Raw genomic sequence first — 55,472 nt, 5'->3', positions numbered from 1 at the left:
CGGCCCGAAATCCTGGTCGCCGACGAACCGACCGGCAATGTCGACGCGGATATGGCGCGCCGGCTGATGACCTTGTTCGAAGCGCTCAACCGGCTTGGCACGACCATCGTCGTCGCGACTCATGACCTGCCGCTGATGGCGCAGGTGTCCGGCGCGCAGATGATGAAGCTCGATCGCGGGCGGCTCGCCGATCCCACCGGCATATTGCGCTATCCGCCGCGGCCCCAGGACAAGAGCGGATGAGCGGCCGCGCCGAGCGCAAGGCGGCGGCGGCGCGCCATCGCCTGCTTCCCGGCGGGCGCCTTGCCGGGCCGATGCCGTGGATCATTGCCATCATGATGTTCGTGACGGTGCTGGCGGCGGCGGCGGGCCTTGGCCTGGGCGCGGCGGTCCAGTCGATGCGCGCCGACCTCGCCGGCCGCGCCAGCGTCCAGGTGGTGGAGGCCGACGCCCAGGCGCGCGCCGCGCTGGCGGCCCGCACGCTCCAGGCGCTGCGCGCCGCGCCCGACGTGCGCGCGGCCGATCCCGTCGATCCTGTCGTGCTGGCCGACCAGTTGCGTCCCTGGCTGGGCGAGGACGCGATGAACGGAGACCTGCCGGTCCCGGCGCTGATCGACGTCCTGCTGACGCCGGGGGAGGCGGGTCCCAAGATCGACCGGCTGCGCCACTTGCTTGCCGACCTGTCGCCCAAGCTGCGGATCGAGCCCCATGCCGCCTTCCTGACGCCGCTCGCCGGTCTTCTTTCGGCGCTTGGCTGGCTGGCGCTGGGCGCGGTGTTGCTGATGACGCTGGCGACGGCGGCGGTGGTGGTGCTGGCGGCGCGCGGCGCGCATGACAGCCATCGCGGCACCATCGACGTGCTGCACCTGATGGGGGCGACCGACGTTCAGATCGCGCGCCTGTTCCAGCGCCGCATCGGCCTCGACGCGCTGATGGGCGGGGCGCTGGGCTTCGCCTTCGCCCTCCTCGTCATCCTGCTGATCGGGCTTCGGCTGGCCGCCACGGGGTCGGACCTGCTGGCGGCGATCGCCCTGCCGATGCGGGACTGGCTGATCCTCGTCGCCCTGCCGATCGCCGGCGTCCTGCTCGCCACCCTGACGGCGCGCTGGACGGTGCTGCGCGCGCTGGGGCGCTCGCTATGATCGTGCGCCTCTTCGCGGTCGGCCTCCTCGGCTGGATGCTGGGCTTCGTCTGGTTCGCGATCTTCCTGCCCGAACCGCTCGATGGCCGCCCGACCGACGCCATTGTGGTGCTGACCGGAGGGCCGGGGCGCATCGATCGCGGCATCGCGCTGCTGCAGGACGGGGCGGCCAAGCGCATGCTGATTTCCGGCGTCGACCGCGCCGTGCGTCCCGGCGAACTGGCGGCGCAATATAAGGCGCCCGAATCGCTGTTCAGTTGCTGCATCACGCTCGGCCGGGAAGCGATCGACACTCGCTCCAACGCCATCGAAACCGCGCGCTGGCTGGAACGGCGCGATTATCAGACCGTGCGCCTGATCACCACCGACTGGCATATGCGCCGGTCCGCGCTGGAATTGCAGCAGGCGCTGCCCGCGCGCATCCGCATCGTCTATGACGCGGTGCCCAGCCGGCCCAGCCTCTCCATGCTGATGCGCGAATATAATAAATATCTGCTGCGGCGAGTCGCGGCGCTGATCGGTATCTGATCCATGCTTGTCCTCCTCACTGCCCTGCGCTCGCTCGCCTTCATGCTGATCTTCTACAGCGGCAGCCTGGTATTCGTGCTCGCGGCCATGCTCGCCGGCGGCCTCGGGCCCGACGTGGTGCCGCGCATCGCCACCGGGTGGAGCCGCTTCCATCGCGGCTGCGCGCGCTGGCTGCTGGGGCAGAAGGTGGTGGTGCAGGGCGATCTGCCCCACGGACCCTATCTCTACATCGTCAAGCATGAATCCATGTTCGAAACGATCGACATGCTATGCCTGTTCGATCGTCCGGCCATCGGCGCGAAGCGGGAATTGCTCGACATCCCGCTCTGGGGCCTTATCGCCCGCCGCTACGGCCTCATCCCGATCGAGCGGAGCGCCGGGGCCAGTGCGCTGCGCACGCTGCGCGCCGCGGCGAAGGCAGCGACGGCGCAGGGCCGCGCCATCTGCCTTTTCCCCGAAGGCACGCGCGTCCCCCATGGCCAATCGCCGCCGCTCAAGTCCGGTTTCGCGGGCCTCTACAGCCTGCTTGGCTTGGAGGTGGTGCCGATCGCGGTGGACAGCGGCCGGGTGTCGCCGCGCGGTCGCTTCATGAAGCGGGCGGGAACGATCACCTACAAGGTGGGGGATGTGGTGCCGACCGGCCTCGACCGCCGCGAGGCCGAGGCGATCGTCCACGCCGCCATCAACGCGCTCAATCGGCCCCAGCCCTGATCGCCCGATGAGCGGGTGTCAGTGCGCGCGGCCAAAGTCCGGCTTCGCGTCGTCCTGCCCCTGTTCGATGATCGACCGGCGGATCGCCCGGGTCCGGGTGAACAGGCTGAACAGCGCGTCGCCGTCATTCCAGCGGATCGCCCGCTGCAGGGCGGACAGATCCTCCGAAAAGCGCTGCAGCATCTCCAGCACCGCCTCCTTGTTCGCCAGGAACACGTCGCGCCACATGGTCGGGTCGGACGCGGCGATGCGGGTGAAGTCGCGGAAGCCGCCAGCCGAATATTTGATCACCTCGCTCTGGGTCACATCCTCCAGGTCGCTGGCGGTGCCCACGATCGTATAGGCGATGAGGTGCGGCAGATGGCTGGTCACCGCCAGCACCAGGTCGTGATGCGCCGGGTCCATCCTGTCGACCTCCGCCCCCACGCGCCGCCACAGTTCGGCGACCTTCTCCACGGCGGCGGGATCGGCATCGGCGGGCGGCGTGACGATCGACCAGCGGCCCTTGAACAGCGTGGCGAAGCCCGCTTCGGGGCCGCTATTCTCGGTGCCGGCGACCGGGTGCGCGGGGATGATCGTCCGTCCCGGCAGGGCGGCGGTCAGCTGCGCCAGCACATCCGCCTTGCAGGAACCGACGTCGCTGATGATGGCCTCGGCCGGCAGGTCGTCGGCAATGTCCGCCGCCGCCGCGCCCATCGCGCGGACCGGCACGCACAGGACGACCAGATCGGCGTCGGTGACCGATGCGCCCGCCGTATCCGTCACATCGTCACACAGGTCGATCCGCCGTGCGATGGCGCGCACGGCGGGATCGGCGTCATGCCCGGTCACGCGCACGGTCGGCATTTCCGCCCGAATGGCGCGGGCGAGCGACGATCCGATCAGCCCCAGACCAATGATGGTGACGCGCGCGAAGGGCAGCATGGCGTCAGGCCGCCTCCGCCATGGCGCGCAGCTTTGCTGCCACCGCGCGGGTCTGCGCCTCGGTGCCGATTGTGATGCGCAGGCCATTGGGCAGCCCCTGGCCGGGCAGCCAGCGGGTGGCGAAGCCCTCCTCCCACAGCCCCTTCATCGCGGCTTCGGCGGTCAGGCTGCCATCGAAGATAATCAGCAGGAAGTTCGTCTTGCTCGGGATCGCGCGCAGCCCGTGATTGGCCAGCAGCCCGATCTCGCTCGCCAGCCAGTCGCGCCACTGGTTGTTGTGCGCCCGGCTGCGCGCGACCCAGTCGTCGTCGGCGATCGCCGCGATCGCCGCCGCCTGCCCGACGGTGGTGACATTGAACGGCGCGCGCACGCGGTGCAGAATGTCGATCACCTCGGGCGATCCATAGCCCCAGCCGATCCGCTCGGCGGCGAGCCCGTAGATTTTCGAGAAGGTGCGCGTCACGAACACGTTGGGCGCGCTGCGGGCAAGCGCCAGCCCGCCATCATCCTCGTCTTCTTCCAGATATTCGGCATAGGCCTGGTCCAGCACCAACAATATGTCCGGGCGCAGGCCGGCATGCAGCCGCGCAATCTCCGCCCGGCTGGTCATGGTGCCGGTGGGATTATTGGGGTTGGCCAGGAAAACGACCTTGGTCCGCTCCGTCACTGCCGCCAGCAGCGCGTCGACATCGGTGGCATAATCCTTGTCGGGGGCGATCACCGGCGTCGCGCCGACGCGACGCGTGGCGATGTCATAGACGGCGAAGCCATAACGAACGTACAGGATTTCATCGCCCGGTCCGGCATAGCCGCTCGCCGCCAGGTGCAGCAGCTCGTCCGATCCGGTGCCATAAATGATCCGCGCCGGGTCCAGCCCGTGCTTGGCGCCGATCGCCTCGCGCAGCTTGGTCGCGGCGGGATCGGGATAGGTCGCCATGTCGGTCGCCGCCGCCAGGAATGCGCCGCGCGCGGCCTCGCTGGTGCCCAGCGGATTTTCGTTGGCGGACAGCTTGACCAGCGGCCGGCCATCGTCGGTCGCGGCCTTGCCGGGCACATAGGCGTGAATGCCGAGGATCCAATCCTTCGGCGCAGGTTTTGAAACTGTCTGTGTCATGGCTGCGCGCTTAACCGGCCCGGCGTAAAAAGGCAAAGCCGCGGCGCGGCTTGCCGCTAGACCACCGTCAGCAGCGTCGCGCCTGCGAACCAGGCGTCGAGATTCGCCAGCACCAGGTCCGCCATCGCCTGGCGCGTATGCACGGTGGCGCTGCCCTGATGGGGTTGCAGCACGACATGATCCATCGCCAGCAGCGCCTGGGGGACATAGGGTTCGTGCGCGAACACGTCCAGCCCGGCGCCGGCGATGCGCCGCTCCGCCAGCGCGGCGACCAGCGCATCCTCGTCGATCACGCTGCCGCGGCTGATGTTGATGATCACCCCCTGGGGGCCCAGCGCGTCCAGCATCGCGGCATCGACCAGCCGCGCCGCCTCCGGCCCGCCCGATGTGGCGACGATCAGCGCGTCGCTCTGGCGGGCAAGGTCGGTCGCATCGGCGACATAGCGATAGGGGGCGTCCGCCGCTTCGCTGCGATTATGATAGAGGATTTCGCCGGCCTGTCGTTCCAGCCGCCACGCGATCGCGCGGCCGATGCGACCCAGCCCCAAGATGCCGATGCGCGATCCGGTCACGCGGGCGGACAGAGCGGGCTTGTGGCCTCGCGCCCATGCGCCCGTGCGCACCAGCCGGTCATTGGCCGCGATGTTGCGGACCGTCGCATAGAGCAGCCCGACGGCCAGGTCGGCGACATCGTCGGTCAGCACGTCGGGGGTGTTGGTGACGCGGATGCCCTTCGCGCGGGCATGGTCGATATCGACCTTGTCATAGCCGACCGAAAAGAGGGCGATCAGCTCCAGCGCCGGGAGCGCGTCCATGATCGCGGCGGGCGCGCCGACCGACCCGAAGCTGACCAGCGCCCGCGCCTCCCGGATCGCCGGCGACAGCGCGGTAAGGTCCGCATCGGCCGGCACGGCATGGACGGTGAAGCGCCGCTCCAGTTCCGCGTCCAGATAGGGGTAGAGCGGGCCGAAGGCGACGATGGCGGGGCGGTCGGTGTCGGTCATGTCACGCGTCTAGGCGCTTTGTCGCCGCCATGCCAGATTGACAGGCTTTCGCGCCGGTCCTAGCGCGGCTCGACCATGGCCAGCCTTCCGCTCTCCGATGACAGCCGCTTCGGCCTGCGCCGGCAGGTGCGCCTTGCCGGGCCGATCGCCCTGTCGAGCGGTGCGCGGCTTGGTCCCCTCGACATCGCCTATGAAACCTATGGCGCGATGAATGCCGACAAATCCAATGTCATCCTGATCTGCCACGCGCTGACCGGCGATCAATATGTGGCGTCCGACCATCCTGTCACGGGCAAGCCGGGCTGGTGGTGGCGCATGGTGGGCGAAGGCAGGCCGGTCGATCCCGCGCGGCATTTCATCATCTGCTCCAATGTCATCGGCAGCTGCATGGGCTCCTCCGGCCCCGCCAGCCTCGATCCCGCGACCGGCGAACCGCACGGCATGCGCTTTCCCGTCCTCACCATCGCCGACATGGTGCGGGCGCAGGCGGCGCTGCTCGACCATCTGGGGGTGGAGCGGCTGGCGGCGGTGATCGGCGGATCGATGGGCGGCATGCAGGCGCTGACCTGGCCCACCCTGTTCCCCGACCGGGTCGAAAGCTGCGTCGTCATCGCCTCGACCGCGCGGCACAGCGCGCAGAATATCGCCTTCCACGAAGTCGGGCGCCAGGCGATCATGGCCGATCCCCACTGGCGCGGCGGGGACTATTATGCCGACGGGCAGGTGCCCAGCGCCGGCCTCGCCGTCGCGCGGATGGCGGCGCACATCACCTATTTGTCCGAAGCCGGCCTTACCGAGAAATTCGGCCGCCGCCTGCAGGGGCGTGACGCCAAGACGTTCGGTTTCGACGCGGATTTCCAGGTCGAATCCTATCTGCGCCATCAGGGGCTGAGCTTCGTCGACCGGTTCGACGCCAACTCCTATCTCTACATCACGCGAGCGATGGACTATTACGACATCGCCGAGGATCATGGCGGATCGCTGGCGCGCGCCTTCGCGGCGACCAGCGCGCGCTTCTGCCTCGTCAGTTTCGATACCGACTGGCTCTATCCCACCGCCGAATCGCGCATCATCGTCCATGCCCTGAATGCCGGCGGCGCGCAGGCCAGCTTTGTCGAGCTGTCGAGCCCCTTTGGCCATGACGCCTTCCTGCTCGAATGTCCCGAACTCAACCGCGTGGTGGACGGCTTCTTGCGCGGCGGCCGGGCATGAGCGCGCTGCGCCCCGACCTTGCCCTTATTGCCCGCACGGTGCGGCCGGGCGCGCGCCTGCTCGATGTCGGCTGCGGCGACGGCGCGCTGATGGCGGTGCTGCGCGACCGGGCGCAGGTCGATGCGCGCGGGCTGGAGATCGATCCGTCCAACGTCGCCGCCGCCGTCGGGCGGGGACTGTCGGTGGTGCAGGGCGACGCCGACACCGACCTGCGCTATTATCCCGACGCCAGTTTCGATTATGCGATCCTCAGCCAGACTCTGCAGACCACCCGCCGGCCCGACCTAGTGGTGGAGGAATTGCTGCGCATCGCTACCCAGGCTTTCGTGTCCTTCCCCAATTTCGCCCACTGGCGCGGGCGGCTGTCGTTGATGTGGGGCGGGCGGATGCCGGTGACGCGGCTGCTGCCCGATACATGGTATGACACGCTCAACATCCATCATGTGACGGTGGACGATTTTCGCGCCCTGGTAAGGGAACGCGGCTGGCATATCGATGGCCAGTGGTTCCTGAAGGGCGACAAGGAAACCACCCATGCGAACGCCAATCTGTTCGCCGAACATGCGGTGTTCCTGCTGCGTCGCTAGAGCGACGTCGCGCCGGATGACATCATCCGGTGGCTCAAAGATCATGCAAAAAACAGAACGGCCGCGCTGGCGGATGGCGCAACGCCCGGCCCCGCGCGGGACGGGGCGTCACAGCCGCCTAGCTGCCGTTGGGACCGCCGCCCGCACCGCCAGCGGCGCCACCGCCGCCCATGCCGCCGGCGCCGACCGCGCCGATATTGCCGAAAATCTCGTCGAACAGGCTGCGATGGCGGCCCAGCGTCGGGGTGGTGTCACCCATGGGCGAGATGCTGGCGACCTTGTCGAGGCCCATGCGATCGACCGCGACGACATTGCCCGCCTGGTCGAACCGCACCCGCAGCACCGTCTGGTCGACCGGCTTGGGGCTGGCAAAGGCCAGCGCGCGCATGTCGCGCGACACATAATACCAATCCTGCTCGCCAAATTGCGACACGAAGCTCGGCCGGCCCAGCGTGCCTTCCACCGATGCGCGATTGTCGATGCCCGGCTGCACCGAATCGACCAGCAGCTTGTCGACCTGATAGCCCTGATGCGTGCGGATGCGGGTGCAGGCCGATGTGCCGAGCAGCAGCGCGCTGAGGCCGATGGCGATCATGATGCGCCCGCGGCGGGTGTGGCGGCTGAACTGGGGCATGAACGTCTCCTGCGGGGGCTGGGCCCGCGAACCCGATAAAAGTGACGCCGCCATTGCATTGGGCGGCGCTGCGATCAATATGGAAATGCGCGGGGTCCGGCAAGGGGCGAGCGCACACCGGTCGCCGCATGCGGCCGATCCGTCCGTCACGAAAAGCGCGATTGTCATGTCCACCATCCCCGCCTTCCTTCAGCGCCTGCTCGGCCGGTCCGATCCGCGGGAAGGGCTGCGCCCGCTCTACCAGGCCGTGGTGGGGGAAGGCCGGCAGCCGCACTGGTATCTGGACGGGGCGGTCCCCGACACGCTGGACGGCCGCTTCGACATGATTGTCGCCATCTTGGCGCTGGTGCTGATCCGGCTGGAACAGCAGGGCGCGGCGCAGGAAAGCGCCTGGCTGACCGAATTGTTCGTCGACGACATGGATGGCCAGTTGCGGCAGGAAGGGATTGGCGACGTCGTGGTGGGCAAGCATGTCGGCCGCATGATGAGCGCGCTGGGCGGGCGGATCAGTGCCTATCGCGACGCGTTGGACAGGCATGCGGGGCTCGCCGACGCGCTGCGCCGCAACCTTTATCGCGGCGCGCCCGTGTCCGACGCGGCGGTCGCTCATGTGGAGGGTGCGCTGCGCGAGCGCTGGGTGCGCCTGGGCTGCCTTTCGCGCGATGCCCTGCTGGCAGGAGATATTGGATGACGACCCCTGAATTTTCCCGCCCCGTGCGCGCCGACCAGATCCGGCGCATGACGGGCGACGTCCATGTCGCCGCCGACGCGGCCGAGCGGGCCGCATTGGCGAAGCGCTTCGGCCTCGCCGCGCTCGACCGGCTGGAGGCGGACTATGTCCTCACCGAAGAGGATGGCGCCATCCTGGCGCGCGGTCGCCTGCGCGCCGCACTGGCCCAGCCCTGCGTCGCCACCGCCGAACCGGTGCCCGAAACGATCGACACCGATTTCACCCTGCGTTTCGTGGTCGAAGGCGAAGCCCTAGGCGAAGACGAGGAACTGGAGCTAGACGCCGAGGATGTCGACACGATCGGCTATGACGGGCAGCAGATCGACATGGGCGAAGCGGTCGCCGAAACGATGGCGCTCGCCATGACCCCCTATCCGCGATCGCCCCAGGCCGACGCCTATTTGAAGGAAGCCGGCGTGCTGAGCGAGGAGCAGGCCAGTCCCTTCGCCGCATTGCTGGCGCTCAAGGACGAAAAATAGGGAACATTCGCGTTTGCGCCCGCGTCCCTGACGTCATGCGACGCGCGATATTCCTGCTCTTGTTCCTTCCCGCCGGCGGGTGCGGCAAGGCGCCCGATGGCGCGGGGCGCGCGAGCGCGTCGGGGGCGAGCGCAGTCACGACATCGCCGGTCAGCGCTCCTGCATCCTCCATCCCTCCGCCGTCCCCGTTGCTGGGCGAGCGGGTCGCCCGAACGCAATGGGCGCGCTCTGATGATGGCAAGAGCGATGCGCCGCCGCACTGCGCCCCGCTTGCGCTCGCCAGCGCCGGTGGCGCGCCGGCGACAGCCCGCGCCGCCGATTTCAGCGGCGGCTGGGGCGTCGCCTTCGATTTGCCCGGCTTGCGCAGCGCCTACGGCTTTGCCGGTCCCGGCGTCCTGCCGCAGGATGCCGCCCCGCGCGCGGCGCAGCGCGCGCGGCTCGACCGGCAATGGCCCTATATGCGCGACCTGCCTGGGCTGCCGCCCTCCTCCTTCGCGGGCTACGGGCTCTCCGGCGCGCAGGCCTATTCCGCCGATAATCCGCAGGGTCATGGGCTCCAGTCGGTCGCCTATGTCCGCGTCGGCGGCCAGCAATGCACCTATAATGTCTGGAGCCGGATCAGCCGCACGCATCTCGAAACGCTGCTCGACAATCTGCGCCTGCTGCGCTGACGTTTCCCTTTCGTTCCCGTCTGTGGCATGAGGAACGCCATGGACTCGCCCGCGCCGCGCAAGATCATCCATGTCGACATGGACGCCTTCTACGCGTCGGTCGAGCAGCGCGACGATCCTGCCCTGCGCGGCCTGCCGATCGCGGTGGGCGGTGGCGGGCCGCGCGGCGTGGTCGCCACCTGCAGTTATGAAGCGCGCGCCTTCGGCGTCCGCTCCGCCATGCCCGGCGCCCGGGCGCGGCGGCTCTGCCCCGATTTGTTGTTCGTGAAGCCGCGCTTCGACGTCTACCGCGCCGTATCCGCGCAGGTGCGCGACATTTTCAGCCGCTTCACCGACATCATCCAGCCCCTCTCGCTCGACGAAGCCTATCTGGACGTCACGGTCAACAAGGCCGGCATCGCATCGGCGACTCGCATCGCGCAGGACATACGCGCGCTCATCCGCGCCGAAACTGGCCTCACCGCCTCGGCGGGCGTCTCCTATAACAAGCTGATCGCCAAGCTGGCGTCGGATCAGAACAAGCCCGACGGCATTTGCGTCGTGCGGCCGGGCGAGGGCGCCGCCTTCATCGCGGCGATGCCGGTGCGGCGCATCCATGGCGTGGGGCCCGTCACTGCGCGGCGGATGCAGGCGCTGGGCATCGAAACCGGCGCGGACCTGCGCGCGCGCGACATCGCCTTCCTCCAGGCGCATTTCGGCAGCGCCGCCGATTTCTATTATCGCGCCGCGCGGGGGGAGGATGACCGCCCGGTGCGCGAGCGCCAGTCGCGCAAGTCCGTCAGCGTCGAGGACACGTTTTTCGACGATCTCACCGATCGCGACGCGCTGGTGGCGGAACTGGATCGGATCGCCGCCAGCCTCTGGACCCGGATCGAAAAAGCGCAGGCCTGGGGCCGCACCGTGGTGCTCAAGGTGAAGTTCGCCGACTTCCGCATCATCACTCGCTCGCGCAGCTTCGCAGCGCCCGTGCGCGCGCCCGATCAGCTGGCGCAGGCGGGACGAGAGCTTTTGCTGGCGCAGCTGCCGCTGCCGATGGGCGCGCGATTGCTGGGCCTTGGCGTCCACAATCTGGAAGGCGAGGAGGATGCCGACCGCGGCGCGCAGCTCGCCCTGGCGTTATAGCGCCCCGCTCGGCAGGCTGGCCTCAGACAGCCAGCCTCAGAAGGGCAGCCAGTTCCGCTTCTCGGTGAACTTCATATAGCCCGCATTGACGCCCAGCCGGTAGCCCACGCCCAGGCGGATCGGGATCAGCACGACATCGCCCCAGCGCAGATAGGAGGCAGTGAAGCCGCCCACCAGATAGGCGGTGCCCTCCGCCGCCGGGAAGCGGTGATAGAGGTCCTGCGTGTCGTAGAGATTATAGACCAGCACGAAGGTATTGGCGGCATTGCCGCCCACGTCGAAGCCGATCGATGGCCCGGTCCAATAGACTTCGCGCTTGCCCTCGATCTTGTGGTTGAGCGTGCCCGATCCGTAGCGCAGCCCGACGACGAACGCGCCCGATGCCTCGCGTCCGGCGATATAGGCATTGGGACGGCCCTGATCCTTCAGGATCTTCTCGATGATGCCGGCCAGCCCCTCGGCGCCCTTGCCGAATACGCCCTCGGCCGCGCCGATCAGGTCATCTTCCTGGTAGGATTCGCTCGGCGACGGCGCGGCAGGCGGCGATGCCTGCGTCACCGGCGCACCGGTCGCAGTCGTGCCCGACGCCGCGGGCGGGGGGGCGCTGCTCGCGGGCGGAGCCGTGGTGGCGGGCGCGCTATAGGTGGCGCCGCTTCCCTGATCCAGGCTGGGGTCCACACCCGGATCGGTCGGCGTGCTGCCGGCGGCCGGGGGCGGGGCCAGGTCCGCGTCGATCGCCGTATTGGGATCGATGGTGCGCACCTGCGCCTGAGTTACGACCGGCGTCAGCGCCATGCCCGCCAGCGCCGCGCCCCATGTCGCGGCGCGCGCGATGCGAGCGCCCATGCGCCCCGTAATGCCGATCATGCCCGAAACTCCCCGAAAATCCGCTCAGAAATCATCGCGCAGATTATCGGGTTCGAAGCTGAAACGACAATGAACGAACGGCGACCCGAGTCGATTCCGGGCCGGATCGAATCCACGAGGGCGCGCTGCGCAAAAAATCGGCGCACAGACCCGTTGCCATGCCGCAAACCGCTCGCTATAGGCGCTTTCCTAGCCACTGCCCGCCTCTCCGGTGGGCAAATTCGTGCGGAGACGTGGGTGAGTGGCTGAAACCAGCGGTTTGCTAAACCGTCGTAGCCTTAAGGGGCTACCGAGGGTTCGAATCCCTCCGTCTCCGCCAACACCTTTGCCGAGGGCTGCCGACACCTCCCGCGAGGTGTTGTTTTGTCTCGCTTTTATACGTAGCTCGCTACCGACGGCTGCCGAGGCATGCCGACGTCAGCCGGATTGTCGGCGGGGCACCAGGGGGGCACCGCCCTCTACAGGATCGGGGCACCATGGAACCGGAAGAGAGCGTCGAGAAGAACACAGAGAAGGTCAAAAAGACCGACGCCTACTTCAAGGGCAAGCAGCCAAAGGAGAAGGGGTATAAAGTCACCGACTCCGGCGGACTGCACCTCTTCGTTTCGCCGGGTGGCGGTAAGAGCTGGCGTTACAAGTTTACGTTCGGGGGCAAGGAGCGCCGTATCGTGTTTGGCGCCTACCCTGACGTGTCCCTGAAACGCGCACGGGAGATGCGCGATGACGCTAAGCGCATGCTGCGCGAGGGTCGGGACCCCAGCCTCGAGGCGCAGCGCGCGAAACACACGCGTAAAGTGGGGCACGAGAACACATTCGAGATGTTCGCGCGCAGCTGGCACGAGAACGAGAAGAGCCGCTGGAAGGAGGTTCACGCCAACGACGTGATCACCTCGATGGAGCGCGACCTGTTCCCCTCGATCGGCGGGTTTCCAGTGGAAGAGATCGACGAGGGGCTCATGTTGGCTGCGCTGCGCAATGTGGAGCGCCGTGGTGCAATCGAAACTGCGCATCGGCTTCGTCAGCGCGCCGAACGCGTCTTTCGATATGCTGCGGGCGCGGGCGCAAAGAACGCCAATCCCGCAGTCAACGTCCGGGATGCGCTCAAGCCCGTGCCGCCGAAGAAGCGCTACCCCGCGCTTACGGAGGTCAAGGATATTCGCAGCCTTGTCCGTGCGGTCGACCAGGCGGGGGCATCGCCAGTCACGCGTCTTTGCTCGCGCTTCATGGCTCTGGTTGCGCAGCGGCCGGGCATGTCGCGAAGCGCGGAATGGGTGGAGTTCGAGGGCATCGACTGGGCAAATGCCGATCAGGACGTGTCTGGTGCGATTTGGCGCGTTCCAGCGGAAAAGTTGAAGCAGGAACTGGCGCTACGTGAGGATGAGGCCTTTGAACACGAGGTCCCGCTCGTTCGCGCAGCCGTCGATGTTCTGCGGGCAATCAGGCCACTGACTGGACGCGGTCGGCTGGTTTTTCCAAGCGTCACGAATTCGAGCGAACCCATCAGCGAGAATGCCGTGGGCTACCTCTATAATCGAGAAGGTTGGAAGGGTCGGCATGTACCGCACGGTTGGCGTTCGAGCTTTTCGACGATCATGAACGGTCGCGTCGAGCGCACCCTTCCAGGCGCTGAGCGCCTGTCGATCGATCGGCTAATCATCGATCTCATGCTCGCCCATAGGCCGACCGGAATGTCCGCTGCCGAGTTCCGCTACAACCGGGCGGCTTACAAGGAGCGCCGACGCGAGTTGGCCGAGGATTGGGCAGCGTTAATCCTTGATGGTGCCGGACCCCTTTCCGTTGCGGTGGAGGGACCTCGCCGCCGTCGGCGCTAGGATCAAGTTCGTCCGCCGTTGTCGCGCATCCATTCGAGGATATCCGGCAACCACCAAGCCACGATACCTCCGCCGAGGTTCTGGCTCTTTGGGAAAAGGCCGCGGCGAACGCGGTCGTCCAGCGTGCTTCTTGAAAAAGGCACCAACTTGAGAACCTCGGCCTTGCGCAGGTAGCGATCCTCCGTGGCTAGAGGCCTCGGCGTCTCTGGAATTTCCGCCGGCCGTGCATCGGCCGAAGAACTCTCCCGATCCTTGGCTTGCGCCGGTGGATCACCTTGCACCAGTCCTAGAATTTCGTCGAACTGGTCGGTGTTCACGAAGATCCAATGCGTCGGCGCAGCACCGGGATTGAATGGATCGGACGGATCGATGGCGCTGGCGCCAAAGCGCCACCCGAAATCATCGAGCTCCCACATCTCTTTCGGAAGTGGTTTCGGAGCACCACCACCGATGGGTCGCGCGTAGGTTGCGATACGACCCTGCTGGAAAACGCGACCGAAGTTTAGGACGGCACCCATGATCTGCTGTCGGATTTGACCATCGCACGCTGAATGTGGGTCGAAGGCTGCGTCGATTTCCTCGAAGCTCATGCCCCATTCGATACCGCAGAAGAACGAGAAGGCATATGCCAAGAACGTCCTGCCATCCGACTGAGGCCAGTCGGTCATCAGATATGGGCGTCTAGGCAGGGTCTCACTCATTATGATCCCCTTATAGGCTTGTAGTTTACGCTCGCCTAACGGTTCCCGTTGGCGGGTAGCCGCGTATGCACAAGACTGTCGCACCGGCCCGGAGTGTCAATCGGCGTGCAAACGGGACCCCCGATCGGCGCGCAAAAGGGACCCCCTTTCAAGGATGCCACGACGGTCGAGGAACGCGCCTTGCGCTGCGCGCGGCGTAGGGAGGGCGGAGCCCGACCGGAGGCGCGCGCAGCGCAAAGCATCTTAATCCCGGCGTGCGGCGGGGGATCAGTTTCGGTTCTTGAAGCGCCAGCTGTCATTGCCGGTCTCGATGATGTCGCAATGGTGGGTGACGCGATCGAGGAGAGCGGTGGTCATCTTGGGGTCGCCGAACACCGTCGGCCATTCCCCGAACGCCAGGTTGGTCGTGATGATGACGCTGGTTTGCTCGTAAAGTTTGCTGACCAGATGGAACAGCAACTGCCCGCCTGAACGGGCGAAGGGAAGATAGCCAAGCTCATCGAGCACGACGAGGTCGAGGCGAGAGAGCTGGGCGGCAAGCGCGCCGCTTTTTCCGATCCGGGCTTCCTCTTCGAGGCGGGTCACCAGATCCACGGTGTTGAAGTAACGCCCCCGCGCTCCAGCGCGGACGACATTGGCGGTGATGGCGATGGCCAGATGGGTTTTGCCGGTGCCGGTGCCACCGACCAGGACGACATTGCGCCGTGCGGGCAGGAACGCCCCGCCGTGCAGCGAACGGACCAGCCCCTCGTTGATCGGCGTCCCCTCGAAGTGGAAGGCATCAATGTCCTTCACCACCGGTAGCTTGGCGGCCGCCATCCGGTATCGGATCGAGGCGGCGTGGCGGTGCGTTGCCTCCGCACGCAGCAGATCGGTCAGTATCTCCATCGTCGTGCGCTGGCGCTGAAGCCCTGTGGTGACGGCCTCATCGAACGCGCCGGCCATCCCCTTGAGTCCGAGCCCGCGCATCGCGTCGATCATGTCATGCCGCTGCATGGAAGTTCCTCAGTTGGTCGTAACGGGAACAGTCGGCGATCGGCGGATGCCGCAGGGCATTGTCCTCCGACGTGACGATCGTCAGCGGTCGCGGCGGTTCGCGGCGCCGTGCCAGGATATTGAGGATCAAGTCGTCGCTCGCCGTGCCGGTTGCCAGTGCCTCCCGCACGGCGGCTTCGACGAGTTCCAGGCCATCGGTCAGCACGGCCGCCAGCACGCGCACGAACCGCCGATCGGCATCATCGCCGTTGCCCAGCTTGCGTCGCAACCGGGCGAGCGCCGGCGGCAGTTCCCAGTCCTGGAAGGGTGCGCCGTTGCGTAAAGCGCCGGGCTTGCGGGCCAGCACCGGCAGATAGTGCCAGGGATCATAGATGGTGCGGTTCCGCCCGAAGAAGCGGGGATGCTCAGCGACGACCTCATCGCCGCATCGCACGACAATGCGGTCGGCATAGGCCCGAACCTGCACCGTGCGCCGCGCCACCGTCGAGAGGACCGAGTAACGGTTGCGATCGTAGCTGATCAGGCAGGTGCCCGACACGCCGTGCTCGCTCTCGTTGAAGCCGTCGAACGGCCCCAGCATCGACTGTAATGCAGGACGTTCCATCTCCAGCATCTGCGCCACGGTCTGGTCGCCCTGCTCAGGATGGGCCTGCCGTTCGGCCCAGCGTCGGCACTCAGCTTCCAGCCAGCCATTGAGCTCCTCGAGGCTGGCGAACCGCAGACGGGGCTGGAAGAAGCGTCCCCGGATCGTCTGCACCTGGTTCTCGACCTGACCCTTCTCCCATCCCGCCGCCGGCGAGCAGGCCGTGGGCTCGACCATATAATGGTCGGCCATGATCAGGAACCGCCGGTTGAACACCCGGTCCTTGCCGGTGAACACGCTCGTCACCGCCGTCTTCATATTATCGTAGATGCCGCGCCGGGGCACGCCGCCGAAGAAGGCAAAGCCGCGCGCATGCGCGTCGAACAGCATCTCCTGGGTCTCGCGTGGATAGGCCCGGACATACACAGCCCGCGATGCGCACAGCCTCATGTGCGCGACCTTTACCCGCATCGGCTTGCCGGCGATCTCGACATCCTCGTGGCTCCAATCGAACTGGTAGGCCTCGCCGGGCTGGAACAGCATCGGAATGAAGGCCGTCGTCCCGTCGCCGACATCCCTGCGCCGCTCGATCTTCCACCGCGCCGCATAGCGGCGCACGGCATCGTAAGAGCCCTCGAAACCCTCACGCACCAGAAGGTCGTGGATACGGGTCATCCGAAGCCGGTCACGTCGGCCCCGTACCTCGTTCTCTTCCAGCAGCACATCCAGCCGATCCTGAAACGGACCGATCCGCGGCAGCGGCTGAACCTTGCGTCGATAATCAAATGCGCCTTCCGGCGCCCGGATCGCCTTGCGGATTACCTTCCGCGACACATGCAGATCACGCGCGATCGCCTTGATCGCCTTCCCGCCGGCATACTCACGCCGGATACGAACCACTGTCTCCAAAACCAACATCCCGATCTCGCCGCATGAACTTCCACGCGGCTGTGTAAGCTATCGAAATGAGGGGTCCCTTTTAGACGCCGATCACCCCGCTAACGGGGTCCTTTTTGCACGCCGATCCACAGGCTTGCCGATGAAGGTCGCGCGATCGGGCATGTCGCCGGGCTCGGGCGTCATGCGTCCGCTGGCGATCACGATCTCGATATGCGGCCAATGGGTGTCAACATGACGGGCGAGCGCAAAACCGTTCGTCGATCCCGGCATCTCGACATCGGAAAAGAGCAGCACGACGGAATCGTGATGCGTCTCAAGAAGCGCGATCGCCTCATCGCCGCTTTTGGCCTCATGACAGCGAAATCCGGCTTCCTCCAGTATCTCGCGGGCAAGCATCAGGATCAGGGCGTCATCATCCACGACGAGGGCAAAAGGAACTGTCGATCTCTCCATGCGGCCTTAACTGGCTCGCATCCCTTTGGTTTCGGCGTCCAGGCAAAGCCAGGGTACGGCTTGTCGCAATTCGATAGAGGCAGGCCTGTGTTGGCCACGGCTTCAGGAGTAAAGACCGTGGTCGGATGCTGCCGCTCTGTCTTATGGGGACGCCATGGCCAAGCCACTGCCCCGACCCCTTCAGATCATAGCCGTCGAGCGAACCTGCCTCACGCTGCGTTCGGGAAACCGCAGCCGGGTCGAACCCTGGCGTGCAATCAGCCTAGTGCTGCTGGCGCAGGTCGAGTGGGGCGAAGGCACAGCGCTTGCAGCGGCCATCACCTTCGATACTGGCGCAAAGACCCAAACCGCCGTCCTTACCGAGGTTCATCCTGAATGGACGGTCTTCATGGTCACCGCGCAGTCGACCTTGCCCGGCTTCGTGCGCCGGCAGGATTGGGAGCGCCGTATCGCCAAAGCATCGCACGGCGTCGTCGTCTATGAGCGCGACGCCTATCCGTCCCTCTCGCTGAACTAAGGGGCCGCGTCAGCGCTGCAACCGTTCGCTCTGAAGGTTCTCCTCGCCTTGCGGCCTTTTAGGCATCGTCATGATGGCTGTTTCCCCGCAGGAACGCGGGAGGGCCGGATTCGTTATGCGACGATACGGTAGCGCAACAGCCTCGCGCTCCCAAAAACAGGCAGGAGGAACCATCATGCCGCGCCAGGCCAGCCCGACCAAGCAGCGAGAAGCGAAAGCCGCGTCTGTCGCGCGCGCCAAATCGATTGCCCCCGATGTCCCGGCCCGGATCGGGTCGACACCAGCGACCAAATTTCGCGGCAATCCGGCTATCTTCGGTCGGCTGGTCGAGGACCATGACAAGCATCGCGCCCTGCTCGCCATGATCGATGCAACCGGGCCGAAAGACCCCGAACGCAAGACGCTGTTCGAGGAATTCGTTCGCGACGTGCATGGCCATGCGGCGGCTGAGGAGCAGGCGCTCTGGTCGACCGTCATGCGCAATCCCGATACGACGGAATTCGCGCGGCATGCGGTCGGCGATCATCACAAGCTCGACAAGCTGATGGCGGATGCAGCCGCGCGCGACATGACTGCGCCAGGTTGGCTACGCCATTTCGCGGCGCTCAAGGAGGAATATCTCGACCACATCCTCGAGGAAGAAACCGAGCAGTTCGTGGAAGCGGAGAAAGTGCTGACCCCCAAGGATCAGACTTATATGCGCCAAGTGTTCAATCGTCGCAAAAAGGCGGAAAAAGCCTCGGCCGAGATCGAGAAGAAAATCGCGCTGTCGCCGATCGCCTGAAGCCCAAGGGCCTTCGCAGGGCCTGGGTGCACCTGATCAAATAACGACGGCCTGGGCCGGCGTCAGCGCGGCAACCTTTGCTTCGACTTCGGCATAGAGCTCGGCTTCGATCCCTTGCGTATCGATTTCGACGATCAGCGCGAAACGGACCTCCGGCAAGCCGCCCTGCAGGAGGGCCTTTGATTTCCACCAGCCCGCAACGGGATGCACGGCGAGGAGATTGCGGCGGGCGAGGTCGGACGCCCTGCACGTGAGCTGGTCGATATGAAGTGAACCGACGTCGCGGCGGTCGCTGCCATAGTCCCAGAGATCATCCTCCTCGATCTGCGGTCCGGCAGGCTCCGCCGCCTTGCTGATCCGTGCCAAAAACTGGCCTGCATTCTCGCCTGCACGGTTCAACTTGAAACGCAGATTATGGGAGGCATAGCGATAACGCGATCCCCGCGAAGCCTCGGAGGGATTGGGCGCGATGAACGAGCTGAGCGCCACGCGTAGCGTGATGGGCGTATTGCCGAGCTTACGCAGAGCCTCGACCGGCCAGGGGAGGGTAAAGAGCCGCATCTCCTTGTGTACGTCGCCGCCGGTCTTTTCCGACAACCCATAGGGCGTGATCACGTCCTGAACGACAAGGCTCAGCGCATTTGCGGCGCTGCGCCGGGCGCGCGCCAGGTCTGGAACGCCATAGCCGTAGCGACGAAACAGCCGGGCATAGTCTCCTTTGCTGGGATTGGCCGGAAGATGCGAGCGCATCTGAGGGGTCCATCGCGCCGAGGCGACATAGAGGCCCCTGATCGTTTCCGGCCAGAGCTGCGGATAGTCAGACCATAATTCGGTGACCTGACCGGCCGCGATTGCTGTCGCGGCGCTCGTATCATAGGTGAAGCTGAAGGATCGTTGCGGATAACCATGATGCGTCGTCAGCAGCGAAAGCCAGCCATGCCGCATCGGCGGCGGCGCATGACCGACGGCCCAGTTGCCTCCTTCGAGCACCACATCGGGCTTGAGCGGCCAGGTCGATGACCATGACGCCGTGCGGGAGCTCGGCGAAAGGTCGCCCGGCGGCGCGACGATGACGAGGCCTTCCCCGGGCGGCACCATCGTCTTTTCAGTATAGGCACCGACACAGACCGCATTCCAGGCCTGGGACGGCGATTCCAGTTCATTGTCGCCGTGGTCGCAGACATCGAGATAAGGCCCCGCGCCGAACGCGAAATTATCCGTGTTGCCCGCGGACACGAGGACAAGCCGCCTGTTGGGCTGCGCTCCCGAAACGCCTGCAGCGAGTTGATCCACCTCACTGGACCAGGACGTGGGCGCGCCGTCGTGCGGACTGTCCTCGTCCGTGGTCGCCGCCATGGTGAAGGTGCGGCGACGCGGCGTGAGCTCGACGGCATCGATTGCCCTTCGCGTGACAGCGCCCAGGAGATGGTGCGGATTGACGCCGGCATCGGGCAGCAGCTTCACGGATTCCAGGCGATGAGCGACCGTCACGGGCTGCATCGTCTGAAGAACATTCGTCAGATCGCCGTACAGCGCCAGGCCGGCCAGCTGGGTGCCGTGGCCCTTCACATCGTCAAGGCCCCAAGCGGGATCGGCCGCATGGCGATCCTCGGCGGCAAGCACCGGAGCGATCAGAGGATGAGCGCGGCTCACCCCGGTATCGAGAAGCGTCACATAGCCGCCGTCCGGAAGACCCGCAAAGGTTGTTCTCTCGCCCAGCTCGGCAACCCAGGCCGCCTGTTCCTGGACGTCCATCGCGTCGAAGAAATCGGCAGTCACGACCGGCTCGGCGAGAGCCCGAACCGACCCAAGGCGTCTTACCGCAAGCGCGATATTGTTCCGCGGCGCCCGGGCAATGACAACGACGTCCTCGGGAAAGACAAGCCGGTCACCGCCGATTTCGACTTGATAGTCGGCGGCTTTCGCGATGAAGGCATCCGCCTCCCCTGGCTCGAGCCAGAGCTCCCAGGCGATCACGCCATCAGCCTCGGGGAAGCGCTCCTGGGGACCCCTCCACAACGCCCTGAGGCCCGCCTCGGTGATCGCGGCAAGGCTCTGGACGAGGTCGGCGTTCCTGGGGCGGCCCGGGATGATCTCGCCATCCTTCTCCCTGGCGGGCATGTCCTCCTTTTCGAACTGTTCGACCTTCTTGCGAAGATTTTCGACGCCTCTTGCTGTCGCGAAGAGCGTGGCGGATTCGGTTGCGATGCCTTCGTGGGTTTCAGAATTGCAGCGGAGCAACGCCACGCCGCTCGCGTTGAGACTGTCTTTTTTCAGCTTTTCGTTCGGGCGGCTCTGCACCTCGAGATAGAGGCCAGGCAGATGCTCTGCTGCCATGCCGGGAAGTGCGTCGATCGCCTTCAGGAGGGCCTGGGCATGGCCTGCCCGGTCGAGAACGTCACTCGGCGACTTTCCGCCGCCTCCGCTTTTGGCCTGAAAGGGATGGGGCTTTCCCAGATCCTTCAACAGAAAATGACGTCGATCCCGTGGCATGCCCGCCTCTTCCTAGCCCCTGTAGCGAGCGACGGCGCTCCAGCGAATTGAGCAGATCCTGTGTCGTGATGGCCAGCCTGTCCCCAAGCACCGCGCGGCGGGCGGCATCTTCCGCGGCCGCCACGACGTCGGCCGTCGAGAGCCCCGCCGCACCATCGGTCACTTTCGTCCAGGACAGTCTGGAAATGGAAAATCCGATGAGACGCCGCTCCACCGCTTCCCGGATCGCCGCGGCATCGGGCAGTTCATAGGACAGGACGAGATCGAAACGCCGCAGCACGGCCCGATCGAGAATTTCGGCGAGGTTCGTCGTCGCCACGACAATCGACGGGCCGGTGTCCTCGTCGAGGAACTGCAGGAAGGAATTGAGGACGCGGCGCGCTTCGCCCACATCGTTGCCATCGCCGCGCGCCGCTGCAAGCGCATCGATCTCGTCGAACAGGTAGACGCCCCGCGTGGTCTTGATCGCGTCGAAAACGAGTTTCAGTTTCTGCGCAGTCTCGCCCATATATTTGGTGATGAGCCCGTGCAGCAGGACGGAGAAAAGCGGGAACTGAAGCTCTCCGGCAAGGCTGTGGGCGCTCAGGGTCTTGCCTGTCCCCGGAGGACCCGAGAGCAACAGGCGGCGCCTGGGCTTCAGGCCTTTTTCCTCGAGTTTCTCCCGCATTCGGGTCTCGACGACGATATGGGCCAGTTCCTCGGCAATCGGCGAGGGGAGGATGACGCTACCCAGGCGCTCGGCCGGATAGGAGGCCAGCAGGAATTCCGCGAGGTCACCGCGCGGCGCAGCGATCGCCGTCGGACGGCTGGCACCGACGACACTGGTTGGCGGTGATTGTCCCGCATGGGCCCATTGGCGAAGCTGTTCGGCAAGCCGCTTATGGCCTTTTTGCTCTTCGGCCGATGAAAGCTGCATGGCGAGGTCGAAGAAGCGCTCGGAATCGCCTTCCGCGTGGCTCTTCACGAGACCAATGAGTTGCTGCGCCGATGCCATCTTCCCCATGTATCGTGGTTTAAGCCGCGATACACCCCCCGTTTGCCGCGGGGATAACCGGAACCTCGCCTGAAGACCATCGAAAATGCTGGAGAGGGGCAGGATGGATCGGATCATACCGTGTCGCCATGCCCTGCTCATTCCAGGCTCTCTGCGTCTTCCATGACGGAACATAGGAAAAGCCCGGTCATTCTCCCGATGAAATGACGGGAGACTGGCAATGGGAAAAGTATTCTGCTTTGGCTGATTGGCGTTCCGATTCCGATCATTCTGCTCCTCTGGCTGTTCTTTCACTGATCGTCTCAGCCAGCGACAAGCTTGTCGACCTTCGCAAGAAAGAAGCGCTCGCTCCACAGGTCCAACGATTTGATTTCCGCTGGCTTGAGAAACCGACGCACATCGTCGGCTGCGGCTCCCCAGTCGATGCGTGAGATCGGGCTTTTCAGCGCGTCTCTGAGCCATGGCATGTCCGCAGTAACTGTTCCGTCGCCAGCCCATGGACCAGCCTGAAGCAGCGCGTTCCTCAGCAATGCGAGATTGGGGGTGACGCCCTTGGCCACATACCAGGAGAAGTCATACCAGTCTCGGCCCTTGAGGAAGCCGCGGCACAGAAGCGCGTGGATCTTGAGCGCGAAGTTGGAGGACAGATCCTGGTGGCGAACCTCATGGTCAGCAGGAAAATCGAGATAGGTGGCTGCCTCTCCGGAACCTGCCGGCGGATTGACGTCGATCTCCAGCTTGATCCGGATCGTCCTGGGCCGCCCCGAGCCCGCAAAAGACAGGTCGAGTTGGCTGGCGAGAGAATCGTCCTTGATGAGCGCCTGGCGGATGGCCTGTTCCATCCTGGCCCGTGGTTGCGCCTCGAGCTTCAGGCCGAACTGCGCGAAGACCGCGACGAGGGTCTTGAGATAGGGCGACCAGTCGAAACCGCAATCGGGCGCACGCAAGAGAAAATCGAGATCCTCCGAAAATCGTGGCAAACCATGCAGGATCCGGAGCGAGGTGCCGCCCTGAAAAAGCGCCAGGTCGAAGAAGTCGGCGCGCCACAGGGCATATAACGCAATCTCTTGCAGGATCTCCTTGACTGCATTCTCCTCCTCGAGCGCGTTGGCGGCTCCATATTGCCGCAGCTTTTGTTTGATGATGTCGATCATGGCACGTCCTTGCCGGCTGCGGTGGTTTTCGCTTTCAGGACACAGTTTTCCAACTCGAGCAGAAACAGTCTTACGGCCTTGTGCTTGTAAACGGGGCGGAGCTTGGCGAAATCATGGCGCCTGAGGCCTAGAAGCAGGTCCTGATCGATCCTCATGCCGGAGGTCAGCCAGTCCAATCCGGACCAGGGTTCTTTTCTGAGTGCGACGAGGTCCATGAGCGCGCGGAGAGGCTGGGCGACAAACGCCGTCATTGCGCCCAGCTTTACGCGATCCACGCCCTCCAGGAAACGATACTTCTCGATGGCGAGAGGATGGAAGCTGAATTGACCAAAATCGCTGGTCTCATAGGTAAGGCTCTTGCGACCCGGTGATACGCTTGCCGTCAGGAAGACGGCCTCGGGAATCCAGCCATGATAGGCAAGCGCGCTTTCAAACGACACATAGCTCCCGGACACCAATCCCTGAGCGATGGCAAAGGGATGGGTGGAGCCGCTTCGATAGTTTTTCCCAAGCAGATAGGCGCCGCGCTTCAACCGGACGAGTGATCCATCTTTCAATCCGCGATTTACGAGGCCGTATCGGCGTGCGGCGCTTCCGCCCAGCAACCCATCCAATTGGCGTTCGCTCAGAATATGGTCAGAAAGCCCAGCGGCCGAAACGATCTGCGCGAGAGAAGGCATAAATTCTCAATACTTCCAAAATCTGCAAGTTTCCAGAATTTTTTGATAAAGGCCTGAACTGGGTCAGTGCCGCATGCGTTGTGTCCATTGAGACGGTGTGACGCCAACCGAGCGCTGGAAGGCCGAGGCAAATTTGGGCGGGTCCGCAGGATCGAAACACGCGGAACGGAGGCGGGCGCGGTCGTCACCATCGATGGCGACCGGAGACACTTCCCGGCGCTCATCGACGCGACCGGGGAGCGGCCCCTGGCGGCCGAGAAGTTTCGTGGTTGCGACCACGATGAAGGAGCAAAAGGAGCGCGCGTTTGGAAGCATTTCAGACTGGAAGGATGCGCGCCGCGACGACATTTACGAGGCGGAAAAGGCCTTTGCGCTGGATGGGCCTTTGGACGACGGGCTGCATATCCGCCTGACACCGGAGCACCTCAGGGTCAGCCCCTTTCATCGCCTTTACACGCCGCTGAAATAGGCAAATCCGAAATGAAAAACGCCGCCCGGTGAGGGGCGGCGCTTTGCTTGGGAGCGGATGAAAGTTTACTCCGCGCCGCTGCCGACCGGCGTGGTCTTCGGCGCCTTGCCGTCCTCGATCCGCCCTTCGTTGCGCAGGTCGCGACCCTCCTGGGCCTTCTTCTGCGCCTCGGGGGTCTTGCCGTGCTCGTTCAGCTCTTCCTTGACGTATCCGGCGGCTTCCTTGGCCTTTCCTTCGATGCTCATGTCGCTCTCCGTATGAGATTGTATTCCGTTCTATAGAACACTTCGGACGAATGCTCGTTCCCGAGCAGAGGCTGTTGGCGGTCGCATATATTGGCTTCGACAAAACCGCAGCTTTTCGAGCACATCCTGTGCTCTGCTCTGGTAGAAGCAGGGTGGAACGGATAAATTGTAGTAAATGTGAATAGTTATGCGCCCGAAGGGGTGCCGCTATCCTGATCACTCGGCAGATCGATTGGCGTTGCAGCGCAGATCGTTCGCAGCGCTTGCTTCAACCCCTCCTCTATCGTGGGATGATAGAATGGCATGGCCAAAAGCTGCGTCGCAGTTTGCCCACTTTGGATCGCCCATGCCAGCATATGCGCCAGATGCTCGCCAGCTGGGGCAATGAGATCGGCACCGATCAAGCGACCATTGGGCGCTGCTGCATACAGTGTGAGTGCACCTCGGTTTACGCCGTCGACACGGGCTCGTCCCTGATCGCCAAATTCAGCGGTGCCGGTGATGGCACCGTCCTCCTCTGCCTCGCCGATCGTCGCCAGTGCGGGCTCCGTGAACGTGATGCTGAACGCGGTATTGCGCGAGACCGGAATTGGCGCGGGAAACGCTGCGGCGTTGCGGCCGGCAATGGCGCCGTCATGTGATGCCTCGTGGAGAAGGGGCAAGTCTGCTGCCACGTCCCCTGCAAGGAAAACTGCCGTCTCGCCGCAGCGCATGGTCTTTCTATCATGGATCGGGATGCCATGATCATCGAGGTCAAGGCCGGCTTTCTCGAGATCGAGACCACCGAGCATGGGCTTGCGGCCGACCGCCACGAGCACCTTGTCGAAGACGGCTTCCCCTTCACTTTTCCCACGCCAAAGTAATTTCGCGCCTTCCCGCGTCTGGTGCGGGCTGACATCGACGCCGAGATGCAGGTCGAGGCTCTCCTCCAGGAACTCGCGAAGGCGCGAATGCACCTTCGGGCAGCGGAGCTTGGCCATCCGCTCACCCTTGTCGAACAAGGCGACCTTGACCCCGAGGTGAGCGAAGGCCTGCGCCAGCTCGAGACCGATTGCCCCCGATCCAACGACCGCCAGCCTCTTGGGCAGATCCTCCAATTCGAACACACGGTCGCTGGTCAGCGCCGCATCGCCGAGAGCGGCGAAAGGGTCGGGCAGGATCGGAACGGAACCAGTTGCGATGATGATCGCTCGGGCTTCGATGCGTCGGCCGTCGTCGAGCTTGAGGATGTTCGGTCCATCAAACCGGGCGCGAGCGCGCAGCAGGACTTGCTTAGGAATATCATTGAAGGATTCTCGTGTGAGCGCTGCGAATCTGTCCCGCTCCGCCCGCACCCTCTGCATCACTGCCGAACCGTCGATCCGCATGCCGTCCACTTCGATGCCGAACAGGCCTGCGCGGCGTATGCGGACGACTTCTCGTGCAGCGGCGATCACCAGTTTGGAAGGCATGCAGCCCACGGTCGCGCAGGTCGTGCCGTTGAACTCGGGGTCTATCAGCAACGTCGATGCGCCGTTCTTTCGGGCTGCCCGCTCAGCGGCGATGCCGGCGGTGCCGGCACCGATCACCGCGACGTCACATTGGAGGGTCTGCGACATCCAGTTCAGCCGATCTTGATCGACTTGACGTTCACGAACTCCTTCAGTCCTTCTGGACCATGTTCGCGGCCGTAGCCGGACGTTTTGACGCCTCCGAATGGCAAATCTGGCGATGCCACGTCGAAGGTGTTGATGAAGATCATGCCGGTGTCGAAATACTTCGCAGCCAGTTCGCGCGCGCGGTCGACGTCTCGGCTGAATATACCGCCGCCGAGGCCGTAGCGGCTGTCATTGGCGATGCGCATCGCATCCTCGTCATCCTTCGCCCGAATGATAGAAGCGGCCGGTCCGAACAGCTCGTCGTCATAGGCAGGCTGCCCGGGGGCCACGTCGACAAGGACAGTCGCGGGATAGAACCACCCGGTGCGGTCTGGAACCTCGCCGCCGACTAGCACGCGTGCGCCCTTGGCGACGCTTTCTTCCACCTGCTTGTGGAGCTGATCCCTCTGGGCTTCGCTCACGAGGGGGCCGAGCTTCTTGGCGTCGTCGGTGGGATCTCCCATTTCGATGGCGCGGAACTTGTCGACATAGCCTTCGACAAAGGCGTCGTGGTTCTTCTCGGTGACGATGAAGCGCTTGGCGTTCACGCACGTCTGGCCATTGTTGTAGATGCGGCCTGCGACGCAGGTCTCAATCGCAAGATCGAGGTCGGCATCGTCGAGAATGAGGTAGGCATCATTCGAGCCGAGTTCGAGCACGGTCTTCTTGACCAGTTCACCCGCCTTGGCGGCCACGGCGCGGCCCGCCCGATCGCTACCCGTCAGAGTTATCCCACGCACGAGATCATTCTCGATGATCTTGTCCGATTGCTCATGCGAGATGATCAGGACGCCGAACAGGCCCTTGGGAAGCCCAGCGCGTTCGTAGAGATCGCGGAGGAACAGGCCGCTGCCCGTGCAACTCTCAGCATGCTTTAGCAGGACTCCGTAGCCGGCCATCAGACTGGCGATGGAATATCGCACCGCTTGATAAGCCGGGAAATTCCACGGTTGAATGCCGTAGATCACGCCGATCGGCGCATGGACGACATAGGCGGTGGCGCCCTCTGCTGAGCGTTCCTCGTCGGCCAGCACCTTGGGACCATGTTCGGCCGTATAGTCACAGATCGCCGCCACGAGATCGACCTCGCTGCGGCTGTCGCTGATGAGTTTTCCCACCTCTCGCGTCATCAACTGCGCAAATTCCTCCTTGGAAGCCCGGAGAGCCTGGCCAATCGCGCCCATGACCTCGGCGCGGTCGTCGAGACTGCGAAGGCGCCACTCCAGAAACGCCTCGTGGCTCGCCTTCACGGTTGCCGCAGCCTCCTCGTCTGACATGAGCGGGTAAGTAGCGATCACTTCCTCGGAGAGAGGATTGATCGTGCGGACAGTCTTATCGCTCATAGGGTCGAATTTCCTGATTGATGGACGGCGCGGTGACGTCAGCCGTGGCGCGATCGGTGATGGTCCAGAGTGTCTCGAACGTCGGATAGAGCTTGGGTGATCTCGTCACGCCAACCACCGGGAGGCAGTTCGCGTACGGCGGAGTGAGCGGCGCAGACGATCGGTGTGTCCGCCCAACTTTCCGCGAGCCCACTGGCCCATTCGGCGAAGTCGTCGGCGGCCCCAGGGCGTGCCTGCAACGCCTTCTCCAACTTGGGATGAAATCGCATGCGAGATTGGGGCAGTATGTGGCCAAGGACACCGGGTGCCGCCAGCACCATGAGCGTGTCGTCGACGTGCACGATGCGACTTTTCCGATGGCGCACTAGGACGGATGCTGCATGGACGCTGTCGTCATCGGCGACCAGATCGAGACCTGCCGGGATCTCGAATTCCAACTCTTCGAAAGCTGCCTGCGTGGCGCGCGCTTCGATGATAGTTCTTTCCCACGGCAATTCTGGCGCCTGCTCGCGGTGTCGCTGCGTCCCGAACAGACGCGCTTTCGGTGCCAACTTATGGGCGGCTTGGCAGTGCAGCGTGTGGAAGGGATGGACATTGATGATTGCGTCGATCGCGTCGCCATTATCGGTCAATGCAAGAAGGCCGTCGCGATCCTCGCCACTGACCTCATAGCTATCTATGAGCAGGAAGCGCCCGGTCGGGCGGCGAATGAGGGACATCTGCGTGCCGACGTCGATCAAGCCTGCAATCCTGAACGTGCCCCGAAAATTCCAGAAGTCGTCAGCTAGTTGCTTCAAGGGCTTTATCTCCGCTCGTTCGTGTCCGACGCGTGTTACAAGCCGTCTATTGGCACAAGTGCGGAAGAAGTTGGTGGTTCCGCTCTCCCGGCCTCGACAGCGAGGAAATCAAGGCAGAAGGGAAGTTTTGACGGACCGATTGCAGTGACGGCGGGACTGCGTTCCACGCGACCCGTCCAGCGCCCTTCAGGTGTAGATTTTCCGGTTCCGACCAAGATGCGTCGTTCGCCGGTCGCGCTTTCAACGACAGCTTCTACCAAAACCTGCCGCTCGGTCGCCGTGAAACCGTCTGGCAGCAATGGGCCCTAAATTCGGACGTTCGGCCTTGTAGCCGACGATCCCGAAAGCCGCCATTCGTTTCGCCAGCGCTCAACTGGTTCAGACCCGACATTGCGCTCACGGCCCAACAGGCGTGGCCACCATTATTTTCGGAGTGCAGCAATCAGGGCGTCCCGAGCCATGGCCACGCGCGGGTGTCGCAGCGATGAGCGTGCCCAGACGAGGTAGTAAGCGTTGCGCGGCACCGTGACCGGGGCAGGTATCTCGATCAGCGTGCAGGCAGCGCGTTCGCTGCGGGTGAGATAGCCGGGCATCACCGTCCAGCCGAGACCCGCGCACAATCCCGACCGTAGCACCCTCAGATCGGGCGCGGTCAACGCGGGCTGGCTCGTCAGCTCGATCTGGTTTGCATGGAGCCAGGTACGCAGCAGCGGTCGGTCGAGGTCGTAGGCGAGGTGGGCCGTCCGGTTGAGCCCGTCGGCAAGCGGCAATTCGGCAATCCGCATGGCCACGGCGGGCGAGGCTACGGCGCGCAGGTGCTCTTCGCCCAGCGCATGAAAGGCCAACCGCGGATCTTCGGGCTGCGAGGCGGTGACGGCTAGGTGCACCTTGTCTTCGAGCAGCAAGGCATAGAGCGCCTCGCGCCCGCCGATATGCAGGCGCAGGTCTAGCCCCGCATCCAGCAGCGGCGCCAGTCGGGGCGCGATCATCTCTCCCAGTAGGTCCGACGGCGCGGCGATGTGGACCGTGCCCGAGATGCGCGACGATCGGGCCCGCGCGCTGGCCAGTGCCGATTCCGCCGTGTCGAGGCTGCTTCCGATCGAAGCCGCGAGATCGTCGGCAATCGCTGTTGGTCGAACACCCCGCGAATGGCGATCGAACAAGGGACGGCCCAATTGCGCCTCGAGCGATGCGATGTGCTGCGACGCAGCCGGTTGGGTGATGCCGATTGCCCGGGCCGCCTCGCTCAGTGAACGACGGCGGTAGACTTCGACGAAGGTGCGCAACTGCAGGAGGGACATTCCGGTTCCATAACCGGATTTATGGCCGTCCGCCATTCCCGCTGGATTTCATGATGCCGTTCCCTGCGTATCTAAGCCGCCGAAAGGAACGATCGAAGCAAAATCGCCGCCAATTGCTCCAAGCCCTCACCGCTCTCCTGGTGGCGGGCGCGGCGCCGGCGGGTGCGTTTGCTCGTGTTCCCGACATCACTAGAAAAGGACAACTGACGATGACCCGCATTCTCATGGTGGCCACCTCCGCCGACCGCATGACTCCCGGCACCGAACCGACGGGCGTCTGGCTCGAGGAACTTACCACCCCGTACTACGCGTTCCGCGATGCGGGCGCCGAGGTTACGCTGGCCTCGATCAAGGGTGGCGCCATCCCCGTCGACCAGCGTAGCGTCAACGCCGACGGCGAGAACGACGCTTCGGTCGAGCGCTATCTGAAGGACGAGGCCCTGAAGGCCGAGGTTGCCAGCACCCTTGTATTCACAAGCATCGATCCCGCCGGCTACGACGCGCTGTTCCTGCCGGGCGGCCACGGCACCATGTTCGATTACCCCGTCAGTGACGAACTGGCCCGCCTGGTCGAACGCTTCGACCGCGAAGGCAAGATCGTCGCCGCCGTCTGCCATGGACCGGCAGGGCTGGTCTCGGCGACGAAGGCCGATGGCACGCCCTTCGTCGCCGGCCGCCGTGTCGCGGGCTTCACGGACAGCGAGGAACGCGCGGTCGGTCTCGATCAGGCGGTGCCGTTCCTCCTCGAAACGCGTCTCAAGGAACTCGGCGGCAAGCACGAGGGCGGCCCCGATTTTGCCCCCTTCGCCCTGCGCGACGGCAATCTGGTGACCGGCCAGAACCCCGCCAGCGCTACCCTCACCGCAGAGCTCGTGATGGAAGCCCTCAAGGACAAGGTCGCCTGATCATGCGCTATCTCCACACCATGCTGCGCGTCGCCGATCCCGAGGCAGCGATCCGGTTCTTCACGCTGCTGGGTCTCAAGGAGACCCGGCGCATGGAGAACCAGGCCGGGCGTTACACGCTGATCTACCTTGCCGCCGACGAGGATTTCCGCGGCGACGGCGAGCAGGGCGATGCCGAGGTCGAACTGACGTACAACTGGCCGCCCGAGGACGGCAGCGCTGCCGAGACTTACACGGGGGGCAGAAACTTCGGCCATCTCGCCTACGGGGTCGACGACATCTACGAGACGTGCGCGCGGCTGCAAGCGGGCGGCGTGACGATCAATCGCCCCCCGCGCGACGGATACATGGCGTTCGTCCGCTCGCCGGACGGGATCTCGATCGAACTGCTCCAAAAAGGCGAACACATGGCCCCGGCCGAACCCTGGGCCTCCATGCCCAACACGGGCGCATGGTGATGGCGCGCCTGTTCGAACCGCTCGAGGTCGCGGGGCTGCGGCTTGCCAACCGCATCGTTATCGCGCCGATGTGCCAGTATTCTGCCGAGGACGGCGCGATGACCGATTGGCACCGGATGCATCTCGGCCAGTTGGCGCTGTCGGGCGCGGGCGCGCTGACGATAGAGGCGACCGCTGTCAGCCCCGAAGGTCGCATCACCTACGGTGACGTCGGCCTGTACGATGACCGTACCGAAGCGGCGATGCTAAGCGTGCTAGAAAGCGTCCGTCAGTGGTCGGACATGCCGCTCGTCATCCAGCTGGCCCATGCCGGCCGCAAGGCGAGCAGCGCCAAGCCGTGGCACGGCGGAGCGCAGCTTCCCCCCGATACGGAGAATGGCTGGCAGACCGTGGCACCCAGCGCCATTCCCTTCGCTCCGGACGACCATCCCCCTGTCGAACTGGACAAGTTAGGGCTTGCCCGCATCCGGGAGGGGTTCGCGGATGCCGCGCGGCGCGCCGGCAGGCTCGGCATCGAAGCCGTCCAGATCCACGCCGCGCATGCCTATCTGCTTCACGAGTTTCTTTCGCCGATCTCCAACCGGCGCGGCGACGAATACGGCGGCAGCCTCGACAACCGGATGCGGTTCCCGCTGGAAGTGTTCGATGCCGTGCGCGAATCGTTTCCGGCCGACCGCCCGGTGACCGTTCGCGTTTCCGGGACTGACTGGGTTGAAGGCGGCTGGACCGCGGAAGAAACCGCAAGGTTTGCGCAGGAACTGGAGCGGCGCGGTTGCGCGGCGATCCACGTCTCCGGCGGCGGGCTCGACCCGCGCCAGCAGATCCCGGTCGGCCCCGGCTATCAGGTACCGCTGGCCCGCACGGTCAAGGACGCGGTCGCTATGCCTGTAATCGCTGTCGGCTTGATCACCGATCCGCACCAGGCGGAGCGCATCCTAGAAGACGGGCATGCCGACGCCATAGCGATTGCCCGCGCTGCGCTGTGGGATCCGCGTTGGGCCTGGCACGCCGCCGCCGCGCTTGGTGCATCGGTCAAGGCGCCCCCGCAATATTTCCGGTCCGAGCCTCACGAAGTGGGCCGCATTCTCAAGGAAATGACGCCATGAAAATCTCCGTCAAACTGCTTCTTGCCGCGGGCGCTGCCCTCTCGCTTACCGCCTGCGCGACCACTCGCGACGGTGCATCCGCGCCGCAAATCGAACAGGTCGCGACCTTCGATGGCGCGATGCCGACGGGCGTGACCATCGCCCCCAACGGGCGCATCTTCGTCAACTTTCCGCAATGGGGCGACAACGCGCCGTTCACGGTTGCCGAACTGGTCGACGGCAAGGCGGTGCCTTATCCCGATGCCGCGACCAACCGGCCCGATCCGGCCGACCCGGCGGGGCATTTCATCTCGGTGCAGAGCGTGGTGGCTGACGGCGCCAATCGCTTGTGGGTGCTCGACACGGCTGCTCCCAATTTCTCTCAGCCGCAGGCCGGCGGTGCAAAACTGGTGGCGATCGATCTTGCGACCGACCGGGTGGTGAAGACGATCGTCCTGCCGCCCAGCGTGGTGCTGCCCACGACCTACCTCAACGACGTGCGCTTCGATCTGCGTCAGGGCGCCGAAGGCGTCGCCTACATCACCGACAGCAGCAACGCTGGTGTCGGCGGCATCATCGTCGTCGATATCGCCAGCGGGCGTGCGATCCGGCGCCTGTCGAACCATGCGACGACCAACCCGGAGCCCGGCTTCACCCCGGTTGTCGACGGCGCGGTGCTCATGAACCGCCCGGCCGACGGCCCCGCGACGCCGGTCGCGATCGCAAGCGACGCGATTGCGCTCAGCGCCGACGGCAGCCTGCTGTATTACGGTCCACTGTCGGGCCGCACGCTGCACGCGGTGCCCACGGCGATGCTGCGCGATCCCGCGGTGTCCGAGGAGGAGTTGGGCCGCGCGGTCCGCAGCCTGGGGCGCAAAGGCGCCTCGGACGGGATTGCCGAAGACGACCGGGGCCGCGTGTTCGCCGGCGACTACGAGAACAACGCGATCCGCGTGCTCGACCAGGGCCGCTGGACGACGGTGGTGAGCGACCCCCGCATCAGCTGGCCCGACACACTGTCGATCGGCACCGGCGGCTATCTCTACTTCACCGCCAACCAGCTCCACCGCCAACCCGGCTTCCACGGCGGGCGGGATTTGCGCCGCAAGCCTTACGAGCTGCTCCGCATCCGGGTGGGCGCCGGGCCCGTCCTCTTGCGCTCGCGGTGACCCCATCAGCCCGGGCAGGCTCGCGCGGGGCCGCGATCCGGCGAAAAATCAACAACTGACTTGAAGGAATACAGACATGACAAAGGGTATCGAAGGCAAGGTTGTTCTCATCACCGGCGGCAGCACCGGCATCGGCGCGGAAACCGCGCGGCTTCTCGCCGAACGCGGTGCGAAGGTCGCCATCGCCGCACGGCGCAAGGACAAGCTCGACGAGGTCGTCGCGCAGATCGCCGAGAACGGCGGAACGGCACGCGCCTATGCGCTCGACGTCACCGACAAGTCGGCGGTCCAGTCCGTCGTCGCCGCCATCGTCGCCGACTTCGGCCGTCTCGACGTACTGATCAACAACGCCGGTCTGATGCCGATCCGTCCGATGGCCGAGGTCAACACCGACGAGTGGGAGCAGATGATCGACGTCAATCTGAAGGGCACGCTCTACGGCATCGCTGCGGCCCTTCCCGGCTTTCTCGAGCAGGGCAGCGGTCACATCATCAACTTGAGCTCGGTTGCGGGCATCAAGGTCTTCGCACCGGGCGGCACGGTCTATTCCGGCACCAAGTTCGCCGTCAGCGCGATCAGCGAGGGCTTGCGCCACGAGGTGGGGGAAAAGGTCCGGGTCACGTCAATCGAGCCTGGAGCTGTCGAAAGCGATTTGAAGTTCACGACCTCTGGCGCGGCTGCCAAGACGGTGCTGGACTTCTACAAACAGGCCATCCCGGCGGCATCGGTGGCGCGTGCTATCGCGTTCGCTGTCGAACAACCTGATGACGTCGACGTCAACGCGATCGTCATCCGGCCGACCGCACAGCAATTCTGATTTCGACCAGGAGGCGGGGCCGCCTGTGCTTCGCCTCATGGGGAACGACCGGCCCGCTCGTCCGTTACTTTGCCGAATAACATCTGCCCGTTTCACTTGGGGAGTCATTTATGCCCAAACTTGCCCTGTATGTACCACTGAAGGCCAAGCCCGGAAAAGAGCGTGATGTCGCCAATTTCCTGACCTCGGCATTGCCGCTCGTTCAAGCTGAGGCGGGCACTCTGACCTGGTATGCGATCGAGGAAGGTCCCGGTGCGTACGCGATCTTCGATACGTTCGACACAGAGGAGGATCGGCAGGCCCATCTCGACGGCAAGGTTGCCGCCGCATTGATGGACAAGGCAGACGAACTGTTTTCCGAACCGCCGCAGATTCACAAGTTCACCTTGCTGGCCGCGAAATAGCGGAAGCAGTCGGCACCCTAGCGCGTCGCTCTCATCGCCCGCGCGGGGGAAACACGCGCGCGGCGGCGTGCGTCGAGCGGTTTTCCCCGGACTGGCCACGGAGACACGCCATGCACACCATCCAGACGCTCGACGCGCGGACGATCATCGATGCGGGGATCGCGGAGGCCGAACGGATCGGCAACCCGACGAACATCGCGGTGGTGGACGCGAGCGGCTGCCTGCTGGCGTTCGCGCGGATGGACGATGCGTGGCGCGGCAGCGTCGACATCGCGATCGGCAAGGCGTGGACGGCGCGCGCGTTCGACGTCGAGACCAAGGCGCTGGCGAAGCTCGCCCAGCCGGGCGCCGACCTCTACGGCATCCATGCCTCCAACGGCGGCAAGGTGATGATCTTCGCCTGTGGCATGCCGATCAAGGAGGGCGAGACGGTGATCGGCGCGGTGGGCGTGTCGGGCGGCACCGGCAAGCAGGACGAGAGCGTGGCCGAGGCAGCGGCGCAGGCGTTCGCGCGCGGCTGAGCCTTGGAGCGCGGCGCCGGCTCAGTCGGCGGCGGCGCTCGGGCGCCGGGCGCCGGGCGTGCCTCCCGCGCGGCGCGGGTCGCCTCCATTTAGCGCGTTATTCGGCTGTTCTGGCCCAGTTATTCAGAAAACCGCAATAAATCGATCCCGGGACGGCCATACGGGTAGGAACCTCTCAGATGGCAGAAGGTTCAGGAAACTGAGATCACTTGGAAGGGTGCGATGTCGTCCGCCGTTGCGATGGACCGGATCACCAAGCTGTCGATTTGATGACGCGTTGAGAAGAGCTGCGAAAGGAAAAGATCCGTGAAAGCTGTCGTGTACAACGGGCCCAAAGATGTTTCTGTCAGCACCATCGATGATCCCAAGATCGAAAAGCAGACCGATGTTATCATCCGGCTGACCACGACCAATATCTGCGGGTCGGACCTTCACATGTATGAGGGCCGTACCAGCTTCGAGAAGGGCAGGGTCTTCGGTCACGAAAACCTTGGCGAGGTCATCGAAGTCGGCTCTGCGGTAGATCGTATCAAGAAGGGCGATCGCGTGTGCATGCCGTTCAATGTCGGTTGCGGTTTCTGCGAAAATTGCGAACGCGGTTTGACGGGTTTCTGCCTCACCACCAACCCTGGAACCGCCGGCGCAGCGTATGGCTTTGCCGAGATGGGTCCGTGGCAAGGTGGTCAGGCCGAGTTGATGCGCGTTCCTTATGCGGACTTCAATTGTCTGAAACTGCCTGAGGACGCTGAGGAGAAGGAGGATGACTATGTCATGCTCTCCGACATCTTCCCCACCGGTTGGCATGGCGTCGAACTGTCGGGTTTCCTGCCTGGCGAAAGGATCGCGATCTACGGCGCCGGTCCGGTCGGTTTGATGGCCGCGCACTCAGCCGAGATCCGCGGTGCCTCTCAGATCTTCGTGGTCGATTCTCACGATGACCGCCTGAAACTGGCCAAGGCGATGGGCGCTATTCCGATCGACATGCGCAAGGGCGATCCCGCCCAGCAGATCCTTGACGCGACCAGCGGCCTCGGGACCGACCGCGGGGTCGAGGCGGTCGGGTATCAGTGTTGCGATCGCCACGGCAAGGAGCGCAGCAACTACACGATGAACTGCCTCGTCAAAAGCACGAAGGCCACCGGCGGAATCGGCGTCGTCGGCGTGTTCATTCCGGAAGACCCGAACGCGCCCGACGATCTCCAGAAGGAAGGCAAGATGGCGTTCGACTTCGGCAACTTCTGGTTCAAGGGCCAGAAGATCGGCACCGGCCAGTGCAATGTAAAGCACTACAACCGGCGACTGATGAAGCTTATCGAGCAAGGCCGGGCCAATCCTGCCCAAATCATCTCGCACCGACTGCCGCTTGATCAGGCACCAGACGCCTACAAGCATTTTGACGAGCGCGACGCTGGCTGGACGAAGGTCGTGCTCAAGCCGGGCACCTGACCTTAGTCTTCGACGGAATAGGAAATAAATTATGACTTTGGAAGGCAAATCCATTGCCATTCTGATCGCACCCCGTGGGACGGAAGAACCAGAATTCTCGAAGCCCAAGCAAGCTGTCGAGGACGCTGGTGGCAAAGTGACCGTGGTCAGTTTTGAACCGGGCAAGGCTCGCACAGTCAATGGCGATCTTGACGAGGGCGCCAGCTATACTATCGACAAGACGTTTTCCGAGGTGAAAGCCGACGATTTTGACGGACTTGTTGTGCCCGGAGGGACTGTCGGTGCCGACAAGCTGCGCGGCAGCGTCGAGGCAATTGCTTTCATCCGGGCTTTCTTCGATCAGAAAAAACCTGTTGCGGCTATATGCCATGCACCTTGGACATTGATCGAGGCGGGCGTGCTTGAGGGTCGCACCTTGACGTCCTACCCGACGCTGAAGGTCGATATCGAGAACGCCGGCGGTGCATGGACCAATGAGGAAGTCGTGGTCGACAACGGCCTTGTTACCAGCCGCGATCCCAATGATTTGCCCGCCTTCTGCGCCAAACTCGTTGAGGAAATCGCAGAAGGTGTCGGCGCAGCGCCCGCAGCAGGGAATTAAGGCGGGGCGTTTCGACGAACCATGTGAGGGCCCTCTCCCTGGAGAAGGTCCGCACAAAGCAAGCGTGGCGGATGGCCAGCGATTGGCCGTCCGCCATGCCGCGTATCACACGAACACGGCGCACCTGACGGGCACCCAAACCCTAAGCCGCGTCAACCGCGGTGACACATCGCCGGCTCCCACTTCCAGATTCGACCCAACCCAACGTGTGATTGAGATGCACCTGATCGAACGTGCGTTCGGCCAGATTTACGACCTACAGCGCCGCCTTGAGATAGCGGGCGGTGAGACTGCCTTCCGCTTCCGCAACGACGCCAGGGACGCCGCTGGCAACGACACGGCCTCCATCTTCCCCGGCCCCCGGTCCCAGGTCGATGATCCAGTCGACCTGTGTGATGGCGCGCATGTCATGTTCGACGACTACGACGGTATTGCCGGCGTCTACGAGGCCCTGCAGGTGTTGCATCAGCCGATCGCCATCGGAGGGGTGAAGCCCCGAAGTTGGCTCGTCGAGGATGTAGATCGTGTTGCCGCGTTGAGCGCGTTGCAGTTCAGTCGCCAGCTTGATGCGCTGCGCCTCCCCGCCAGACAGCTCGGTCGCCGGCTGACCGAGCCTCAGATAGCCAAGACCGATCTCCCGCAACACGTCGAGGGAGCGCATCACAGATGCCTCGCCAGCGAAGAAATCGCACGCATCGTCGACCGTCAGTTCGAGCACCTGGGCGATATTGCGCCCGTTCCATTCGACTTCGAGCGTTTGCGGGTTGTAGCGAGAGCCATGACAGGTCGAGCACGGGGCAAAAACGCTCGGCAGGAACAGCAGCTCCACCATGACGTATCCCTCGCCCTCGCACACAGGGCAGCGGCCTTGCGCGACGTTGAACGAGAACCTTCCCGGACTGTAATGCCGCCGGCGGGCGAGCGGCGTATCAGCGAAGATCCGTCGCACATGGTCGAACATGCCGCTATAGGTGGACAGGTTCGAGCGCGGCGTGCGGCCGATCGGTTTCTGATCGACCCGCACCAGCCTGCGAACATGCTCCATGCCTGCGACAATGCGTCCTTCAGTGCCGTTCCCAACATCGAGCAGCGGATCAATATCCTCCTCCTCGGCCAAGGGGGAGCCGCCGAGGTGTTCCGTAACGAGCTCGGGCAGCGCCTGACTGACAAGACTGGATTTGCCCGATCCCGAAACGCCGGTGACAGCGGTGAAGCAGCCGATGGGAAACTCGACGTCGAGACCATGGAGATTGTTCCGCCTGATCCCTTCCAGGCGTAGCCATGCCTTGGGATCGCGCGGTGTGCGCTCACTGCGGAGCGGCTCTGCGAACAGGTAGCGGCGGGTGATCGAAGTCTCGACGTCGGCAAGCCCCTCTATCGGCCCGCTGTAGAGGACTTCACCGCCCTTTTCCCCGGCTCCTGGCCCAACATCGACGAGCCATTCCGCGCGGCGGATCACGTCGAGATCATGTTCGACGACGAACAGGGAGTTGCCCGCAGCCTTGAGACGCTCGAGGATGGTGAGCAAGGCTTCGCCATCTGCCGGGTGCAACCCTGCCGAAGGCTCGTCAAGCACATAGACCACGCCGAAAAGCTGTGACGACAATTGCGTGGCAAGCCGCAAGCGCTGCAGCTCTCCGGAGGAGAGCGTCGGCGTGCTGCGGTCGAGCGAAATGTAGCCAAGGCCAAGATCGATCAGTGGCTCTAGCCGCTCGATCAATTCGCAGGCAAGGCGTTGGGCGGCTATCCGCTTCTCGTCGGAGAGATTGGGCGTGCGGCGTACGTCGGGCGCGCTTTTGTGCGCAGAGCCACCCGCCGCAACCCGTTGTTCGACCGCTGCATCGCGGGCCGCTTTTTCCAGAACATGGCCCTTTGAGGGGGAGGAGACCGCCCCATACGCGCCATGCGCGACGGGCATCAGCAAGTCCTTCAGCTTGAGCACCGTCAGGTCGCCGAACTCGGCAATGTCGAGGCCGGCGAATTTGACCGACAGGGCTTCGCGCTTCAGGCGCTTGCCGTCGCAGGTCGGGCACTCGCGGCCGATGATATATTGCGAGACGCGCTTCTTCATCAGCGCGCTTTTAGTGTTGGCGAAGGTTTCCAGCACATAGCGGCGCGCGCCGGTGAAGGTGCCCTGGTAGCTCGGCTCCATGCGGCGCTTGAGCGCCGTCCGGGTCTGTTCGGGCGTCAGGCCCGCATAGACCGGCACCGTCGGCGCCTCTTCAGTGAAGAGGATCCAGTCGCGATCTTTTTTCGGCAGGTCGCGCCACGGCGTATCGACGTCATAGCCGAGCGAAACGAGGATATCGCGCAGGTTCTGGCCATGCCAGGCGGCCGGCCAGGCGGCGATCGCTCGATCGCGAATGGTGAGGCTGTCGTCAGGAACCATCGTCTCTTCGGTCGCGTCATATACGCGGCCGATGCCGTGGCAGGTCGCGCAGGCTCCCGCGACCGTGTTGGGCGAGAAATCCTCCGCATAGAGCATGGGTTGATGGCGCGGATATTCGCCGACGCGCGAATAGAGCATCCGCACCAGGCTGGAGAGCGTCGTCACGCTGCCGACCGAGGATCGCGCGTTGGCCGAGCCGCGCTGCTGCTGCAGCGCGACCGCAGGCGGCAAACCGTCGATCGCGTCGACCTCCGGCACGCCGGCCTGGTCGATCAGGCGACGGGCATAGGGCGCAACCGATTCCAGATAACGCCGCTGGGCTTCGGCATAAAGGGTGCCGAACGCGAGCGATGACTTGCCCGAGCCCGATATGCCGGTGAACACCACGAAGGCGTCGCGCGGTACATCGACGTCAATATTCTTGAGGTTATTCTGGCGCGCGCCGCGTACCTGCACGCAAGCGGGCGGCCCCGTATGCCCATAATCGGTGGCCGGCGTCGTCGCGTGAATGTCCTTGCTCTTCAATTCAGTCTTCCTGCCCTATACGCCCGTGCGGCCCGTAGTTCATCACGGTCGGGTAACAGATGAATGCATTTCCGGCTCAATACATCCAACGGCCAGGTTGGCCCGATGTTCGGCACCTTTGAAATATTTTTCCAGCATCAGACAAAGGTTACGACAAAACCATTTTTCCCGTTGGGTCGCGCGGCAAGGCCAAACACAACCCGCTGGTAAGCGCCTGGGCCAAGCGGCCCTGGTCCGTGCCGCTATCGGCATGTAACGACCGCACTTCGGCGCTTGTTACCGCATCGCCACGCGTTGCCCATTTGCCAGAGCGCGCGTCATCATGGCCGGGGTCGGGCCATGATGACGGCCGAGTTGTCGATCCGAGCGCCTCGCGCCGCTTCGGATCGGCGGGTCAGTAGTGAATGACCGTGCGGATCGACTTGCCTTCGTGCATCAGTTCGAAGGCCTCGTTGATCTCCTCCAAGCCCATCGTGTGGGTTACGAATGGGGCCAGATCGATATCGCCTCTCATCGCATCCTCGACCATGCCGGGGAGCTGTGTCCGTCCCTTGACGCCACCGAAAGCGGACCCCTTCCATACGCGGCCCGTGACGAGCTGGAATGGTCGGGTGGAGATTTCCTCGCCCGCGCCGGCAACGCCAATCACGATCGACTGACCCCAGCCACGGTGCGCTGATTCAAGCGCGGCGCGCATGACGTGGACGTTGCCGATGCACTCGAAGGTATGATCGATGCCCCAGCCCGTCATCTCGATCAGCACTTGCTGGATAGGCTTGTCATAGTCCTTGGGGTTGATGCACTCGGTCGCACCGAACTGGCGTGCCAGCTCGAACTTGGATGGATTGGTGTCGATGGCGATGATGCGACCCGCCTTCGCCTGGCGCGCACCCTGAATCGCCGCGAGGCCGATGCCGCCGAGGCCGAACACGGCGACCGAGTCTCCGGGCTGGACCTTGGCGGTATTGTGGACTGCGCCGATGCCGGTCGTGACGCCGCAGCCGAGCAGGCAGACATGTTCGGGGTTTGCCTCGGGATTGATCTTGGCGAGCGAGACTTCGGCGACGACAGTATATTCACTGAAGGTTGAACAGCCCATGTAATGATAGAGGGGCTGACCATTATACGAGAAGCGGGTGGTCCCATCGGGCATCAAGCCCTTGCCCTGCGTTTCGCGGACAGCGACGCACAGGTTGGTCTTGCCCGACAGGCAGAAGTCGCACTTGCCGCATTCGGCGGTGTAGAGCGGAATCACGTGATCGCCCGGTCCGACGCTGGTGACGCCTTCACCGACCTCGACAACGATGCCCGCGCCCTCGTGGCCCAGAACCACCGGGAAAACACCCTCCGGATCACTCCCCGCCAGCGTGTACGCGTCGGTGTGGCACACACCGGTGTGCGTCACCCGTATGAGGACTTCGCCTTTCCGGGGTAGGGCGACATCGATCTCGACGATTTCGAGTGGCTTGCCAGCCTCGAAGGCTACAGCGGCGCGAGATTTCATGTTGGGATACCCTCGTTGAGTTAAACTGATTGCTGGTGCTAGGCCGTTGCGTCAGCGCCGCTATGCCGGTCAGACCGTAACGACGACCTTGCCGATCTGGTCGTTCGATTCGAGGAAGCGGTGAGCGTCCTGGATGGCGTCGAGCGGGAAAGTGCGCGCGATCCGCGGCTTGAGCGCGCCCGATTCCAGACCCGCCGCGATGAACGCCTTGGCGCGATCGAGGGCGGCATCGTCCGAGACGATCTCGCTGTAGAGATACCCCTTGAGCGTGAGGCTCTTGCCCAGCACGGAGAACAACGGGAACGGCGTCGGTTCGCCGCTGAGCGCGCCATATTGGAGCAGGATGCCGCCGCGTGCCATGCTCTCGGTCAGCGGCTCGAACGACGGGCCTCCGACCGGATCGAGCACCACGCGCGCACCCTGACCATCGGTTATCTCCATCACCCTCGCTACCAGATCCTCTTCCCCGGTCGCGACGACATGATGTGCACCGGCATCGATCAGGGCCTGGCGCTTGGCGCCGGTACGCGTCGTCGCGATTACCGTCGCGCCGACCATCCGCGCAATCTGGAAGGCAGCAAGGCCGACGCTGCTGGAGGCAGCAGTGATGATGACGAAATCGCCCTCGCCGAGTTTCGCCTGCTCCACCAGCGCACCCCAGGCGGTGACATACTGCATCCACACGGCCGCAGCTTCCTCGAACGACAGCGCCGCCGGATGCTTGACGACGAGGCGGGCGGGCACGTTGGCGACCTCGCCATAAGTGCCCCAGCGTGCGATATCGAGCGGGGGGATGACGCTGACGGCTTCGCCTTCCGCAAACCCGGTCACGTCCGCGCCGACCGTAACGACAGTGCCGGCAGCCTCATAGCCAAGGCGGCTCGGGAACTCGGCATTCTGAAGGTAGGCATGGTTGCGGAACATCACCTCGGCGCGGTTTATGCCTATCGCCTTCACCGCGATCTGCACTTCGTCGGCCGCAGGTGCGGGTACTGCCACATCTTCAATCCTGAGGACGCTGGCGTCGCCATATTCGTGGATACGGACGATGCGGCTCATAGGAAACTCCTTGATTATTGAATGATCGTTCTGTAAGGGTGCGAACCACCAGTTTCAAGATATTATTTATCGATCGTTCCATATCGTGCACCAGAGATGACAGAGACGAGAGCCCGTCGCCGCGCAGGTCGCCCTCGTATGTTCGACACTGACACTGCGCTCGACAAGGCGGTGCGGCTGTTCTGGCAGCGCGGCTACGAGGCGACATCGATGGCCGATCTGGTGGCGGAGACTGGCGTTGCCGCCGCCAGTCTCTATGCAGCGTTTGACAACAAGGCGGGACTGTTTGCGGCGGTGATCGAGCGCTACGCCGCGACGTTCAGCGTCCACCTCTATGCACCCATCAACGATCAGGCGTTGTCCACCTACGAGGCCGTCAAAGGCCTGCTGGAACGAGCGGCGTCATCATTCTCGGAGCCTGGAACGCCGGCCGGCTGCTTCATGTATTCGGCAGCGGCAGCCGTTTCGCCGGCGTCCGCCGACATCGAATGCCTGCTGCGCGACAAGCGTATCGCGGCGGAGGCCCTCCTGATCGAGCGTCTGCAACGCGGCGCCGCGCAGGGCGAGCTTGCGGCCAACACCGATCCGGCCGTGCTGGGCAAATTCATCAATACGGTCATGGAAGGCATGTCCGTTCAGGCGCGCGACGGCGCTACGATCAACGAACTGCTCTCCATCGCCAAAATGGCACTCGATCGATGGCCGGCCGCGATATGATCGTTACATTGTGGTCATCTGCCAATCGCGCCTCCGGCGACCGAACAGTCGAACTCATCTCATAGGACGAAAGCACATGAAACACGTGACATTGCCCGGCGGGGAAGTGGTTCCTTCGATGGGTCAAGGCACCTGGAAGATGGGCGAACGTCCCGAGCGCCGATCCGATGAGATCGCCGCGCTACGCGCCGGTGTCGAACTGGGCATGACGCTCATCGATACGGCCGAAATGTACGGCGATGGCGCCGCGGAAACGCTGATCTGCGAAGCGCTCGGCGATCGTCGCGACCAGTTGTTCCTCGTCAGCAAGGCGTATCCACAGAACGCATCGCGCTCCCGCCTTGCCGGTGCGTGCGAGGCGAGCCTGAAGCGGCTCGGCACCGATCGGCTCGACCTCTACCTGCTCCACTGGCGGGGATCGGTGCCGCTCGCCGAAACGATAGAGGCAATGGAGGCGCTGAAGTCGGCAGGAAAGATTCGGCATTGGGGTGTCAGCAACCTCGATACTGACGATATGGACGAGCTTGTCGCTGCCGGTGGGGATGGCTGCGTGACCGATCAGATCCTCTACAATCTCGTCCGTCGAGGCCCTGAGTTGGACCTGTTGCCGTGGCTCGCCCAGCACAAAGTGCCAGTGATGGCGTATAGTCCCGTCGAGCAGGGACGCCTCTCAAGCCATCCCGCCCTCGACTGTCAAACGGCGTTCAAAAGGGACCCCCGATCGGCGTCGAAGAGGGACCCCTTTTCGGATATGATGTTGGTTTGTTGAAGATGGCCTTGCGCTGCGTGCGGCGGAGGGCGGGCGTAGCCCGACCGGAGGCGCGCGCAGCGCAAGATAGATTTTTGAAGGCGCCGAAGGTGGCTGTCAGCTGCGGTTTTTGAAGCGCCAGCTGTCGTTGCCCGTCTCGACGATATCGCAGTGGTGGGTGACGCGGTCGAGCAGCGCCGTGGTCATCTTGGGATCGCCGAACACGGTCGGCCATTCACCGAAGGCGAGGTTCGTGGTGATGATGACGCTGGTGCGCTCATAAAGCTTGCTGATGAGGTGGAACAGCAACTGCCCTCCCGAGCGGGCGAACGGCAGATAACCGAGCTCGTCAAGCACGATCAGGTCGAGCCGCGACAGCTGCGCCGCCAGGGTCCCGCCTTTGCCGATCCGGGTCTCCTCTTCGAGGCGTGTCACCAGCGCAGCGAAACGCTCTTTGCCGTTTCCGCCGGCAAGCGGTCGCCTTTTATGCGACGAAAGTCGAAGGATTCTCTTCAGATCGTACTTGGCCATTCTTAAGCCCGGCGATGATAAGGCTGCCCGCCATGACCCGCTCCGACGCCAATCCCGACTGGACGATCGATTTCTCAAATCACCGCGCAAGGCGCGGATCAGTCGAAATCGGCTTCGAGCCAGTCCCGAACGGCCATTTGGCCCTTACCTACTTGCATGGCCGCCCGGTGAGCCTCGAGCGCCAGTGCGAAATCGCGGGCGAGGCGCTCGAGGCCATAGATCTGGCCCAGCGCCGACGCCGGCTTGCGCCATAGCGCAGGCACGGCCAGCAACCCCGGCGCAGCAGATCAGATCAGGATCTCGAGAGCGCGTCCTTGAGACGCAGCTTTGCCTTCTTCAATTTCTGGATCACCGTGAGATCGGGCAGGGGCCGCCGCATCTCCGCTGCGATCCGCCGTTCGATTTCGGCATGCTTCGTATCCAGAGCCTGGGCATGAGCCGTTGCCATGTTCGCCTTCTCCCGTTCTGTTCTCCCCGCGCCGTGCGGAAAGGCTATCACCAGTGTTGACCTCGATTTCGAGGCTGGCTTTGCGCAGAATCAAAGTTGACGCGTTCCGTTCAGATCAGGGGTCCGATTGTCGCCAGAGCATTGCACCAGATCCGTCGATAGGCCGGCCAGGCCCTCACATCGGCGGCTGTGACCTGCTCTGCGCTCAGACAGTAATCGCGCTGCCGGGCCAGCATCGCTGCGGCGAATTGCGGATCGCGCAAAAGAATGTCGTTCTCGAAATTCAAATCGAAGCTGCGGAAATCAAGATTGGTCGATCCGAAGAATACCAGGTCTTCATCGACGGTGATGATCTTGGCATGGAGAAGACCGCCCCTGAACTCCATGATCTTCACACCGGCTCTGAGCAACGGACCATAATATGCCCGGCTTGCCGGACCCACGAACCCGGAATCGTTCCTGGCGGGGACGACGAGCGTTACATCCACGCCTGCGCGCGCAGCGCCCGCGATCGCCTCGGCCACAACGTCGCCGGGGACGAAATAGGGTGTCGTCAGCAGGATCTGCTTGCGTGCTTCGCCCACGATCCGTGATATGAGCTGAGCGGTCACACCCTTGCCCGTCGTGGGGCCGGTGCCGACGACCTGGGCGGGCATGCTCCCATCGAACGGGGGCGTCTCATAGTCCCACGGCCTGAGATCGAGAGGGTGGCACTCGAACCAGCACTGCGCGAACAGAAGATCCATCTGCCGGGCAACGGGCCCCTCGAGCCGAACCATGACATCTACCCAGGGCGCATAAAGCGGCTTGGGAGAAAAGGCAGCATCGGCGCAATTCTGGCTTCCGCAATGGCAGATGCGACCATCGATCACGCTGATCTTGCGGTGGTTACGCAGGTCCGGGCGCCGCGCGAAGATCATGGCGATCGGATTACCTATCGGCAGCGCGACCATGAGATCGATGCCGGCGTCCCAAAGAGATTTCCAGGTGCGCGACTTCAAGAATGCATGCGATCCGATCTGATCGACGCCAGCCCGCACCTTGACCCCGCGCCGGGCCGCACGGATCAGCGCATCCGCAACGCTCCGCCCGGTCTCATCGTCGAGCCAGATATAATAGAAGACATGGACGAAAGCGCGGGCTTGATCGATGTCGGCGATCAGGCGAGCACGCTGCGCGTCCGGACTATCGAGAAGCTCGGCGCGATTGCCCCGTGTCACCCCGAAGCCGTTTATGGCCCGCGCAAATTGTGCAGCTGCTCCCAGCTCACCGATACCGCTGCCATCGCCACTCGAAAGCACCATGTCCCGTGTCGCGGCTTCTGCGGCGCGGTGGGCGGCACCCTCCTTTCCTCCAAAACGGATCTGACCATAGAGATAGTAAAAGATTGGCCCTGCAATCGGGAGAAGCAGCAGGGCGAGGACCCAGGCTATACGCGAGGTCGAATTAAGGTCGTCGCGCAGCAGCGCATGAACGAGAAAGGTGAGAAACAGCGCCGCATGCAGTATTGCAAGGGCTGCCGCCATGGTCACGACTTGCCTCGTGCACCAGACGTCTTCTCCGGAAAAGCGCCGGCGGCGTCATCGGGGGCGATCAACCCGTCAACCAAGACCGATCGCTCTCATGGCTCGCACGGCAGGCGAACGAGAAACACGCTTCCCTTGCCCATTTCGCTATGCTCGAGGTGAAGCGTCCCGCCGTGCAGGCCAACCAGTTGCTTCACCAGTGCAAGGCCAATACCGAGGCCGTCCAGACGATCGCTCCCCGGTCTGCTGACCTGCGCGAAGAGGTCGAAGATCTTCTCCTGCATTTCAGGCGGAATGCCGATACCATTGTCCGCGACTTCGACTTCCGCCCATGGCCCGTTCCGGCGCGCGGTTAACCTGATCTCGCCGCCCGGCGGCGTATATTTGGCGGCATTATTGAGAAGATTGCTTGCGATCTGGGCAATCCGGCTGAAATCCGCCTCGAGCCAAATGGTCGCATCAGGGAGGTCGCGCACGAGCCTGTGACCGCCGCTTTCGATAAGGGGCTGGCTCGCCTCGATAGCAAAGGCCAGCACATCCTGTAGTGAGATCCTCTCCAGCTTGAGCGAGATCTTGCCCTGATCGATCCGGGCTATATCGAGAAGGTCGTCCACGAGCCGGGAAACGTGGCGGATATGCCGGTTCATTCCCTCCCGGATCTCGCCTTCCACCCCGGTGCCCGCGCGGCGTTCGAGAAGATGCAGGCCGGCGCCGATCGCCGCGATCGGATTGCGCAGCTCATGACCAAGTATGGCCAGGAACTCGTTCTTGCGCCGGTCAGCGGCCTGTAGCGCGTCGGCCATGCTCGCAAGCGCGTCGCGCTGCGCGACGATTTCGCTGCGCTGCCGATAGAGCTCGTAGAAGACATTGGTCTTGGAGCGCAGAATGTCCGCTTCGATGGGCTTCTGAATGAAATCCACCGCGCCTGCGTCATACCCCCTGAACCGGCGCTGCAGATCCGCGCTGCCCGCAGTGAGGAAAATAATCGGAATATGACGCGTGCGCTCATTGCCGCGCATGAACCCGGCAAGTTCGAAGCCATCCATTCCCGGCATCTGGACGTCGAGCAGCGCCAGCGCGATATCATGGGTCAGCAGCAGCTCGAGGGCTTCCTCGCCCGAACGGGCCTTGAGAAATGCCAGCCCGTCACGCTTGAGCAGCGCCTCCAGCGCCAGGAGATTTTCCTCCAGATCATCGACCAGCAGAAAGTTTATGGGATCGCTCGTGCTCGTCATTTTTCCGCCAGCTCAAGGAGATAGGAATGAATGGATTCGAGGCCGAGCCTCTTAGCCCCCGGACAGCTTGCCAATGCCGCCAGAGGCATGGCCGGCATTTCCGCGCTGGCCGGGTCTTCGACAATCGCTACTCCGCCCGCCTCGACGATCGCGCGAAGGCCCGCAGCACCGTCGTGATTGGCGCCAGTCAGGATGATGCCTGCAAGGGCTTCTCCCCAGGCATCGGCCGCAGACTCAAAAAGGACGTCGATCGCTGGGCGGCTGTGATGAACCGGCTCGTCAGAAGAGAGCGAGAGCGTCCCGTCCTGCTCGACCAGAAGATGATAATCCGAGGGCGCAAAGTAGATGGTGCCGCCGAGCGCTGGCTCCTTCTCCTCGGCTTCCTTGACTTGCAGAAGGCATTTGTCGGCAAACAAGCCCACCAGCGCATTGTCCCGGTCGGATGGCACATGGACCACGACGAGAATGGGAAGAGGGTAGGTGGCCGGGAGCGCAGGCAGAACCGTCAGCAGGGCCTGCACCGCGCCAGCGGATGCGCCGATAACGGCCGCCTGAGGGCGTTCAGTCATGACAGATCCCGCCGCTGATAGATTTTCTCCTCCCGCACAAAATCGGAAAACCCGGCTGCATGGCCTGAGAAGCGCAGACTCTCCTTCGATCCGAGCCCCAGAAACCCCTTCCGCGCCAGCGACTCGTGGAACAGACCGATAGCGCGGTCCTGAAGCTCGCGATCAAAATAAATGAGCACATTGCGACACGAGATCAGGTGCATCTCGGCGAAGACCGCATCGGTCACCAGGCTATGGTCCGAGAATACAACCCGCTCGCGCAGCCGCTTGTCGAATACGGCACGGCCATAATCGGCAGTATAATAATCGGACAGTGACGAGCGGGCGCCCGACTTCTGGTGGTTCTCGGTGAATTTCCGGATCTGGTCGAGCGGATAGACGCCCGCTTCGGCCGCTTGCAGCGCGTCCGGGTTGATGTCGGTCGCATAGATCATCGCGCGCCGGTCGAGACCTTCCTCGCGAAGCAGAATGGCGAGCGAATAAAGCTCCTCGCCATTGCTGCAACCGGCAACCCAGAGCTTGAGCGAGGGATATGTCTTCAGATGCGGCACCACCTTTTCCCGCAGCGCGCGGAAATAGGACGGATCGCGGAACATTTCGCTGACCTGGACAGTCAGATAGTTGAGCAGACCCGGCAACATCGCGGGATCATGCAGAAGTTTTTCCTGCATCGCGGAAAAGCTCGAAAAGCCCATCCTGTCACGCGCCTGCAGGAGACGGCGCTTGATTGAGGCGCGCGCATAATGACGGAAGTCATAATGGTAGAACTGGTAGATCGCCTCCAGAAGGAGGTCGATCTCGATGTCTTCGACAGATCCCTGCATCACGGCTCCTTCAGCGCGGCATCCAAACGCGCACGAGCGAGAGAAGTTTGTCGACATCGATCGGCTTGGCCATATAGTCGTTCGCACCGGCCTCGAGACAACGCTGCTGATCATCGGGCATCGCCTTGGCCGTCAGCATCACGACAGGCAGCTTCGCCCAGCGAGGATCCCGGCGGATTTCACCAGTCGCGGTCAATCCGTCCATGACGGGCATCATGACATCCATCAGAACGAGGTCGATGGTCCGTGCCGGGTCGTCGAGCGACGCCGCAAGCGCGTCGAGCGCTTCACGTCCGTTGCGCGCGATCTGCACGACCGCCCCGCGTGGTTCGAGGATACTGGTCAGCGAATAGACGTTGCGGACATCGTCCTCGACAATGAGAATCCGCCGGCCTTCGAGCGCTGCGTCGCGGTGGCGGGCCTTCTGGATCATCCGGCGCTGTTCGGGTGGCAGCTCCGACACGACCTGGTGGAGGAAGAGCGACACCTCGTCGAGTAACCGCTCGGGTGATTTCGCGCCCTTTATGATGATCGAGTTCGAATAGCGTCGCAGCCGCTGCTCATCGTCCGGCGAAAGGTCGTGGCCCGTGTAGACGATGACTGGCGGAAATCCGTGATCGCCTTCCCGGCTCAGCGTCTCGAGAAGCTCGAAGCCGGATGCATCGGGCAGGGTAAGGTCGAGGACCATGCAATCATAGCTTTGCTCTCGCAGCGCCTGGAGGCATTCCGCCGCCGTTCCCACGCCCACGATCTCGACGGCGTTGGATTTGAGAAGCTGGGCGACCGCATCGCGCTGCACCGGATCGTCTTCGACGATGAGCACGCGGCGCATGCGGGCCGCGAGCTTCTCCTGCAGTCCGGTCAGGACCTCGGCGAGCTGCTCGCGCTTGACCGGCTTCAGCAGATAACCCGCGGCGCCCAGCGACAGCGCCGTCTGGCTATGGTCCGCCGCCGATATGACATGGATGGGGATGTGCCGTGTCTCGTCATCATGCTTCAATCGATCGAGCACCGTCAGACCCGACTGATCGGGAAGGCCAAGGTCAAGGACGATGGCGCTCGGCCGGAACTGCTGCGCAAGGCTCACGGCCTCCTCGGCCGTGCCCGCGACGATGCACTGAAAATCCAGTTCCCGCGAGAGATCGCGCACGATCGAGGCAAACACCGTATCGTCCTCGATTACCAGCAGGAGCCGGCGACCGTCGGCGATCGCGCCGCGGTCATCCTCCACCGACCAGCCCGGTGCGATCGAGGCAGGGCGAGCTGGCACGGCCGGCGCGCTGGAAACGGATGCAGCGGGCATAGGCCTGGCCGTTTCGCGGGGCGCAACACGCGAAGGGTCATAAGCGCGCGGGATAACCAGCGTGAACGTGCTTCCCTGTCCCGGTTCGCTCTGGAGACTGATTGCGCCGCCCAGGAGGCGCGCCAGTTCGCGGGAAATGGACAGACCCAGGCCCGTTCCGCCGAACTTGCGGCTGATCGTGCCGTCCGCCTGCTGGAACGCCTCGAAAATACTGCGCTGCTGGTCGGGAGAAATACCGATCCCGGTATCGGTGACAGCGAGGGAGAGACCCTCTTCGCCCGCAGGAGCGATCTCGAGACGAACCGATCCCTTTTCGGTGAACTTGAAGGCGTTGGACAGCAGGTTTTTCAGGATCTGCTCGACGCGCATACGGTCAGTCTCGATCGCCGCCGGACTTCCCTCGGCAAGTTCGATCTCCAGCGCAAGCGCCCGGTCGTCGGCGACCGGCTGGAAGAGATGGCGGATATCCCCGATCAGACGCTGCACAGACACCGTTTCCGGCTGGATCTGGACATGCCCCGCCTCGATCTTCGACAGATCGAGAATATCATTGATCAAGGTGAGCAGATCGTTGCCGGAGGATTCGATCGTGCGGGCAAATTTGACCTGATCGTCCGAAAGGTTTCCGTCCGGATTGTCGCCCAGCAGCTTGGAGAGGATCAGCAGCGAATTGAGCGGGGTGCGAAGCTCGTGGCTCATATTGGCGAGGAAATCGGACTTGTACTGGCTCGCCTGTTCCAATTCCCGCGCCTTGACCGCCAGGCTCGCACCGGCGCGCTCCAGCTCGTCGCGCTGATTTTCAAGCGTTTGCGCCTGTTCCTCGAGCTGGCTGTTGGTCTGCTCCAGTTCGACCTGCTGTTGCTCCAGTCGCACCTGGGATTCCTTGAGGGCCCGGCCTTGCTCCTCGAGCTCCTCGTTCGAAACGCGCAGCTCTTCACTCTGCGCCTGCAGCTCACTCGCCTGACGCTGGGTTTCGTCGAGCGCTTCCTCGAGGCGCATGCGAAAACGGGCGGATCGCAGCGCGATGCCAATCGCGGTCGACGCCTCGCCGAGCAGATCGAGCGCGGATTGGCCGACCGGTTCGAAAAAGCCGAGTTCCAGCACGGCATTGACGCTCTCGTCTGTCCGGGCGGGAACGATCACAAGATGGCGAGGGCGGTCGCGGCCGAATGCCGATCCGATGGTGAGATAGCGGTCCGGGACGTCGCTGAGAATGATCGGCTCCCCATCCGCCGCGACCTGTCCAAGCAGCCCTTCGCCGGCGCTGAAGGCGAGCGGCATGTCTGCGTCCGGCGGGACGCCTATGGTGGCGATCCTGTGAAAATGTCCTGCGTCGCCCTTGAACAGAGCACCGCCCTGGAATCCCAGATAGCGTGTCAGAAAGGCAAGTATGGCCTGACCGAGCTCTTCGAGCGATTTCTCGCCGCGCATGGACTCGGAGAGGCCCACCAGTCCGCTCTGCAACCATTCCTGCCGCGCCCTTGCGCGGCTGTTGCGGCGTAGCAGAACGAATATGGCGATGGTGAGCGCGGCACCGAGCGCGGCCGTCACGAGCCCACTGGTCACAGCCGCCCGGGAAGCGCTGGCCATTTCCTCGATACGCAGCTGGCGCTGGCGCAATTCCTCGCGCGCCATCGTCTCGAGCTGATTGCGTATGGCGTCCATTTCGGTCTTGCCGCGATCGCTCCTGACCAGCGCCAGGGCGGCATCGAAGCCCTGGTCGCGGCGCAGCGCGATGCTCGCTTCCAATTCGCTGAGCTTTGCATCGACGTGCCGCTTGAGTGACCCGAGGCTCTCCTGCTGGACCGGATTATCCTTCGTGAGCGCCGCCACCGTCCGAAGCTGGCCAGCCATTGTGCGCCGGGCGTCGGTATAAGGTTCGAGGTAGGGTTCGCTTCCCGTAAGAAGATAGCCGCGCTGCCCGGTCTCGGCATCCTGGACCGAAGACAATAGGTCATTGAGCGCGATCAGGACGCCGTGCGTGTGCCGAATTGCCTGATCATTCTCGCGCAGCGTCGCGACATTACGATAGGCAATCGCGCCGCTGGTGATGAAGAAGGCAAGGCCAAGGAGCAGGCCGACCAGCGACCAGCTGTCCAGACGAGTTCTTGAGGCAGTCGCGCGAGCAGTCGAAATCATGCTGATTCTTTTCGATGACAGAGGCTATTCGACCGGCGTAGCGACAGAGCAGGATGCGGATCAAGGGGGCTGCGCAGGGCCGCGGCCGCCCGGCTATGCGCGGAATCCACATCCCCGCCGCTGCTCTTGAACGATCAGAGGATCTGTCGGCCGAGCCGGTCGCAATCGAGGGCTGCAGGGATGGCGGCATCGGCCCGCGCCTTGTCCTTGCCGAGCCCGAGCGCGCGACCGACCGACTTGCCGAGCGCGGAAAGCACAGAACCAGCGCCGACCTTGCTGCCGGGCGGCTTGCCCGCAGCGCTGAGCGACGGCGCGGAAAAGGTCCCGCCCACCTGGATCGGATCGGCGAGCCTGAGCGGGCTTGGGTCACGCGACCGTCCCTTGATCGAAAGCGCGATACGCTCGTCGGCAAGCGAAAGGCGGCCCTGACCCTGGCCCACCGAAATGCCCGTCTCGACGAGGAAAGGAGAGGGCGTCAAAACCCCGTCTCGTGCGGCGAAGCCGATCGCGAGACAGCGCAGCGGCACCTCGGCTTCCTTGTCGCGCAGCACCGCTCCGATCGCTTTGCCCAGATCCTGCCCGAGCACGGCGGCAAAGGTGCGTTTCACCGTCCCGCCGCGAACGAGCAGCCCTGCGCGCCCATCTGCGCGGGCCAGCGCCTCACGAATGGTGTCGCCCGTCCCCTTGAGCACGACGCGTCCGCGCAGCGGTCCTGTCGCATCGCGTGATCCCATCAGCGTTTCGAGGCGCCCATCCTGAAACGCAAGGTCCAGCGCCAGGATCGGATGGGCGGCACCGCCGCGCTGGTCGATCGAAACTTTGCCCGACATTCGGCCGCTCGACATGCCGGCAACGACGTCATCGAGCGTGAGCAGCTTGCCCTCGAGACGAATCACGCCGCTCAGCGACCGGAAAGCCGACCCCTCGAGCAGCAGACGGTCGGCCCGGAACCGAATGACCCCATCGGTCGGTCCGACTTTTGCAAGATTGATGCGCGTACCGGGCAGGACGCGCGGCCCGATCCTGGCTTCGATCGCGGCCGCACGCGCCTTGCCCTCGGCATCAGACAGATCATCGAAATCGAAAGCACTGAAATGCATGTCGGCATCGATCTTGGTTCGTCCTTCGCGCTTGAGCACATCGGCCTTGGCGACGAGCTTGGACCGCCCGATCGAACCTGTCATGCGCTCGATATGCCAGTCGCGCCCGGTATGACGAACGCGGGCCTTCAGATCGATCGCGCGTGTCCCAAAAAGGCCTGCCTCGATTACATCGTCGAGATATTTGAGGTTCGGCGCAGTCGCATGAATGTCGAGCGTCATCGCCTTCAGATTGAGCGCGCCGCGGCTTTGCCCACTGGCCGCGAGATTGAGGAGCGGTGATCGCAGTTCAAGGCGCAAGGGATAGGGCGCATCGGGGGGCAAATCGGCAATCCGGCCTCCACGCAACGTGATCCGGGCTGGCGCCTCATGGAATTTTCCGGCGGCGTCGACCCGCAACCCGCGAGCGTCCGACATAAAGCTGCCCACAAGATTGAGAGAGCGCTTGTCATCGCGCACGGTGATCCGGCCATCGGGAATGGTGAGCCGTTCAAGGCCCGTCCCCGCATCATCCTTCGCATCGTCCGCTTTGTCCTGGCCTTGCCAGTTTGCGCGTCCCTTCGCGTCGCGTACGAGCGCGACGGTCAGCCCATGCGCGACGAAGCCCTCAGGCTGCGGGCCTCGCCCGACGAGGAGCGGCAGCATTGGCAGTTTTGCCTCGATGGTCCTCGCGTGCACCATGTCGCCTTTGCCGGCCCATGCGGGCTGCTTGACGGCAATGTCCCGCAACATGATGGTCGGGGTGAAGGACAGCCATTCCCGCCGCTCGATTGAGCCGATCGAGACCTGTGTGCCCAGCGCGGAGCCGATCCGGCCAGCGATTGCGTCCTTGAACAGGCCGAAGGGAAATGCCGCAAGACCAATCAGCGCAATGCAACCGAGCAAGACCGTCGCAGCAATTCCCCTGATGATCCATCGCCGATGACGCGCGCTTGCTTCTGATACCATCGCCTCGAAACTCGCACATTGGGATCGAGTTTCCGCGCTGGCGGGGGACGCATGCAATAACTGCAATTATGGGACTTTGGCGCAACACATTGGCGCTGAGCTTTGTCCCTATCATTCGGCCGAACGGTTCGTCGCATATGGGCGCAGCCTTTATCCGTCTTGCTGCGTTCTTCCTCCAAGCATCAACTATTCTGGAGACATGCCATGGGTGAGATGACGGACAAGATCAAAGGCCATACCAATGAGGCCATCGGAAAGGCGAAGCGCGCCGCGGGCGAAGCACTCGATCGGCCCGACATCAAGGCTGAAGGCGACGCCCAGGAAGCCAAGGGCGATCTGCAGAAGGCCAAGGGTGCGGCAAAAGGCGCCGTGAAGGACGTCGTCGACAAGGCCTGACGCCGCGTCCGGCTGAAATTTGGTGGCCCGGTGATCCGTTCGCCGGGCCATCTTGCTATACGGTGTCTTCTGCCTGATTTTTAGGCAAGCTTTTGCGGCATGTTAAGCTGTTTCGATATCAAAGGAATTTCTCGCCCGCATGATCCTCGAACATCGATGCGCTGCGGACATAGTCCGCGACCGTGTCAAGCGACTTGTGCCGCGAATGGTCTTTCATCTTAAACAGGTTTGCGCGCTTCGACGCGGCCTCGGTCAGAAAGCCGGCCCGCAGCGAATGCCCGGAATATAGCGAGGGGTCGAGACCCGCCGCTGCCGCAGCGGTCTTTACCAGCCTTGCGACCGTCTTGTCGGTGATTGGATTGTCGGTGAGCGCGTCCGACCTGGTCAACCGCCGAAACACCGCGCCCTGCCGAGGCTTGCCGGTGGTCGGATCCAAGCCGCTCAGCCCCGCTGCATGGAGCCAGTGCTTCAGCAGATTGACGGGCCGGATGATCCGTCCTTC

The 55,472-nt window shown here is 63.9% G+C and carries 56 protein-coding genes, 1 tRNA gene and 1 pseudogene (2 of these 58 cut by a window edge); 28 read left to right on the top strand and 30 right to left on the bottom strand.

Annotated elements, in window-relative coordinates; all coding sequences use genetic code 11:
* The 4 genes in view from ftsE to ACGGKE_RS10785 are tightly spaced (at most 3 nt apart) and all read left to right on the top strand, a layout consistent with a single transcriptional unit that may run on beyond the window.
* Nucleotides 1-243, top strand: partial view of a cell division ATP-binding protein FtsE gene (ftsE, locus tag ACGGKE_RS10800; RefSeq protein ID WP_317517837.1) — the 3' portion only. 471 nt of this gene lie to the left of the window's left edge; only the last 243 of its 714 coding nucleotides appear in the window; the start codon falls outside the window, past its left edge; the stop codon is at nt 241-243.
* The gene (locus tag ACGGKE_RS10795) at nt 240-1,142 is read left to right on the top strand and encodes a cell division protein FtsX (RefSeq protein ID WP_394437724.1); all 903 of its coding nucleotides are present in this window, start codon (nt 240-242) and stop codon (nt 1,140-1,142) included. The genes ftsE and ACGGKE_RS10795 overlap by 4 nt, the downstream gene beginning before the upstream one ends.
* Nucleotides 1,139-1,669, top strand: coding sequence for a YdcF family protein (locus tag ACGGKE_RS10790; RefSeq protein ID WP_394437722.1), 531 nt, complete (start codon nt 1,139-1,141; stop codon nt 1,667-1,669). Before ACGGKE_RS10795 ends, ACGGKE_RS10790 begins: the two co-directional genes overlap by 4 nt.
* Nucleotides 1,670-1,672: 3 nt before the next feature.
* Entirely contained in the window at nt 1,673-2,380 is a 708-nt protein-coding gene (locus tag ACGGKE_RS10785; protein WP_394437719.1) for a lysophospholipid acyltransferase family protein, read from the top strand.
* Nucleotides 2,381-2,398: 18 nt separating this feature from the next.
* Here the strand turns inward: ACGGKE_RS10785 and ACGGKE_RS10780 are convergent, their stop codons facing one another.
* From ACGGKE_RS10780 to ACGGKE_RS10770, 3 genes are read right to left on the bottom strand one after another with little or no spacing between them, the layout of a single operon-like run.
* Nucleotides 2,399-3,304 (bottom strand): prephenate/arogenate dehydrogenase family protein, encoded by a 906-nt coding sequence (locus ACGGKE_RS10780; RefSeq protein ID WP_394437717.1) that lies wholly within the window; start codon nt 3,302-3,304, stop codon nt 2,399-2,401.
* Between the two features lie 4 nt (nt 3,305-3,308).
* Nucleotides 3,309-4,418 carry a histidinol-phosphate transaminase gene (hisC, locus tag ACGGKE_RS10775; protein ID WP_394437715.1) on the bottom strand — a complete coding sequence of 370 codons (1,110 nt, stop codon included), beginning with the start codon at nt 4,416-4,418 and terminating at the stop codon, nt 3,309-3,311.
* 56 nt (nt 4,419-4,474) lie between these two features.
* Entirely contained in the window at nt 4,475-5,422 is a 948-nt protein-coding gene (locus ACGGKE_RS10770) for a 2-hydroxyacid dehydrogenase (RefSeq protein WP_394437713.1), read from the bottom strand.
* A 75-nt stretch (nt 5,423-5,497) separates the two neighbouring features.
* On the opposite strand from ACGGKE_RS10770, the gene ACGGKE_RS10765 reads away from it, so the two are divergent.
* Complete coding sequence (locus ACGGKE_RS10765) at nt 5,498-6,634, top strand: homoserine O-acetyltransferase (protein ID WP_394437711.1); 1,137 nt, start codon at nt 5,498-5,500, stop codon at nt 6,632-6,634.
* Nucleotides 6,631-7,221: a methionine biosynthesis protein MetW gene (gene metW, locus ACGGKE_RS10760; RefSeq protein ID WP_394437709.1), complete on the top strand. Its 591-nt coding sequence runs from the start codon at nt 6,631-6,633 to the stop codon at nt 7,219-7,221. Before ACGGKE_RS10765 ends, metW begins: the two co-directional genes overlap by 4 nt.
* Nucleotides 7,222-7,339: 118 nt before the next feature.
* Here metW and ACGGKE_RS10755 read toward each other — a convergent pair whose 3' ends face one another.
* Nucleotides 7,340-7,855: an outer membrane protein assembly factor BamE gene (locus ACGGKE_RS10755; RefSeq protein ID WP_394437707.1), complete on the bottom strand. Its 516-nt coding sequence runs from the start codon at nt 7,853-7,855 to the stop codon at nt 7,340-7,342.
* Between the two features lie 166 nt (nt 7,856-8,021).
* Here ACGGKE_RS10755 and ACGGKE_RS10750 point away from each other — a divergent pair, with 166 nt between their 5' ends.
* The 4 genes from ACGGKE_RS10750 to dinB are packed head-to-tail and all read left to right on the top strand — an operon-like array spanning nt 8,022 to nt 10,857.
* Nucleotides 8,022-8,546, top strand: a complete 525-nt coding sequence (locus tag ACGGKE_RS10750; protein WP_394437705.1) for a ubiquinol-cytochrome C chaperone family protein — start codon at nt 8,022-8,024, stop codon at nt 8,544-8,546.
* Complete coding sequence (locus ACGGKE_RS10745; protein WP_394437703.1) at nt 8,543-9,064, top strand: YceD family protein; 522 nt, start codon at nt 8,543-8,545, stop codon at nt 9,062-9,064. Before ACGGKE_RS10750 ends, ACGGKE_RS10745 begins: the two co-directional genes overlap by 4 nt.
* Nucleotides 9,065-9,123: 59 nt before the next feature.
* On the top strand, nt 9,124-9,735 hold the full coding sequence (locus tag ACGGKE_RS10740) for a hypothetical protein (RefSeq protein ID WP_394437701.1): 612 nt from the start codon (nt 9,124-9,126) through the stop codon (nt 9,733-9,735).
* 39 nt (nt 9,736-9,774) lie between these two features.
* Nucleotides 9,775-10,857, top strand: a complete 1,083-nt coding sequence (gene dinB / locus ACGGKE_RS10735) for a DNA polymerase IV (RefSeq protein WP_394437699.1) — start codon at nt 9,775-9,777, stop codon at nt 10,855-10,857.
* A 36-nt stretch (nt 10,858-10,893) separates the two neighbouring features.
* Here dinB and ACGGKE_RS10730 read toward each other — a convergent pair whose 3' ends face one another.
* Entirely contained in the window at nt 10,894-11,724 is an 831-nt protein-coding gene (locus tag ACGGKE_RS10730; protein ID WP_394437697.1) for a DUF1134 domain-containing protein, read from the bottom strand.
* 227 nt (nt 11,725-11,951) lie between these two features.
* Between ACGGKE_RS10730 and ACGGKE_RS10725 the strand changes: the two genes are divergently transcribed.
* Both ACGGKE_RS10725 and ACGGKE_RS10720 read left to right on the top strand, forming a co-directional pair.
* Nucleotides 11,952-12,043, top strand: a tRNA-Ser gene (locus ACGGKE_RS10725).
* 157 nt (nt 12,044-12,200) lie between these two features.
* Nucleotides 12,201-13,556 carry a tyrosine-type recombinase/integrase gene (locus ACGGKE_RS10720; RefSeq protein ID WP_394437695.1) on the top strand — a complete coding sequence of 452 codons (1,356 nt, stop codon included), beginning with the start codon at nt 12,201-12,203 and terminating at the stop codon, nt 13,554-13,556.
* Between the two features lie 2 nt (nt 13,557-13,558).
* On the opposite strand, the gene ACGGKE_RS10715 is transcribed toward ACGGKE_RS10720, so the two are convergent.
* The 4 genes from ACGGKE_RS10715 to ACGGKE_RS10700 form a co-directional block, all read right to left on the bottom strand.
* A complete protein-coding gene (locus ACGGKE_RS10715; RefSeq protein WP_394437693.1) occupies nt 13,559-14,224 on the bottom strand; it encodes a helix-turn-helix transcriptional regulator in 666 nt (221 codons plus the stop codon).
* 300 nt (nt 14,225-14,524) lie between these two features.
* On the bottom strand, nt 14,525-15,253 hold the full coding sequence (gene istB / locus ACGGKE_RS10710; protein WP_037482228.1) for an IS21-like element helper ATPase IstB: 729 nt from the start codon (nt 15,251-15,253) through the stop codon (nt 14,525-14,527).
* Nucleotides 15,240-16,754 carry an IS21 family transposase gene (istA, locus tag ACGGKE_RS10705; protein WP_394436753.1) on the bottom strand — a complete coding sequence of 505 codons (1,515 nt, stop codon included), beginning with the start codon at nt 16,752-16,754 and terminating at the stop codon, nt 15,240-15,242. The genes istB and istA overlap by 14 nt, the downstream gene beginning before the upstream one ends.
* Nucleotides 16,755-16,826: 72 nt before the next feature.
* Nucleotides 16,827-17,156, bottom strand: a complete 330-nt coding sequence (locus ACGGKE_RS10700; protein ID WP_394437691.1) for a response regulator — start codon at nt 17,154-17,156, stop codon at nt 16,827-16,829.
* 187 nt (nt 17,157-17,343) lie between these two features.
* On the opposite strand from ACGGKE_RS10700, the gene ACGGKE_RS10695 reads away from it, so the two are divergent.
* On the top strand, nt 17,344-17,706 hold the full coding sequence (locus ACGGKE_RS10695) for a hypothetical protein (protein WP_127691728.1): 363 nt from the start codon (nt 17,344-17,346) through the stop codon (nt 17,704-17,706).
* Nucleotides 17,707-17,881: 175 nt separating this feature from the next.
* The gene (locus tag ACGGKE_RS10690) at nt 17,882-18,490 is read left to right on the top strand and encodes a hemerythrin domain-containing protein (protein ID WP_127691729.1); all 609 of its coding nucleotides are present in this window, start codon (nt 17,882-17,884) and stop codon (nt 18,488-18,490) included.
* Nucleotides 18,491-18,526: 36 nt separating this feature from the next.
* Here ACGGKE_RS10690 and ACGGKE_RS10685 read toward each other — a convergent pair whose 3' ends face one another.
* The 4 genes from ACGGKE_RS10685 to ACGGKE_RS10670 form a co-directional block, all read right to left on the bottom strand.
* On the bottom strand, nt 18,527-20,956 hold the full coding sequence (locus ACGGKE_RS10685; protein WP_206517728.1) for a S8 family peptidase: 2,430 nt from the start codon (nt 20,954-20,956) through the stop codon (nt 18,527-18,529).
* Entirely contained in the window at nt 20,889-21,977 is a 1,089-nt protein-coding gene (locus ACGGKE_RS10680; RefSeq protein WP_127691730.1) for an AAA family ATPase, read from the bottom strand. Before ACGGKE_RS10680 ends, ACGGKE_RS10685 begins: the two co-directional genes overlap by 68 nt.
* Nucleotides 21,978-22,279: 302 nt before the next feature.
* The gene (locus ACGGKE_RS10675) at nt 22,280-23,131 is read right to left on the bottom strand and encodes a nucleotidyl transferase AbiEii/AbiGii toxin family protein (RefSeq protein WP_127691731.1); all 852 of its coding nucleotides are present in this window, start codon (nt 23,129-23,131) and stop codon (nt 22,280-22,282) included.
* Nucleotides 23,128-23,811, bottom strand: a complete 684-nt coding sequence (locus ACGGKE_RS10670; RefSeq protein WP_127691732.1) for a hypothetical protein — start codon at nt 23,809-23,811, stop codon at nt 23,128-23,130. Before ACGGKE_RS10670 ends, ACGGKE_RS10675 begins: the two co-directional genes overlap by 4 nt.
* A 265-nt stretch (nt 23,812-24,076) precedes the next feature.
* Here ACGGKE_RS10670 and ACGGKE_RS10665 point away from each other — a divergent pair, with 265 nt between their 5' ends.
* A complete protein-coding gene (locus tag ACGGKE_RS10665; protein ID WP_394437684.1) occupies nt 24,077-24,280 on the top strand; it encodes a hypothetical protein in 204 nt (67 codons plus the stop codon).
* A gap of 65 nt (nt 24,281-24,345) precedes the next feature.
* Here ACGGKE_RS10665 and ACGGKE_RS10660 read toward each other — a convergent pair whose 3' ends face one another.
* The 5 genes from ACGGKE_RS10660 to ACGGKE_RS10640 form a co-directional block, all read right to left on the bottom strand.
* Nucleotides 24,346-24,525 (bottom strand): hypothetical protein, encoded by a 180-nt coding sequence (locus ACGGKE_RS10660; RefSeq protein ID WP_127691734.1) that lies wholly within the window; start codon nt 24,523-24,525, stop codon nt 24,346-24,348.
* Between the two features lie 185 nt (nt 24,526-24,710).
* Nucleotides 24,711-26,123: a dihydrolipoyl dehydrogenase gene (locus ACGGKE_RS10655; protein ID WP_127691735.1), complete on the bottom strand. Its 1,413-nt coding sequence runs from the start codon at nt 26,121-26,123 to the stop codon at nt 24,711-24,713.
* A gap of 5 nt (nt 26,124-26,128) precedes the next feature.
* The gene (locus tag ACGGKE_RS10650; RefSeq protein ID WP_394437681.1) at nt 26,129-27,505 is read right to left on the bottom strand and encodes an NAD-dependent succinate-semialdehyde dehydrogenase; all 1,377 of its coding nucleotides are present in this window, start codon (nt 27,503-27,505) and stop codon (nt 26,129-26,131) included.
* Nucleotides 27,506-27,543: 38 nt separating this feature from the next.
* Nucleotides 27,544-28,302 (bottom strand): hypothetical protein, encoded by a 759-nt coding sequence (locus tag ACGGKE_RS10645; protein ID WP_127691736.1) that lies wholly within the window; start codon nt 28,300-28,302, stop codon nt 27,544-27,546.
* A gap of 422 nt (nt 28,303-28,724) precedes the next feature.
* Nucleotides 28,725-29,603: a LysR family transcriptional regulator gene (locus tag ACGGKE_RS10640; protein ID WP_062344839.1), complete on the bottom strand. Its 879-nt coding sequence runs from the start codon at nt 29,601-29,603 to the stop codon at nt 28,725-28,727.
* Between the two features lie 209 nt (nt 29,604-29,812).
* On the opposite strand from ACGGKE_RS10640, the gene ACGGKE_RS10635 reads away from it, so the two are divergent.
* The 9 genes from ACGGKE_RS10635 (at nt 29,813) to ACGGKE_RS10595 (ending at nt 37,009) form a co-directional block, all read left to right on the top strand.
* Entirely contained in the window at nt 29,813-30,508 is a 696-nt protein-coding gene (locus tag ACGGKE_RS10635; protein ID WP_199556351.1) for a type 1 glutamine amidotransferase domain-containing protein, read from the top strand.
* Nucleotides 30,508-30,966: a VOC family protein gene (locus ACGGKE_RS10630; protein ID WP_037543870.1), complete on the top strand. Its 459-nt coding sequence runs from the start codon at nt 30,508-30,510 to the stop codon at nt 30,964-30,966. The genes ACGGKE_RS10635 and ACGGKE_RS10630 overlap by 1 nt, the downstream gene beginning before the upstream one ends.
* On the top strand, nt 30,966-32,072 hold the full coding sequence (locus ACGGKE_RS10625) for an NADH:flavin oxidoreductase/NADH oxidase (RefSeq protein ID WP_394441904.1): 1,107 nt from the start codon (nt 30,966-30,968) through the stop codon (nt 32,070-32,072). The genes ACGGKE_RS10630 and ACGGKE_RS10625 overlap by 1 nt, the downstream gene beginning before the upstream one ends.
* On the top strand, nt 32,069-33,220 hold the full coding sequence (locus ACGGKE_RS10620; protein ID WP_394437677.1) for an L-dopachrome tautomerase-related protein: 1,152 nt from the start codon (nt 32,069-32,071) through the stop codon (nt 33,218-33,220). Before ACGGKE_RS10625 ends, ACGGKE_RS10620 begins: the two co-directional genes overlap by 4 nt.
* Before the next feature lie 76 nt (nt 33,221-33,296).
* A complete protein-coding gene (locus ACGGKE_RS10615; protein WP_394437675.1) occupies nt 33,297-34,037 on the top strand; it encodes an SDR family oxidoreductase in 741 nt (246 codons plus the stop codon).
* Between the two features lie 110 nt (nt 34,038-34,147).
* On the top strand, nt 34,148-34,441 hold the full coding sequence (locus ACGGKE_RS10610) for a putative quinol monooxygenase (RefSeq protein WP_017503034.1): 294 nt from the start codon (nt 34,148-34,150) through the stop codon (nt 34,439-34,441).
* Nucleotides 34,442-34,551: 110 nt separating this feature from the next.
* The gene (locus ACGGKE_RS10605; protein ID WP_394437673.1) at nt 34,552-34,962 is read left to right on the top strand and encodes a heme-binding protein; all 411 of its coding nucleotides are present in this window, start codon (nt 34,552-34,554) and stop codon (nt 34,960-34,962) included.
* Between the two features lie 306 nt (nt 34,963-35,268).
* The gene (locus ACGGKE_RS10600) at nt 35,269-36,408 is read left to right on the top strand and encodes a glutathione-independent formaldehyde dehydrogenase (protein WP_394437671.1); all 1,140 of its coding nucleotides are present in this window, start codon (nt 35,269-35,271) and stop codon (nt 36,406-36,408) included.
* 31 nt (nt 36,409-36,439) lie between these two features.
* Nucleotides 36,440-37,009 carry a type 1 glutamine amidotransferase domain-containing protein gene (locus tag ACGGKE_RS10595; RefSeq protein ID WP_125989230.1) on the top strand — a complete coding sequence of 190 codons (570 nt, stop codon included), beginning with the start codon at nt 36,440-36,442 and terminating at the stop codon, nt 37,007-37,009.
* 256 nt (nt 37,010-37,265) lie between these two features.
* Here the strand turns inward: ACGGKE_RS10595 and ACGGKE_RS10590 are convergent, their stop codons facing one another.
* The 3 genes from ACGGKE_RS10590 to ACGGKE_RS10580 form a co-directional block, all read right to left on the bottom strand.
* On the bottom strand, nt 37,266-39,854 hold the full coding sequence (locus tag ACGGKE_RS10590) for an excinuclease ABC subunit A (RefSeq protein WP_394441901.1): 2,589 nt from the start codon (nt 39,852-39,854) through the stop codon (nt 37,266-37,268).
* A gap of 463 nt (nt 39,855-40,317) precedes the next feature.
* Nucleotides 40,318-41,427, bottom strand: coding sequence for an S-(hydroxymethyl)glutathione dehydrogenase/class III alcohol dehydrogenase (locus ACGGKE_RS10585; protein ID WP_394437668.1), 1,110 nt, complete (start codon nt 41,425-41,427; stop codon nt 40,318-40,320).
* Nucleotides 41,428-41,496: 69 nt separating this feature from the next.
* Entirely contained in the window at nt 41,497-42,486 is a 990-nt protein-coding gene (locus tag ACGGKE_RS10580; protein ID WP_394437666.1) for a zinc-dependent alcohol dehydrogenase family protein, read from the bottom strand.
* Between the two features lie 138 nt (nt 42,487-42,624).
* Here ACGGKE_RS10580 and ACGGKE_RS10575 point away from each other — a divergent pair, with 138 nt between their 5' ends.
* Both ACGGKE_RS10575 and ACGGKE_RS10570 read left to right on the top strand, forming a co-directional pair.
* Nucleotides 42,625-43,203: a TetR/AcrR family transcriptional regulator gene (locus ACGGKE_RS10575; protein ID WP_394437664.1), complete on the top strand. Its 579-nt coding sequence runs from the start codon at nt 42,625-42,627 to the stop codon at nt 43,201-43,203.
* 76 nt (nt 43,204-43,279) lie between these two features.
* Nucleotides 43,280-43,972, top strand: a complete 693-nt coding sequence (locus tag ACGGKE_RS10570; RefSeq protein WP_394437662.1) for an aldo/keto reductase — start codon at nt 43,280-43,282, stop codon at nt 43,970-43,972.
* 96 nt (nt 43,973-44,068) lie between these two features.
* Here ACGGKE_RS10570 and ACGGKE_RS10565 read toward each other — a convergent pair.
* Nucleotides 44,069-44,389, bottom strand: a pseudogene (locus tag ACGGKE_RS10565) (ATP-binding protein); the annotation flags it as partial.
* Between the two features lie 125 nt (nt 44,390-44,514).
* On the opposite strand from ACGGKE_RS10565, the gene ACGGKE_RS10560 reads away from it, so the two are divergent.
* Nucleotides 44,515-44,736, top strand: coding sequence for a hypothetical protein (locus ACGGKE_RS10560; protein ID WP_394437660.1), 222 nt, complete (start codon nt 44,515-44,517; stop codon nt 44,734-44,736).
* Between the two features lie 38 nt (nt 44,737-44,774).
* Here the strand turns inward: ACGGKE_RS10560 and ACGGKE_RS10555 are convergent, their stop codons facing one another.
* The 7 genes from ACGGKE_RS10555 to ACGGKE_RS10525 all read right to left on the bottom strand — a co-directional run bounded on the left by ACGGKE_RS10555 (nt 44,775) and on the right by ACGGKE_RS10525 (nt 54,355).
* Nucleotides 44,775-44,981: a DUF465 domain-containing protein gene (locus ACGGKE_RS10555; protein ID WP_394437658.1), complete on the bottom strand. Its 207-nt coding sequence runs from the start codon at nt 44,979-44,981 to the stop codon at nt 44,775-44,777.
* A gap of 59 nt (nt 44,982-45,040) precedes the next feature.
* The gene (locus tag ACGGKE_RS10550) at nt 45,041-46,456 is read right to left on the bottom strand and encodes a phospholipase D-like domain-containing protein (RefSeq protein ID WP_394437656.1); all 1,416 of its coding nucleotides are present in this window, start codon (nt 46,454-46,456) and stop codon (nt 45,041-45,043) included.
* A gap of 95 nt (nt 46,457-46,551) precedes the next feature.
* Nucleotides 46,552-47,691, bottom strand: a complete 1,140-nt coding sequence (locus tag ACGGKE_RS10545) for an ATP-binding protein (protein WP_394437654.1) — start codon at nt 47,689-47,691, stop codon at nt 46,552-46,554.
* Nucleotides 47,688-48,260, bottom strand: a complete 573-nt coding sequence (locus ACGGKE_RS10540) for a chemotaxis protein CheB (protein WP_394437652.1) — start codon at nt 48,258-48,260, stop codon at nt 47,688-47,690. The genes ACGGKE_RS10545 and ACGGKE_RS10540 overlap by 4 nt, the downstream gene beginning before the upstream one ends.
* Complete coding sequence (locus ACGGKE_RS10535; RefSeq protein WP_394441898.1) at nt 48,257-49,084, bottom strand: CheR family methyltransferase; 828 nt, start codon at nt 49,082-49,084, stop codon at nt 48,257-48,259. The genes ACGGKE_RS10540 and ACGGKE_RS10535 overlap by 4 nt, the downstream gene beginning before the upstream one ends.
* Before the next feature lie 10 nt (nt 49,085-49,094).
* Nucleotides 49,095-52,526, bottom strand: a complete 3,432-nt coding sequence (locus ACGGKE_RS10530; RefSeq protein WP_394437650.1) for a response regulator — start codon at nt 52,524-52,526, stop codon at nt 49,095-49,097.
* Between the two features lie 134 nt (nt 52,527-52,660).
* Nucleotides 52,661-54,355, bottom strand: coding sequence for an AsmA-like C-terminal region-containing protein (locus ACGGKE_RS10525; protein ID WP_394437648.1), 1,695 nt, complete (start codon nt 54,353-54,355; stop codon nt 52,661-52,663).
* Between the two features lie 423 nt (nt 54,356-54,778).
* Here ACGGKE_RS10525 and ACGGKE_RS10520 point away from each other — a divergent pair, with 423 nt between their 5' ends.
* Complete coding sequence (locus tag ACGGKE_RS10520; RefSeq protein ID WP_394437646.1) at nt 54,779-54,970, top strand: CsbD family protein; 192 nt, start codon at nt 54,779-54,781, stop codon at nt 54,968-54,970.
* Between the two features lie 118 nt (nt 54,971-55,088).
* Here the strand turns inward: ACGGKE_RS10520 and ACGGKE_RS10515 are convergent, their stop codons facing one another.
* A protein-coding gene (locus tag ACGGKE_RS10515; RefSeq protein ID WP_394437644.1) for a site-specific integrase crosses the window boundary here: on the bottom strand, nt 55,089-55,472 show its final stretch. Its footprint extends 618 nt past the window's final position; only the last 384 of its 1,002 coding nucleotides appear in the window; its start codon lies beyond the right edge, outside the window — the gene reads right to left on this strand; it ends in the stop codon at nt 55,089-55,091.

It is taken from the genome of Sphingobium naphthae, from assembly GCF_043589935.1.
Taxonomy (GTDB): domain Bacteria; phylum Pseudomonadota; class Alphaproteobacteria; order Sphingomonadales; family Sphingomonadaceae; genus Sphingobium; species Sphingobium naphthae_A.
This window is presented reverse-complemented; position numbering and strand designations above follow the sequence as displayed.

Excerpts from the sequence above, each read along its gene's own strand:
- ACGGKE_RS10795 (WP_394437724.1), top strand. The coding sequence starts at position 240 with ATGAGCGGCCGCGCCGAGCGCAAGGCGGCGGCGGCGCGCCATCGCCTG.
- ACGGKE_RS10790 (WP_394437722.1), top strand. The coding sequence starts at position 1,139 with ATGATCGTGCGCCTCTTCGCGGTCGGCCTCCTCGGCTGGATGCTGGGC.
- ACGGKE_RS10785 (WP_394437719.1), top strand. The coding sequence starts at position 1,673 with ATGCTTGTCCTCCTCACTGCCCTGCGCTCGCTCGCCTTCATGCTGATC.
- ACGGKE_RS10780 (WP_394437717.1), bottom strand. The coding sequence starts at position 3,304 with ATGCTGCCCTTCGCGCGCGTCACCATCATTGGTCTGGGGCTGATCGGA.
- hisC (WP_394437715.1), bottom strand. The coding sequence starts at position 4,418 with ATGACACAGACAGTTTCAAAACCTGCGCCGAAGGATTGGATCCTCGGC.
- ACGGKE_RS10770 (WP_394437713.1), bottom strand. The coding sequence starts at position 5,422 with ATGACCGACACCGACCGCCCCGCCATCGTCGCCTTCGGCCCGCTCTAC.
- ACGGKE_RS10765 (WP_394437711.1), top strand. The coding sequence starts at position 5,498 with ATGGCCAGCCTTCCGCTCTCCGATGACAGCCGCTTCGGCCTGCGCCGG.
- metW (WP_394437709.1), top strand. The coding sequence starts at position 6,631 with ATGAGCGCGCTGCGCCCCGACCTTGCCCTTATTGCCCGCACGGTGCGG.
- ACGGKE_RS10755 (WP_394437707.1), bottom strand. The coding sequence starts at position 7,855 with ATGCCCCAGTTCAGCCGCCACACCCGCCGCGGGCGCATCATGATCGCC.
- ACGGKE_RS10750 (WP_394437705.1), top strand. The coding sequence starts at position 8,022 with ATGTCCACCATCCCCGCCTTCCTTCAGCGCCTGCTCGGCCGGTCCGAT.
- ACGGKE_RS10745 (WP_394437703.1), top strand. The coding sequence starts at position 8,543 with ATGACGACCCCTGAATTTTCCCGCCCCGTGCGCGCCGACCAGATCCGG.
- dinB (WP_394437699.1), top strand. The coding sequence starts at position 9,775 with ATGGACTCGCCCGCGCCGCGCAAGATCATCCATGTCGACATGGACGCC.
- ACGGKE_RS10730 (WP_394437697.1), bottom strand. The coding sequence starts at position 11,724 with ATGATCGGCATTACGGGGCGCATGGGCGCTCGCATCGCGCGCGCCGCG.
- ACGGKE_RS10720 (WP_394437695.1), top strand. The coding sequence starts at position 12,201 with ATGGAACCGGAAGAGAGCGTCGAGAAGAACACAGAGAAGGTCAAAAAG.
- ACGGKE_RS10715 (WP_394437693.1), bottom strand. The coding sequence starts at position 14,224 with ATGACCGACTGGCCTCAGTCGGATGGCAGGACGTTCTTGGCATATGCC.
- istB (WP_037482228.1), bottom strand. The coding sequence starts at position 15,253 with ATGCAGCGGCATGACATGATCGACGCGATGCGCGGGCTCGGACTCAAG.
- istA (WP_394436753.1), bottom strand. The coding sequence starts at position 16,754 with ATGTTGGTTTTGGAGACAGTGGTTCGTATCCGGCGTGAGTATGCCGGC.
- ACGGKE_RS10695 (WP_127691728.1), top strand. The coding sequence starts at position 17,344 with ATGGCCAAGCCACTGCCCCGACCCCTTCAGATCATAGCCGTCGAGCGA.
- ACGGKE_RS10690 (WP_127691729.1), top strand. The coding sequence starts at position 17,882 with ATGCCGCGCCAGGCCAGCCCGACCAAGCAGCGAGAAGCGAAAGCCGCG.
- ACGGKE_RS10680 (WP_127691730.1), bottom strand. The coding sequence starts at position 21,977 with ATGGCATCGGCGCAGCAACTCATTGGTCTCGTGAAGAGCCACGCGGAA.
- ACGGKE_RS10675 (WP_127691731.1), bottom strand. The coding sequence starts at position 23,131 with ATGATCGACATCATCAAACAAAAGCTGCGGCAATATGGAGCCGCCAAC.
- ACGGKE_RS10670 (WP_127691732.1), bottom strand. The coding sequence starts at position 23,811 with ATGCCTTCTCTCGCGCAGATCGTTTCGGCCGCTGGGCTTTCTGACCAT.
- ACGGKE_RS10660 (WP_127691734.1), bottom strand. The coding sequence starts at position 24,525 with ATGAGCATCGAAGGAAAGGCCAAGGAAGCCGCCGGATACGTCAAGGAA.
- ACGGKE_RS10655 (WP_127691735.1), bottom strand. The coding sequence starts at position 26,123 with ATGTCGCAGACCCTCCAATGTGACGTCGCGGTGATCGGTGCCGGCACC.
- ACGGKE_RS10650 (WP_394437681.1), bottom strand. The coding sequence starts at position 27,505 with ATGAGCGATAAGACTGTCCGCACGATCAATCCTCTCTCCGAGGAAGTG.
- ACGGKE_RS10640 (WP_062344839.1), bottom strand. The coding sequence starts at position 29,603 with ATGTCCCTCCTGCAGTTGCGCACCTTCGTCGAAGTCTACCGCCGTCGT.
- ACGGKE_RS10635 (WP_199556351.1), top strand. The coding sequence starts at position 29,813 with ATGACCCGCATTCTCATGGTGGCCACCTCCGCCGACCGCATGACTCCC.
- ACGGKE_RS10625 (WP_394441904.1), top strand. The coding sequence starts at position 30,966 with ATGGCGCGCCTGTTCGAACCGCTCGAGGTCGCGGGGCTGCGGCTTGCC.
- ACGGKE_RS10620 (WP_394437677.1), top strand. The coding sequence starts at position 32,069 with ATGAAAATCTCCGTCAAACTGCTTCTTGCCGCGGGCGCTGCCCTCTCG.
- ACGGKE_RS10615 (WP_394437675.1), top strand. The coding sequence starts at position 33,297 with ATGACAAAGGGTATCGAAGGCAAGGTTGTTCTCATCACCGGCGGCAGC.
- ACGGKE_RS10610 (WP_017503034.1), top strand. The coding sequence starts at position 34,148 with ATGCCCAAACTTGCCCTGTATGTACCACTGAAGGCCAAGCCCGGAAAA.
- ACGGKE_RS10605 (WP_394437673.1), top strand. The coding sequence starts at position 34,552 with ATGCACACCATCCAGACGCTCGACGCGCGGACGATCATCGATGCGGGG.
- ACGGKE_RS10595 (WP_125989230.1), top strand. The coding sequence starts at position 36,440 with ATGACTTTGGAAGGCAAATCCATTGCCATTCTGATCGCACCCCGTGGG.
- ACGGKE_RS10585 (WP_394437668.1), bottom strand. The coding sequence starts at position 41,427 with ATGAAATCTCGCGCCGCTGTAGCCTTCGAGGCTGGCAAGCCACTCGAA.
- ACGGKE_RS10580 (WP_394437666.1), bottom strand. The coding sequence starts at position 42,486 with ATGAGCCGCATCGTCCGTATCCACGAATATGGCGACGCCAGCGTCCTC.
- ACGGKE_RS10575 (WP_394437664.1), top strand. The coding sequence starts at position 42,625 with ATGTTCGACACTGACACTGCGCTCGACAAGGCGGTGCGGCTGTTCTGG.
- ACGGKE_RS10570 (WP_394437662.1), top strand. The coding sequence starts at position 43,280 with ATGAAACACGTGACATTGCCCGGCGGGGAAGTGGTTCCTTCGATGGGT.
- ACGGKE_RS10560 (WP_394437660.1), top strand. The coding sequence starts at position 44,515 with ATGACCCGCTCCGACGCCAATCCCGACTGGACGATCGATTTCTCAAAT.
- ACGGKE_RS10550 (WP_394437656.1), bottom strand. The coding sequence starts at position 46,456 with ATGGCGGCAGCCCTTGCAATACTGCATGCGGCGCTGTTTCTCACCTTT.
- ACGGKE_RS10545 (WP_394437654.1), bottom strand. The coding sequence starts at position 47,691 with ATGACGAGCACGAGCGATCCCATAAACTTTCTGCTGGTCGATGATCTG.
- ACGGKE_RS10540 (WP_394437652.1), bottom strand. The coding sequence starts at position 48,260 with ATGACTGAACGCCCTCAGGCGGCCGTTATCGGCGCATCCGCTGGCGCG.
- ACGGKE_RS10535 (WP_394441898.1), bottom strand. The coding sequence starts at position 49,084 with ATGCAGGGATCTGTCGAAGACATCGAGATCGACCTCCTTCTGGAGGCG.
- ACGGKE_RS10530 (WP_394437650.1), bottom strand. The coding sequence starts at position 52,526 with ATGATTTCGACTGCTCGCGCGACTGCCTCAAGAACTCGTCTGGACAGC.
- ACGGKE_RS10520 (WP_394437646.1), top strand. The coding sequence starts at position 54,779 with ATGGGTGAGATGACGGACAAGATCAAAGGCCATACCAATGAGGCCATC.